The sequence below is a fragment of the Exiguobacterium sp. RIT341 genome, assembly GCF_000632205.1.
GTDB lineage: Bacteria > Bacillota > Bacilli > Exiguobacteriales > Exiguobacteriaceae > Exiguobacterium_A.
Map to the genome: position 1 here is coordinate 1 of NZ_JFYW01000014.1, position 41730 is coordinate 41730.

At 47.7% G+C, this 41730-nt stretch carries 43 protein-coding genes, 2 tRNA genes and 2 rRNA genes; 46 read left to right on the plus strand and 1 reads right to left on the minus strand.

From position 1 onward, the window contains the following. The 10 genes from rrf to rsmI form a co-directional block, all read left to right on the plus strand. Positions 1 to 108, plus strand: a 5S ribosomal RNA gene (rrf, locus tag BW42_RS15710); the annotation flags it as partial. 69 nt (positions 109 to 177) lie between these two features. After that, positions 178 to 1596 carry an aminotransferase class I/II-fold pyridoxal phosphate-dependent enzyme gene (locus BW42_RS15715; RefSeq protein WP_035413198.1) on the plus strand — a complete coding sequence of 473 codons (1419 nt, stop codon included), beginning with the start codon at positions 178 to 180 and terminating at the stop codon, positions 1594 to 1596. Then, positions 1593 to 2231 carry a dTMP kinase gene (gene tmk, locus BW42_RS15720; RefSeq protein ID WP_035413201.1) on the plus strand — a complete coding sequence of 213 codons (639 nt, stop codon included), beginning with the start codon at positions 1593 to 1595 and terminating at the stop codon, positions 2229 to 2231. Before BW42_RS15715 ends, tmk begins: the two co-directional genes overlap by 4 nt. Next, a complete protein-coding gene (locus BW42_RS15725) occupies positions 2228 to 2557 on the plus strand; it encodes a cyclic-di-AMP receptor (protein ID WP_023466519.1) in 330 nt (109 codons plus the stop codon). Before tmk ends, BW42_RS15725 begins: the two co-directional genes overlap by 4 nt. Beyond that, the gene (locus BW42_RS15730; RefSeq protein WP_035413204.1) at positions 2557 to 3549 is read left to right on the plus strand and encodes a DNA polymerase; all 993 of its coding nucleotides are present in this window, start codon (positions 2557 to 2559) and stop codon (positions 3547 to 3549) included. The genes BW42_RS15725 and BW42_RS15730 overlap by 1 nt, the downstream gene beginning before the upstream one ends. 6 nt (positions 3550 to 3555) lie before the next feature. After that, on the plus strand, positions 3556 to 4386 hold the full coding sequence (locus tag BW42_RS15735) for a stage 0 sporulation family protein (protein ID WP_029343044.1): 831 nt from the start codon (positions 3556 to 3558) through the stop codon (positions 4384 to 4386). An 8-nt stretch (positions 4387 to 4394) separates the two neighbouring features. Then, on the plus strand, positions 4395 to 4745 hold the full coding sequence (yabA, locus tag BW42_RS15740) for a DNA replication initiation control protein YabA (RefSeq protein ID WP_119182633.1): 351 nt from the start codon (positions 4395 to 4397) through the stop codon (positions 4743 to 4745). A 51-nt stretch (positions 4746 to 4796) separates the two neighbouring features. Further along, positions 4797 to 5534, plus strand: a complete 738-nt coding sequence (locus BW42_RS15745) for a tRNA1(Val) (adenine(37)-N6)-methyltransferase (protein WP_035413207.1) — start codon at positions 4797 to 4799, stop codon at positions 5532 to 5534. Further along, entirely contained in the window at positions 5527 to 5781 is a 255-nt protein-coding gene (locus tag BW42_RS15750) for a GIY-YIG nuclease family protein (protein WP_035413209.1), read from the plus strand. The genes BW42_RS15745 and BW42_RS15750 overlap by 8 nt, the downstream gene beginning before the upstream one ends. After that, positions 5778 to 6635, plus strand: a complete 858-nt coding sequence (gene rsmI, locus BW42_RS15755; protein ID WP_035413212.1) for a 16S rRNA (cytidine(1402)-2'-O)-methyltransferase — start codon at positions 5778 to 5780, stop codon at positions 6633 to 6635. Before BW42_RS15750 ends, rsmI begins: the two co-directional genes overlap by 4 nt. A 35-nt stretch (positions 6636 to 6670) precedes the next feature. Here the strand turns inward: rsmI and BW42_RS15760 are convergent, their stop codons facing one another. Then, positions 6671 to 6967 (minus strand): AbrB/MazE/SpoVT family DNA-binding domain-containing protein, encoded by a 297-nt coding sequence (locus BW42_RS15760; protein WP_023466531.1) that lies wholly within the window; start codon positions 6965 to 6967, stop codon positions 6671 to 6673. A gap of 324 nt (positions 6968 to 7291) precedes the next feature. Here BW42_RS15760 and metG point away from each other — a divergent pair, with 324 nt between their 5' ends. From metG to BW42_RS15940, 36 genes are all read left to right on the plus strand, one after another. After that, entirely contained in the window at positions 7292 to 9271 is a 1980-nt protein-coding gene (gene metG / locus BW42_RS15765; RefSeq protein WP_255344378.1) for a methionine--tRNA ligase, read from the plus strand. 60 nt (positions 9272 to 9331) lie between these two features. Further along, positions 9332 to 10099, plus strand: a complete 768-nt coding sequence (locus BW42_RS15770) for a TatD family hydrolase (RefSeq protein ID WP_035413217.1) — start codon at positions 9332 to 9334, stop codon at positions 10097 to 10099. After that, the gene (locus BW42_RS16660; RefSeq protein WP_035413220.1) at positions 10096 to 11367 is read left to right on the plus strand and encodes a 3D domain-containing protein; all 1272 of its coding nucleotides are present in this window, start codon (positions 10096 to 10098) and stop codon (positions 11365 to 11367) included. The genes BW42_RS15770 and BW42_RS16660 overlap by 4 nt, the downstream gene beginning before the upstream one ends. 66 nt (positions 11368 to 11433) lie before the next feature. After that, positions 11434 to 11991 carry a ribonuclease M5 gene (gene rnmV / locus BW42_RS15780; RefSeq protein ID WP_035413223.1) on the plus strand — a complete coding sequence of 186 codons (558 nt, stop codon included), beginning with the start codon at positions 11434 to 11436 and terminating at the stop codon, positions 11989 to 11991. Further along, positions 11988 to 12866 carry a 16S rRNA (adenine(1518)-N(6)/adenine(1519)-N(6))-dimethyltransferase RsmA gene (rsmA, locus tag BW42_RS15785; RefSeq protein WP_035413227.1) on the plus strand — a complete coding sequence of 293 codons (879 nt, stop codon included), beginning with the start codon at positions 11988 to 11990 and terminating at the stop codon, positions 12864 to 12866. The genes rnmV and rsmA overlap by 4 nt, the downstream gene beginning before the upstream one ends. 84 nt (positions 12867 to 12950) lie before the next feature. Continuing rightward, on the plus strand, positions 12951 to 13190 hold the full coding sequence (locus BW42_RS15790; protein ID WP_012368950.1) for a Veg family protein: 240 nt from the start codon (positions 12951 to 12953) through the stop codon (positions 13188 to 13190). A gap of 95 nt (positions 13191 to 13285) precedes the next feature. Next, entirely contained in the window at positions 13286 to 14146 is an 861-nt protein-coding gene (gene ispE / locus BW42_RS15795) for a 4-(cytidine 5'-diphospho)-2-C-methyl-D-erythritol kinase (protein WP_035413228.1), read from the plus strand. Positions 14147 to 14215: 69 nt separating this feature from the next. Next, positions 14216 to 15055, plus strand: coding sequence for a pur operon repressor (gene purR, locus BW42_RS15800; protein ID WP_023466544.1), 840 nt, complete (start codon positions 14216 to 14218; stop codon positions 15053 to 15055). A gap of 158 nt (positions 15056 to 15213) precedes the next feature. Beyond that, positions 15214 to 15525 (plus strand): septation regulator SpoVG, encoded by a 312-nt coding sequence (gene spoVG, locus BW42_RS15805; RefSeq protein WP_035413231.1) that lies wholly within the window; start codon positions 15214 to 15216, stop codon positions 15523 to 15525. Positions 15526 to 15690: 165 nt separating this feature from the next. Next, positions 15691 to 17040, plus strand: a complete 1350-nt coding sequence (gene glmU, locus BW42_RS15810; protein WP_035413233.1) for a bifunctional UDP-N-acetylglucosamine diphosphorylase/glucosamine-1-phosphate N-acetyltransferase GlmU — start codon at positions 15691 to 15693, stop codon at positions 17038 to 17040. 55 nt (positions 17041 to 17095) lie between these two features. Further along, entirely contained in the window at positions 17096 to 18052 is a 957-nt protein-coding gene (locus BW42_RS15815; protein WP_012368955.1) for a ribose-phosphate diphosphokinase, read from the plus strand. An 87-nt stretch (positions 18053 to 18139) separates the two neighbouring features. Beyond that, positions 18140 to 18697 carry an aminoacyl-tRNA hydrolase gene (gene pth, locus BW42_RS15820; protein ID WP_035413235.1) on the plus strand — a complete coding sequence of 186 codons (558 nt, stop codon included), beginning with the start codon at positions 18140 to 18142 and terminating at the stop codon, positions 18695 to 18697. A 57-nt stretch (positions 18698 to 18754) separates the two neighbouring features. Beyond that, complete coding sequence (gene mfd / locus BW42_RS15825) at positions 18755 to 22270, plus strand: transcription-repair coupling factor (protein ID WP_035413238.1); 3516 nt, start codon at positions 18755 to 18757, stop codon at positions 22268 to 22270. Next, positions 22267 to 23814, plus strand: coding sequence for a polysaccharide biosynthesis protein (locus tag BW42_RS15830; RefSeq protein WP_035413242.1), 1548 nt, complete (start codon positions 22267 to 22269; stop codon positions 23812 to 23814). The genes mfd and BW42_RS15830 overlap by 4 nt, the downstream gene beginning before the upstream one ends. Further along, positions 23811 to 25241 carry a nucleoside triphosphate pyrophosphohydrolase gene (gene mazG, locus BW42_RS15835; RefSeq protein WP_035413243.1) on the plus strand — a complete coding sequence of 477 codons (1431 nt, stop codon included), beginning with the start codon at positions 23811 to 23813 and terminating at the stop codon, positions 25239 to 25241. Before BW42_RS15830 ends, mazG begins: the two co-directional genes overlap by 4 nt. After that, positions 25238 to 25510, plus strand: a complete 273-nt coding sequence (locus tag BW42_RS15840) for an RNA-binding S4 domain-containing protein (protein WP_035413245.1) — start codon at positions 25238 to 25240, stop codon at positions 25508 to 25510. The genes mazG and BW42_RS15840 overlap by 4 nt, the downstream gene beginning before the upstream one ends. A gap of 66 nt (positions 25511 to 25576) precedes the next feature. Continuing rightward, positions 25577 to 25954 carry a septum formation initiator family protein gene (locus BW42_RS15845; protein ID WP_035413247.1) on the plus strand — a complete coding sequence of 126 codons (378 nt, stop codon included), beginning with the start codon at positions 25577 to 25579 and terminating at the stop codon, positions 25952 to 25954. An 83-nt stretch (positions 25955 to 26037) separates the two neighbouring features. Then, positions 26038 to 26553 carry a S1 domain-containing RNA-binding protein gene (locus BW42_RS15850; RefSeq protein ID WP_035413250.1) on the plus strand — a complete coding sequence of 172 codons (516 nt, stop codon included), beginning with the start codon at positions 26038 to 26040 and terminating at the stop codon, positions 26551 to 26553. A gap of 153 nt (positions 26554 to 26706) precedes the next feature. Then, positions 26707 to 26783: transfer RNA gene (locus tag BW42_RS15855), tRNA-Met, on the plus strand. Between the two features lie 10 nt (positions 26784 to 26793). Beyond that, positions 26794 to 26865: transfer RNA gene (locus BW42_RS15860), tRNA-Glu, on the plus strand. 71 nt (positions 26866 to 26936) lie between these two features. Continuing rightward, positions 26937 to 28169: a tRNA lysidine(34) synthetase TilS gene (tilS, locus tag BW42_RS15865; protein ID WP_035413253.1), complete on the plus strand. Its 1233-nt coding sequence runs from the start codon at positions 26937 to 26939 to the stop codon at positions 28167 to 28169. Between the two features lie 33 nt (positions 28170 to 28202). Further along, positions 28203 to 28748: a hypoxanthine phosphoribosyltransferase gene (gene hpt / locus BW42_RS15870; protein ID WP_035413256.1), complete on the plus strand. Its 546-nt coding sequence runs from the start codon at positions 28203 to 28205 to the stop codon at positions 28746 to 28748. A gap of 120 nt (positions 28749 to 28868) precedes the next feature. Beyond that, positions 28869 to 30872: an ATP-dependent zinc metalloprotease FtsH gene (gene ftsH, locus BW42_RS15875; RefSeq protein WP_035413259.1), complete on the plus strand. Its 2004-nt coding sequence runs from the start codon at positions 28869 to 28871 to the stop codon at positions 30870 to 30872. Between the two features lie 182 nt (positions 30873 to 31054). Continuing rightward, positions 31055 to 31816, plus strand: a complete 762-nt coding sequence (locus BW42_RS15880) for a type III pantothenate kinase (RefSeq protein WP_035413293.1) — start codon at positions 31055 to 31057, stop codon at positions 31814 to 31816. A gap of 9 nt (positions 31817 to 31825) precedes the next feature. Beyond that, a complete protein-coding gene (gene hslO / locus BW42_RS15885) occupies positions 31826 to 32749 on the plus strand; it encodes an Hsp33 family molecular chaperone HslO (RefSeq protein WP_035413261.1) in 924 nt (307 codons plus the stop codon). 12 nt (positions 32750 to 32761) lie between these two features. After that, complete coding sequence (locus BW42_RS15890; protein ID WP_035413262.1) at positions 32762 to 33073, plus strand: hypothetical protein; 312 nt, start codon at positions 32762 to 32764, stop codon at positions 33071 to 33073. 80 nt (positions 33074 to 33153) lie between these two features. Further along, entirely contained in the window at positions 33154 to 34098 is a 945-nt protein-coding gene (gene cysK / locus BW42_RS15895) for a cysteine synthase A (protein WP_035413265.1), read from the plus strand. An 87-nt stretch (positions 34099 to 34185) separates the two neighbouring features. Then, on the plus strand, positions 34186 to 35571 hold the full coding sequence (locus BW42_RS15900) for an anthranilate synthase component I family protein (protein ID WP_035413268.1): 1386 nt from the start codon (positions 34186 to 34188) through the stop codon (positions 35569 to 35571). Beyond that, entirely contained in the window at positions 35568 to 36149 is a 582-nt protein-coding gene (locus BW42_RS15905) for an aminodeoxychorismate/anthranilate synthase component II (protein ID WP_035413271.1), read from the plus strand. The genes BW42_RS15900 and BW42_RS15905 overlap by 4 nt, the downstream gene beginning before the upstream one ends. After that, on the plus strand, positions 36133 to 36972 hold the full coding sequence (locus BW42_RS15910) for an aminotransferase class IV (RefSeq protein ID WP_035413274.1): 840 nt from the start codon (positions 36133 to 36135) through the stop codon (positions 36970 to 36972). Before BW42_RS15905 ends, BW42_RS15910 begins: the two co-directional genes overlap by 17 nt. Next, positions 36969 to 37754, plus strand: coding sequence for a dihydropteroate synthase (gene folP, locus BW42_RS15915; RefSeq protein WP_035413278.1), 786 nt, complete (start codon positions 36969 to 36971; stop codon positions 37752 to 37754). Before BW42_RS15910 ends, folP begins: the two co-directional genes overlap by 4 nt. A 2-nt stretch (positions 37755 to 37756) precedes the next feature. Continuing rightward, complete coding sequence (gene folB / locus BW42_RS15920) at positions 37757 to 38128, plus strand: dihydroneopterin aldolase (protein ID WP_035413281.1); 372 nt, start codon at positions 37757 to 37759, stop codon at positions 38126 to 38128. Next, on the plus strand, positions 38125 to 38640 hold the full coding sequence (gene folK, locus BW42_RS15925; RefSeq protein WP_035413284.1) for a 2-amino-4-hydroxy-6-hydroxymethyldihydropteridine diphosphokinase: 516 nt from the start codon (positions 38125 to 38127) through the stop codon (positions 38638 to 38640). The genes folB and folK overlap by 4 nt, the downstream gene beginning before the upstream one ends. Continuing rightward, the gene (gene dusB, locus BW42_RS15930) at positions 38640 to 39632 is read left to right on the plus strand and encodes a tRNA dihydrouridine synthase DusB (RefSeq protein ID WP_035413287.1); all 993 of its coding nucleotides are present in this window, start codon (positions 38640 to 38642) and stop codon (positions 39630 to 39632) included. Before folK ends, dusB begins: the two co-directional genes overlap by 1 nt. A gap of 161 nt (positions 39633 to 39793) precedes the next feature. After that, positions 39794 to 41275, plus strand: a complete 1482-nt coding sequence (gene lysS / locus BW42_RS15935; RefSeq protein WP_155960241.1) for a lysine--tRNA ligase — start codon at positions 39794 to 39796, stop codon at positions 41273 to 41275. A gap of 381 nt (positions 41276 to 41656) precedes the next feature. After that, positions 41657 to 41730, plus strand: a 16S ribosomal RNA gene (locus BW42_RS15940); the annotation flags it as partial.

Here is a 41730-nt window from a genome sequence, read left to right on the forward strand (position 1 = left end):
CGATAGCCAAGTGGTCACACCCGTTCCCATGCCGAACACGGAAGTTAAGCACTTGAACGCCGAAAGTAGTTGGGGGCTTCCCCCTGTGAGGATAGGACGTTGCCAGGCACTTGACCGATCTGCAGATTGCAGGTCGGTCTTTTTGTGTAATCATTTTAAAGGAAAAGGAGTTTTTTCATGAAACACGAACTTCCTATTGTATATGCACTTCAACGTCACTTAGATCGAACGCCCATCTCATGGCATGTTCCTGGACATAAGAATGGGACTCTGACACCTCTTCCTGACTTTTTTAAATGGGACGTCACAGAATTACCTGGTCTAGATGATTTTCATCATCCGGAAGAGGCTATTGCAGACGCAATAGCTTTGCTTCAAAAAGTCTACGATGCAAAAGCGAGTCATTTCCTTGTGAATGGTTCGACTGTTGGGAACTGGGCGATGCTTGCAGCTGTAGCAACAAGAGGAGAGCGTGTTTATGTACAGCGTAATTCACATAAATCGGTATTTAATGCACTCGAATGGTTAGGAATCGAACCGATCTTTCTTGAACCAGATACCCATAAAGAAACGGGAATCAGTGGTCATGTTTCACGTGAAACATTAAAGGAAGCGTTTACGAAATATCCAGGAGGAGTTGGCGTGTTTATCACTTCACCGACATATTACGGAGAAGTGGCTGATATCACGTCACTCGTTCAGCTCACGACGTCGCACGGACTCCCTTTATTAGTGGATGAAGCACACGGTGCACACTTCGGTAAAGCATTTGGTGTTCGTTCTGCATTTGAATTAGGAGCAACCGCTGTTGTCCAGTCTGCCCATAAAACGCTTCCTGCACTGACGATGGGAGCATGGATGCACGAGCGATTTTCGGAAAAGATGAGAAGAAAGTTACAGCGAGCGCTCCAAGCGTTTCAAACCTCAAGTCCTTCGTATTTGTTACTGGCTTCATTAGACTATGCCCGTTCCTATCGTGAACAATGGACAGTTGAAGGTATGTCAGATATTCAGGTTAGTCACGATGCGTTTATCGAATCACTTCAACGGTTCGATCATATGACCGTCCTTCGCTTCGATGATTGGTCACGGATGACATTAACGTATGAGGGATATTCAGGAGATGCGTTGTTGCACGCGTTACGAGCTGTTCAACTCGATGCGGAATTTGCTCTAGGAGATCACGTCGTCTGTATTTTGCCACTTCGTCCGCTAGCAAAGTCTGAGCAGGATGACTGGGTTCATCGTGTCGAACGCGCTATTCAAATGATGAAATCAGAAGGAATTCCTTTGAAAAGGTATATCGAGCAACCAATTATGGGTAAAATACAGGTATCTGCTTTAGCTTGTTCTTATGAACAGTTAGAACAAGCAACAGGTACGTTCCGTCAGCTGGATGAGTGTATCGGTCATGTTTCACTCGAAACCATTATTCCGTACCCGCCAGGCATTCCGTTGATCGTCAGAGGCGAACGCATTACGGCGGAACAGGTACTACGTTTACGACATTATCAAACCGTAGCCGTTCATTTGCAAGGGGGCGAACAATTGCAACAAGGAGCGTTACGCGTCATAGAGGAAGGGTTTGAAAGATGAAAGGTACGTTCATTACTGTCGAAGGACCGGATGGTGCCGGGAAAACGACACAACTACAATTGCTTAATGATGTGTTAAAAGAAAAGGGCTATAATGTCATGATGACCCGTGAGCCAGGTGGCACACGCGTTGGGAACGAAATTCGTTCATTGATTTTAAATCCTGATTTTGAAGAAATGAAAGAGATGACGGAAATTCTGCTGTATGCAGCGTCTCGTGCCCAGCATGTCGAAGAATTGATTCGACCGGCGTTAGAGGCAGGCACAATCATCTTATGTGACCGATTCGTTGATGCCTCACTTGCCTATCAAGGATATGGACTTGGACATCCGATTGATCTCGTGCGTCATATCAATGATTCTGCAACAGGTGGATTAGCGCCAGACCGGACGTATTTATTTGATTTAACGGTAACGGATTCTAAAAAACGAATGATGGACCGGGGAGCACTTGATCGAATCGAGCAACGAGATGATGCGTTTCGTGCCCGTGTCTATGATGGTTTCAAACAGATTGCGGCATCGGACCCAGAACGGGTACAGATTGTACAAGCCAATCGATCGATTGAAGTGATTCATCAGGACTTAGTGGAAGATGTCATTACGTATTTAGAAGAAAAGGAGAGATTCTCATGAAAATGGTCATTACGATTGTTCAAGATAAAGACAGCTTACGTTTGGCGGAAGCGCTTGTCGAGCATGATTTCCGAGCAACGAAACTAGCAACGACAGGTGGTTTTCTTAAAGAGGGAAACACGACGTTCATGATTGGTGTACAGAGTGAGCGTCTCGATGATCTGTTAAGATTGATCAAAAAGAATTGTTCGAGTCGTGAACAGATGGTCTCTCCAATCTCACCAATGGGTGGTCATGCCGATTCTTATATCCCGTACCCTGTTGAAGTCCAGGTAGGCGGGGCAACGGTCTTCGTCTTGCCAATCGAAGGGTTTCACCAATTCTGATGCAGACGTTTCATGAACTGGAACAGACACAATCGGTCATTTCGACGATTCTTCAAAATTCGTTACGAAACGATCGAATCAATCACGCTTATATCTTCACTGGAGACTATGAGCCGCTTCTACTTGAAGCGGCTCACTTGTTCGCGAAAAGCCTTTTTTGTGAGACCCCGGTCGATGTGGAGCCGTGTGGTGTCTGTCGTAGCTGTCGGCGGATGGAAAGTGGTAACTTGGTCGATTATTATGAAATCGAACCAGATGGCGCGACCATCAAAAAAGAACAGATTCAACAATTGATGCATGATCTCTCACTCCGAGGACTTGAAGGCGATCGTCAGATTTATGTCATTACACAGTCCCATAAGATGACTCCCCAAGCAGCGAACAGTTTGCTGAAGTTCTTTGAGGAACCAGGAGAAGGAAAAGTGGCCTTATTGTTGACGAATCAACCTCAACTCCTTTTACCTACAATTCGATCGCGGGGACAGTTATTAAGTTTTCGTCCAGCGGATCGTCAAATGATTGGCGAGGTTTTATCTGAAAAAACGGGACGGGACCACGAGTTGACGCAACTGGCAGCGCGTGTCTATCCAAAAGTCGAGGATGCAGAAGAAGCATTACTCGAAGACTGGTTTGTAAATGCGCGAGCGTCAGTGTTACAATTGATGGAGGAATTAGCGAATCGTCCGGCTGATTTACCACTGTTCGTACAAGAGAAATGGATGGGACAATTCAAGAACCGTCAGGATGTCCGAATTGGTCTTGAACTCGTCACTTGTTTCTTCGAGGATGTCTTACGCCTGAAACTGAATCCGGCGTGGGAAGGTATGACCTATACGAATAGTAAACCCCAACTTGAACAGATGGGGTCCAAGAGCCAGACGACGATCACCCGCTGGTTACAAGCTGTGCTTGCCGCAGTCCGACGGGTCGAAGCGAATGTTAATCCCCAATTAACAGTTGAGCGTCTCATGTTTGACTTACAGAAAGGGTAGAGCGACATGCTAGAAGTAGTAGGCGTTCGCTTTAAAGAAGCGGGCAAAATTTATTATTTTGCACCTGGACAAGAGTCATTATCACGAGGACAAGCAGTCATCGTTGAGACGGTACGGGGCATTGAATATGGCGAAGTGGTCATCGCCGATAAACAAATGGACGAAGAAGATGTGGTGTTGCCACTGAAATCCATTCTTCGAATTGCTGACGATAAAGATGCAATGATCGTCCGCGAAAATAAAGTCGCAGCGCTTGATGCGCATGCGGTATGTGTCGAAAAAATCCGTGAACATAAACTCGATATGAAATTGGTCGATGTCGAGTACACGTTTGACCGCAATAAGGTCATCTTCTACTTCACGGCAGAAGGACGTGTTGACTTCCGTGAGCTCGTCAAAGATTTAGCGGCTGTTTTCCGGACACGCATCGAACTCCGTCAAATCGGTGTTCGAGATGAAGCGAAGTTACTTGGAGGCATTGGTCCATGTGGTCGTGTCTTATGTTGTTCATCTTTCCTTGGTGAGTTCGAACCGGTCTCGATCAAGATGGCAAAAGATCAAAACCTGTCGTTGAATCCGACGAAGATTTCAGGGGTGTGTGGTCGTTTAATGTGCTGTCTAAAATATGAGAACGATACGTATGAAGAGATGCGCCGTGACTTGCCGGACTATGGAAAACGTTTGACGGTACCTGAAGGCGAAGGACGCGTCGTTGGCTTGAACATCCTCGATCAAGTCGTTCAAATTGAACTGAAGGATCGTTCCCGCGTCTTGACGTATTCGATGGAAGAACTATTATCCGTTGGTGCCGTAAAACCAAAACGACCAAAAGAATAACGGGGTGCATACGCGTGGAGAGAGTCGATAAAAAAGAAATCATTACGCGTGTCGATGCGATTGAGCAACAGATTCATTTGCTGACTGAGCATCTGAGCGTGTTAAAGGATCAGCTGGCTTACATGATGGAAGAGAACCAACATCTGTATCTGGAGAATCATCATCTTCGGGAAAAAGTCGAACGCGATGAACAACAGCCGGTCACGGAAGCGGAAGAAGCGGAAGCAGGCGTTGGTGCAGGCTATGACAATCTCGGACGATTGTACCAGGAAGGGTTCCACATCTGTAACTTGCATTATGGACAAGTACGAAAAGACGGCGATTGTCTCTTCTGCTTATCCATGTTAACGAAACATTGAGAGGCTGACTTCTACATGAGTCAGTCTTTTTTTCGGAAAGGAAGGCACGACATGTTTAAACTATTACCAGACGAACGACTTGATTATCTCTTAGGACAAGAAGGGAAAATCATTCAAAGTCCATCTGTCTTCTCCTATTCACTCGATGCGGCATTGCTCGCACGATTTGCATGGGTTCCAATTCAACAGGGGCGGATTGCCGATCTTTGCTCTGGGAACGGTGCGATCCCACTCTTTTTATCCTACCGGACGAAAGGGCAGATCACGGGTCTTGAAATTCAGCCGCGACTAGCGGAGATGGCGCGACGTAGCATTAACTTGAATGAACTGAACGACCAGATTGAGATGATTGATGGTGACGTCAAAGAGGCGGGGGCACGTCTTGGATACGGCATCTATGATGCTGTCACCTGTAATCCGCCTTATTTTTTAGCCAACGAGACATCAAACCAAAACCAAAGTGAACATTATACGATCGCAAGGCATGAAGTCCTCTGTACACTTGAAGACTGTATTCGTGGTGCATCTGATTTGTTAAAACAAGGCGGAAAGGCAGCGTTCGTGCATCGACCGGAACGACTGCTCGATATCGTCACTTTGATGCGAACATACCGCTTGGAACCGAAACGGATGCAGTTGATTTATCCGAAGGCAGGGAAGGAAGCGAACATGCTTTTGATCGAGGGGATCAAGGATGCAAAACCTGGACTGAAGGTTCTTTCCCCGTTCATCGTCTATGAAGCGGACAACTCGTATGCGGCTCAGATGAAGGAACTGTTCGATGTCTGAGCATGCAGTCTATATCGTTCGTTGCCAAGATGATACGTATTATACGGGTTACGCGGTAGACGTTACGCAACGCATCGCAACACATAATGCAGGCAAGGGGGCGAAGTATACACGTGCCCGTCTGCCGGTCGTCCTCGTTCATGAGGAAATTTTCGCGACAAAATCAGAAGCGATGAAGCGGGAATACGCGATTAAACAATTGACACGTTCACAGAAAGAGCGTTTGATTCAAGGAGGAACCTCATGAAAGCGACAAGTAGCTATCAACAGCAAGGAGTCGGTCTCTATATCGTCCCGACACCAATCGGCAATTTAGAAGACATGACGTATCGAGCTGTCCGGATCTTACAGGAATCTGATATCGTCGCAGCAGAAGATACCCGGCAGACGATGAAACTGTTTCGGCATTTTTCGATTGAGACGAAGCTGGTCAGTTACCACGAACACAATAAACAAACAAGTGGCGAACGACTACTCGCTGATTTAGAGGCGGGAAAGCAAATTGCCCTCGTCTCCGACGCCGGGATGCCCGGTATTTCGGACCCGGGAAGCGATTTGATCCGCCAAGCGATCGCAGCAGATATTCCTGTCATCGTTCTTCCGGGTGCGAACGCTGCATTGACAGCCCTTGTCGCGTCCGGTCTGTCGACAGAACGCTTTTTGTATTATGGTTTTTTGCCACGAAAGAAAAAAGAACGCCGCGAAGCGTTAGAGCAATTGAAATACGAATCAGGAACACTCATCTTTTATGAAGCACCGCATCGATTGAAAGAGATGTTGCAAGGGATCGAAGAAGTACTTGGTGATCGCCAGGTGACGTTAGCCCGAGAACTAACGAAACGGTATGAAGAGTATATTCGTGGAAGTGTGAGTGAATTACGCGCTTGGGCAGCAGAAGACGTTCGAGGTGAGTTCGTCGTCCTTGTCGAAGGATCAAACGAAGAACGACCGGATGCCGTCATTCAAGACAGTGATCCGCTCGAGCAAATCCGTCGGTATATCGAAGAGGGCGAAAAGCCGAATGCAGCGTTGAAGCGTGTCGCAAAAGAACGAGGACTGGATCGTCAGGAATTGTACCTCGCGTTTCACGAAGCAGATTAAAAAAAGAAGCCCCGTTAAGGAGCTTCCTTTTTTGTTTATTCGTTGCTTGCGTAATGACGATCGAGGAAATCTTTTAATTCAACGAGAACGCGTTGTGCGCCATCTGGTGAAAGAATCAATTTACCATCAGCCAATTTGAAGTTATCTTCTGATACTTCACCTGTCACTTGGCAAGTCATGTTTGGTTTATATTTTTTAAGGATGATCTGTTCGTTGTCGACATAGATCTCGAGGGCATCCTTTTCTGCGATTTGAAGTGTACGGCGTAATTCGATTGGAATTACGACACGACCGAGCTCGTCTACTTTACGTACAATACCTGTTGATTTCATTTTGTTGTTCCTCCTTTGATGTCATGGATCTCTTTTTCTTTTGAAAAATCGTCAAAATTCGACATCGTTTCTATAGAATGTAGAATACTAGACTTTCCAAAAGTAGTCAACCAATCTGTATAGCTTGAAATCAAAATGTCATTTATTTCTCAAAAAACCCATATTTGAAACGATTTATTAATATATTTTCCCTTTTTAAAGGAAATGAAACTATAGAGTGTGTTTTTTTGTAATTTGATGTCTGATGTCAAAAAATGTTTCGATTCGACAAAAAGTGAATTTCGACATCAGTCCCGTAACAGCGTATAATAGCCTATAATGAAGATGGAAATAAGAGAACGGAGGAATAACATGGCAAAGACATTTTATATCACGACCCCGATTTATTATCCAAGTGCAAAACTACATATCGGTCACGCGTATACGACGGTGGCTGGAGATGCAATGGCACGGTACAAACGACTTCAAGGATTCGACGTCCGGTATTTGACAGGTAGCGATGAGCACGGTCAAAAGATTCAGGAAAAAGCAGCAGAAGCAGGTATCTCGGAACAGGCATTCGTCGATGGTGTCGTCGAGCAGATTAAAGTCTTATGGGATCGTCTCGACATCTCGTACGATGATTATATCCGGACGACAGAACCACGTCACAAGAAAGTCGTCGAAAAAGTGTTCGAGACACTTCTTGAATCAGGCGATATCTACCTAGGTGAATACGAAGGTTGGTATTCGATTCCGGATGAGACGTACTATACGGAATCACAACTCGTCGACGGAAAGAGCCCCGATAGTGGACACCCAGTCGAACTCGTTCGCGAAGAATGTTACTTCTTCCGGATCAGCAAGTACGCGGACCGTCTGCTTGAGTACTTTGAAGCGAATCCGTCATTTATCTTGCCAGAATCACGTAAACACGAAATGATCAATAACTTCATTAAACCGGGTCTCCAAGACTTAGCGGTCTCACGGACGACATTCAACTGGGGTGTACAAGTCCCATCGAATCCGAAGCACGTCGTCTACGTCTGGATCGATGCGTTGACGAACTATATCTCGTCACTCGGTTATGGTACGGACGATCATGGTAATTTCGATAAGTACTGGCCAGCAGATGTTCATCTCGTCGGAAAAGAAATCGTTCGTTTCCACACGATCATTTGGCCGGCACTCTTGATGGCACTTGATCTCCCATTACCGAAGAAAGTCTTCGCACACGGTTGGTTGTTGATGAAAGACGGAAAAATGTCGAAATCAAAAGGGAACGTCGTTGATCCGATCCCATTGACGGATCGTTACGGTCTTGACGCCCTTCGTTATTACTTGTTACGCGAAGTTCCATTCGGTTCAGATGGTATGTTCACACCTGAAGCATTCGTTGAGCGGATGAACTACGATTTAGCAAACGACCTTGGGAACTTACTCAACCGAACGATCGCGATGGTCACGAAATACTTTGACGGTGAGATCCCAGCCTATACAGGCAATGTGACACCGTTTGATGCGACACTCTCGGATCTTGCAAAAGAAACGGTCACGAAAGTCGAAGCATCGATGGAACACATGGAATTCTCTGTCGTGCTATCGAACATTTGGCAATTAATCAGCCGTGCCAATAAATACATCGATGAGACACAACCGTGGGTTCTTGCAAAAGACGAATCCAAAACGGCGGAACTCGGTTCGGTCATGGTGCATCTCGTCGGCGTCTTACGTCACGTGGCGATCATGTTGCAACCGTTCATGACGCGTTCACCAAAAGAGATCTTCGCGCAACTTGGTCTCTCCGGACAAGCGATGGACTGGGCAGCGCTCGAGAAATTCGCAGACATCACACCAGGAACAAAAGTTGGTACAGCGACACCGATTTTCCCACGTCTTGATGTCAAAGAAGAGGTCGAAGCAATCGTCGACATGATGCATCAAGCTTCTGCAGCACGTGTGGAAGAAGAGGAAGTCGAAGAGGCTGATGAAGACATTCGTCCGGAAACGACGATCGATGTCTTTGATCAGATCGAGTTACGTGTCGGTGAAGTCGTGACGGCTGAAAAGATCAAGAAGGCGAAAAAACTACTGAAGTTACAAGTCGATATGGGCAAAGAAACACGCCAAATCGTCTCTGGTATCGCGCAATGGTATGAGCCGGAAGATTTAGTCGGACGTAAGGTCATCGTCGTAGCGAACTTAAAACCGGTCACGTTACGTGGCGAACTCTCCCAAGGAATGGTCCTTGCTGCTGAGAAAGCAGGAAAACTTGAACTCGCGACGGTCCCATCAACGATGGCAAACGGCGCAAGCGTAAAATAAAACCGATGCCTGTGGACTTCATGTCACAGGCATTTTTTTAAAGAAGGAGTCGAATAAGATATGTTAATCGATACACACACTCACTTGAATGCAGACCAATTCGCGGAAGACGTTCATGAAACGATCGAGCGGGCACGTGCAAACGGCGTTTCACCGATGATCGTCGTCGGATTTGATCATAAGACAATCGACCGCGCGATGGAACTCGTCGAAGCGTACGATGATCTTTATGCGGTCATCGGATGGCATCCCGTCGACTCGATTGATTTTGATGAGGAAGCCTATCAAAAGGTCGAACGATTGATGGATCATGAAAAAGTCGTTGCGCTTGGAGAAATCGGACTCGACTACCACTGGGATACGTCACCGAAAGACGTCCAACAGGAAGCTTTCCGCAAACAGATCCGTCTCGCGAAGCAGAAGAAAAAACCGATCGTCATCCATAACCGGGAAGCGACAGAAGATACGTTACGAATCCTTGAAGAAGAGGATGCAAAAGAAGTCGGTGGTATTTTGCATAGCTACAGTATGAGTGCTGAATTGTTACCGCGTTGCCTAGCGATGAACTTCTATATTTCACTTGGTGGACCTGTTACGTTCAAAAACGCGAAAATGCCAAAACGTGTTGCACAGGAAGTACCGCTCGATCGTTTACTCGTTGAGACGGACTGTCCGTATCTGACACCAACACCACACCGCGGTAAACGCAACGAGCCGGCTTACGTTCGGTTCGTCGCTGAAGAAATTGCGCAGCTCCGTGGCATGATGTATGCCGATGTGGAAGCAGCAACAACGGAAAATGCAAAACGGGTCTTCCGTTTGCCATGATGCGTTCGTTGACGTTCATTACAATCGGGTGCAGCCTGCTACTTGCGGCTGCACTCGTCTATGGGATGATGGATCATCCACGAACCGTGACAGTTTTGATTGATGGACAAGAGCAGCAGGTGAAGACAACGGCTGATTCTGTTTATGGCGTTCTCAAAGAAGCCGGCATTACGACGCGTGACAATGATGTGATTGAACCGGCTCTTAGTGCCGACCTGCCGAAAAAACGATTAATCGTCATTCAGCGGGCAAAAGAAATCACATTGATCATGGGCTACGGTGAGTCCCGTCGCGTCCGGACGCAGGCGCGTCAAGTAAAGGATCTACTTGCAGAGCGCGGTATCAAGAAAGCCGACACGGATGATATCTATCCGTCTTCTGACGCGGTATTGACGAGTGGTATGACGGTGCGGTACCGCGAAGCTTTTCCCGTTGATCTCGTCGTCGGGGGAAAAGCCCGACAACTCTACACGTATGAAACGACGGTCCGCGAATTGTTAGAACGGGAAGGAATCCGTCTTCAAAAGGAAGATCGGGTCGCTCCAAATCCCGATACCCGCGTGACGGAAGGGACGTTGATTACGGTCAACACGACACGTCGTGCGACGTTGACTCAGGATCAACTCGTTCCGTTTGAGATCGAAGAAGTCGAGGATCCGACCTTACCGGAAGGCGAGCAACTGGTGACGACATCAGGTCGTCCGGGTGTCCGAACGAAAAAGTATCAATTGACGTTAGCTGACGGTCTTAGTAAAGAGAAAAAACTGATTGATGACCAAGTGACACGGACGCCGATCAAACAAGTCGTCAAAGTCGGGACAAAACCGATTGAGACACCAATCGAAGCGCCCGTCTTCAACGAAAAACAAGCGACCAATCCGCTAACTGAAACACCGAAAGCCGATGCGGATCTTGATTTTGAGAGTGCGAAGAGCTTGATGGTCGAAGCGACGGCGTATACGAACGACCCAGCTTCGAACGGCAGTCGTTTGTACAATGGTCGTGCCTTGACAGCGACCGGGTATGACGTGACCGATACGATCACTTATCAAGGTTTGCCGATCATCGCGGTTGATCCGAAGGTCATTCCGCTTGGCACGAAGGTCTACGTCGAAGGGGTTGGTCTTGCGATCGCTCTCGATACAGGTGGTGCCATTAAAGGCAATAAGATTGATATTTTAGTCGATGGTGAACAAAAAGCAAAGACGTTCGGTCGAAAACAACTGCAAGTCTGGGTCATTCCTAGTGCAACGGAAGCGGACACGTGACGCTTCCTTGTTTTTTTCGTGGAAACAGGTACAATTACGAGAGTGTTTGAAGAAGGTGGAGAGATCATGCGGAAACGCTTAAAAGAAGTCATCGTCGTCGAAGGACGAGATGATACGACACGATTACAAGAAGTTTTTGATGTCGATACAATTGAAACGAACGGTTCAGCCGTTAATGAACAGACGATGCAACGCATTGAGAAGGCCCTCGAACGACGCGGTGTCATCATTTTCACGGATCCTGATTTTCCAGGAGATCGTATCCGTGCCCGAATCAATGAACGTGTACCAGGCTGTAAACATGCCTATCTTCCGCGTGCTCAAGCAAAAGATAAGCGCGGTAAAATTGGTGTTGAACATGCCTCACCTGCCGCAATCGAAGAGGCGCTCGCTGCTGTCTATGAGACGGAAGAAGCACCGGTTGCCGAAGTGACACGTGAGATGATTTTGGCAGCTGATTTGATTGGTGGACCAGCAGCCTCGATCCGTCGTCGTCGTCTCGGTCAGATTCTTGCGATTGGTGAACCGAATGCAAAACAACTCGTCAAACGTGTCGCATCGATCCGGATCACGCTGGCGGAATGGGAAGCAGCGTTGAAACAACTAGAGGAGGAAGAAGTTTGAAAGACATTGCTACATTGCACCGGACGAAAGAAATTTTAGCGAAACATGGCTTTTCGTTTAAAAAATCGTTAGGGCAAAACTTTTTAATCGATTTAAATGTATTAGGAAACATCGTCGGAGCAGCTGGATTAACGCCTGAGAGTGGTGTACTCGAGATCGGACCAGGAATCGGCTCATTGACGGAACAATCGGCGAAACAGGCGAAAAAAGTCGTTGCTCTTGAAATCGATCAACGATTGTTACCGATTCTTGATGATACACTTGCACCATATCCCCATACGAAGGTCATTCACGGTGATGCTCTTGAACTCGATCTTTCGACGATCGTTGCTGAAGAGTTCACGCAAGAAGGCATCACCGACATTGCCGTCGTCGCGAACCTCCCGTATTATGTCACGACACCGATTATCATGCGGATCCTTGAAGCGAAAGCACCGTTTCGGACGCTCGTCATGATGATTCAAAAGGAAGTCGCTGAACGAATCGGTGCAAAACCAGGCACGAAAGCATATGGATCTCTATCGATCGCGATTCAATACTACGCGGAAGCTGAAGTCTGCTTCACGGTCCCAAAACAAGTCTTCATTCCAGCACCAAACGTCGATTCAGCAGTCATCCGCTTGAACATTCGAAAAGAGCCGGCGGTACAGACACAGGATGAGGCACTCTTCTTTGAAATCGTCCGAGCAAGTTTTGCACAACGTCGGAAAACGATTTTAAACAACTTGACGACACACTTCGGGAAAACGGAAAAAGCAGCGGTCGAAGCGGCGTTGTTAGAAGCTGGGGTTGAACCACGTCGTCGCGGAGAAACGCTCAGCCTGCAGGAATTCGCACAGTTAGCAGATGCACTTTTGCCAATTAAAAAACGTTGACGGATACGAGTAGAACAGATATAATATTTCCCCTTTCTAATATTTATTTAATATGCTATAATAAATATTAGTGAGGTGAAGCGTATGCCAAAGACGTTGAACGAAATCAGACATGTTTTCGAAACACATGTTGGTGAAAGACTGACGCTAAAAGCAAGCGGCGGTCGTAAAAAGGTCGTAACCCGAATCGGAACGCTCGTTGAGACGTATCCTTCGGTGTTTGTAGTCAAGCTAGACGCAGAGCGCCACAATGTCGAGCGAGTTTCTTATAGCTACGCCGACGTGCTAACAGACTCCGTACAAATCGAATTTGCGAATTCGTAAACTTACCTTCCGAAGCGGACAAAATGTTCGCTTCTTTTTTTGTGGAAAGGTTGATACAATTCCTACAGGAAACGAACTAGAGGAGGAACGGCACGATGACGATTATTGTAAAGGCTCCGGCCAAGATCAACCTAGTCCTGGATGCGACGGCAAAGCGCCCGGACGGCTATCACGATGTACATATGGTGATGACGACAGTCGATTTGGCAGACCGTCTAGAATTGACGGAGCTGCCGTCAGGAGAAATTCGAATGAATGCCCAGCATGCTTACGTTCCGAACGACGAACGTAATCTTGCTTATAAAGCAGCAGCGATCTTAAAAGAAAAATACGACGTCAAGACAGGAGTAGAGATCTTTTTAGAGAAACACATTCCAGTTGCAGCCGGACTCGCTGGTGGATCCAGTGACGCGGCAGCGACGTTACGCGGATTAAATGAGTTGTGGCAACTCGGTTTGACGCTTGAAGAGTTGGCGGAAGTCGGCGCAGCAGTGGGCTCTGACGTCCCGTTTTGTGTCATGGGTGGAACAGCGATTGCAACGGGTCGCGGAGAGAAGCTAGAAAAACTTGTCTCACCACCCCCATGCTGGGTTGTTCTTGCTAAACCGACGATCGGTGTTTCAACAGCTGACGTCTATGGTGCCCTCGACTTGAACACGGCAAAACGTCCGAACGTCGAAGCAATGATTGATGCGGTGAAGGCGCAAGATTTCCAAGCCATCTGCCAATCACTCGGTAATGTTCTCGAAGCGGTCACGTTGCCGATGCACCCAGAAGTCGAGCAAATCAAGGAATTCATGGCAAGTTGTGGCGCAGAAGGCGTCTTGATGAGCGGAAGTGGTCCGACGGTCTTTGCTCTAACGGAGCATGAAAATCGGGCACAACGTCTCTATAATGGATTACGCGGCTTTTGTAACGAAGTCTACGTCGTTCGTCTTTTAGGCGAAAACCATTGATAATATCCGTATGAAAATGATATATTCACTATTGAATATTCGGAATTACGGAGAGGTGGAACGAAACAAATGAAAATTCGGAGAAGTGGTCGATTGGTCGACATGACGCGGTACTTGCTTGACCATCCCCATCATCTCGTCTCATTGACGATTTTTGCAGAACGTTATAAATCGGCGAAATCGTCGATCAGTGAAGATTTAGATATCGTCAGCGAGATGTTAGAACATGAGGGAACAGGTCGTCTCGTTACAGTACCAGGTGCTGCGGGTGGCGTCATGTTCATTCCAACGTGGAGCAGTAAGAAGGCGTTACCGTTCATCGATGATCTATGTGAACGTGTCGCTCGTCCAGACCGACTGTTACCGGGGGGATACCTTTATTTGACGGACTTACTTGGAGATCCGAAGATGGTCAAACAAATGGGACAAGTGTTTGCATCTGTCTTTAGCCAAAAGAAAGTCGATGTCGTCATGACGATCGCAACGAAGGGGATTCCACTTGCTTATGCAGTCGCTGAGCAACTTGGTGTACCGTTCGTCATCGTGCGTTCAGATAGTCGTGTTACGGAAGGATCAACAGTCAGCATCAACTATGTCTCGGGTTCTTCAAAAGCGATCCGGACGATGGCACTCGCGCGTCGAAGTTTACCACGTGGAGCGAATGTCTTATTGATTGATGACTTCATGAAAGCCGGCGGAACGATTCGCGGAATGATGAGTCTCTTAAGCGAGTTTGAAGCAAAGGTCGCAGGTGTTGGTGTTTTGATCGAGGCAGAGGGTGCTGAGAAGAAGATGGTCAACGAATACGTTAGCTTAATGAAATTAGCGGACGTCGACGTCGACCTTGGTCAAATCCAAGTTAAGCGTGGAAACGTCGACCACTATTTCTCAGAAGCTGAGACTACCTGAAATTGACAGCCGCATGGATTGTAACTATACTGTAATTATCAAACTTTTGGAAATTATGCGTAAAAAGATTGGGAAAGACTAAACCTTTGTTTGTTTTAAGCCGTAAGTAGAAGTAGACAACGAAGAGTTGTGACAACGGTTAAAGGGGTGCGGACAAAATGAACGTTACGGACGTTAAAATTCGTCGCGTCGTAGCAGAGGGTCGAATGAAAGCACTTGCCTCTATTACGCTCGACCACGAATTCGTGGTACATGATTTGCGTGTCATCGAAGGGAACAGTGGTCTCTTCGTCGCCATGCCAAGCAAACGAACGCAAGAAGGTATCTTCCGGGATGTCGCTCATCCAATCAATGCATTAATGCGAAAAAAGGTCGAAGATTCAGTACTCGAAGCCTATGCGGCACGTGAGGATCAAGAAGAAGGCGTCTGTTACGAAGTCTCTTCTGCCCAAACGACAGATCAAGCATAAGAAAAAGACAGGTTTCTCTTCTTGGGAAAACCTGTCTTTTTCTCGTTTTTTCATCGATTCCGCTTCGTCCCATCATTGAATAACGATGCCATTTTCGTTATAGTTGGAACGAGTGTACTATTTCAGAACGAAATCAACACTAATTTACGTGGAGGAGCGACAAGGATGAATCATTTCGCGGTAATTCTAGCAGCGGGTAAAGGAACTCGGATGAAATCTAAGCTTTACAAAGTACTTCACCCAGTCGCTGGGAAACCTATGGTACAGCACGTCGTCGATCAATTAGCGACGCTCGGCGTCAAGCGACAGGTCGTCATCGTCGGTCACGGTGCGGAATCCGTCAAAGAAGTGCTTGGCACATCGGTGGAATACGCACTTCAAAGTGAGCAGCTTGGCACAGGACATGCTGTTCAAATGGCAGAACCCGTACTCGGGAACGAACAGGGAGCAACGCTCGTCGTCTGTGGCGATACACCACTCTTGACGAGTGACACACTGGCTTCATTGTTACAACATCATGCGGAGACAAACGCAAAAGTGACCGTCTTGACGGCACTCGCTGACGATCCGACAGGTTACGGACGTATCGTTCGTGGCGGAGACGGAAACGTCTCGAAAATCGTCGAGCATAAGGATGCGAACGCAGAAGAGCTCGCGATTCGTGAAATCAATACCGGTACGTATGTATTCGATAATGAGATGTTGTTCGCAACGCTGAAGCAGGTTAAGAACGATAATGCGCAAGGTGAGTATTACTTACCAGACGTGATTGAGATTGCAAAGGCAGCAGGCGAGACGATCGCAGCGTATGCGGCACCTACGTTCGAAGAGACGATCGGTGTCAATGACCGCGTCGCACTTGCACAAGCAGAAACGTCGATGCGTAAGCGAACGAATGAGTACTGGATGCGTCAAGGTGTCACGTTCGTTGATCCGTCTTCGACGTACATCGGACCAGACGTCACGATTGGTTCAGATACTGTTCTCTATCCTGGTACGCAGTTGCTCGGTCAGACGGTCATTGGTTCAGAATGTACGATTGGTCCGAACTCGGATATCCGTAACAGTGAAGTGGCAGATGGCGCCATTGTTCGTCAATCCGTCGTCACGGATAGCAAGATTGGTCCAGCGGCACAAGTCGGTCCATTTGCGCATTTACGTCAGCAAGCGGTTCTCGGTGCGAACACACGCGTCGGAAACTTCGTTGAGATCAAGAAATCAACATTTGGCGAAGGTAGCAAATCAGCCCACTTGAGCTATGTCGGAGATGCAACAATCGGAGAGAACGTCAACCTCGGTTGTGGATCGATCACGGTCAACTATGATGGAAAAAATAAATTCCAGACGATCATTGAGGACGATGCCTTCATCGGCTGTAACGTCAACTTGATTGCACCGGTCACGGTCGGCAAGAATGCCCTTGTTGCTGCCGGATCAACCGTCACAGACGATGTGCCGGAAAACGGTCTCGCGATCGCACGGGAACGTCAAACGACGAAACCCGATTATCGTTAATTCATTACTTGTCGCTCTACTCGTCTAAACCCAAACAAATGGAGGCCACCTACACATGTCTACTGTCTTAGAACATGAAATTCGTATTTTCGCACTCAACTCGAACAAACCACTGGCAGAGGAAATCGCTAAAGTCATCGGAATCCCGGTCAGCGAAAGTTCAGTCAAACACTTCAGTGATGGCGAAATTTCGATGAACATCGAAGAAAGTGTCCGGGGGGATGATATTTACATCATTCAATCGACAAGCCAACCAGTCAACGAAAACCTGATGGAACTTCTCATCATGATCGATGCACTGAAACGGGCGTCTGCACGGACGATCAATGTCGTCATTCCGTATTACGGTTATGCGCGTCAAGATCGCAAAGCACGTTCACGTGAGCCAATCACGGCGAAACTCGTTGCGAACTTGCTTGAAGTAGCAGGGGCGACACGCGTCGTGACGATGGATCTCCATGCAGCACAAATCCAAGGGTTCTTCGATATTCCAGTAGATCAATTGATGGGTGTACCGCTTCTCGCTTCATATTTCGAGAAAAAGAACATCGATCCAAACGAACTCGTCATCGTTTCTCCAGACCATGGCGGTGTCACACGGGCACGTAAATTAGCAGAGCAATTAAAAGCACCAATCGCGATCATCGACAAACGCCGTCCGAAACCGAACGTCGCAGAAGTCATGAACATCGTTGGTCAAGTCGATGGCAAGATTGCCATCATCATCGATGACATCATCGATACAGCGGGTACGATCACACTTGCAGCGAACGCTTTGATCGAAAACGGAGCGAAACAAGTCTATGCATGTTGTACACACCCTGTTCTTTCAGGTCCGGCAATGGAGCGAATTGAGAACTCAGCGATCGAAGAACTCGTCGTCTTGAACACGATCGATTTAACACAACGCGAATGTGCAAGCAAAATCAAACAAATCTCTGTGGCACGCTTGCTTGCAGAAGCAATCATCCGTGTACACGAACAGAAATCAATCAGCCCGCTCTTCAGCTGATTGCTTATGCATACGAACGATGTGGTCCGGTTTATTGAAATCGGACCCTTGTTCGTTTACTTTTTTAAACAGAAATGAGGAATCGATATGAAATGTATCGTCGGATTAGGGAATCCTGGCGCGAAGTATGCGAATACGCGCCACAACATCGGTTTTCTTGCGATTGATGCCTTAGCGGAGAAACACGGGATCACGCTTTCAGAATCGAAGTTTAAAGCCCTCTTCGGAACGGGAATGATAAACGGAGAACGTGTCGTGCTCGTCAAGCCATTGACGTATATGAATTTATCAGGTGAAGCGGTGCGACCGTTACTTGATTTCTACAAGATCGCGGTCGAGGATGTGCTCGTCATCTATGATGATCTGGATTTACCACTTGAGAAATTGCGCTTGCGTTCGAAAGGCAGTGCAGGCGGTCATAACGGCGTCAAGTCGTTGATCCAGCACCTCGGGACGCAGGAAATCAAGCGTCTTAAACTCGGTGTTGGTCGACCACCGGCACCAATCCAAGTCATCGACTGGGTGTTAATGAATTTTTCGAAGGCGGAACAAGGAAGTCTGCAACACGTACTCAATGCGTCTGTCGATGTAGCGACGGACTTTATAGACACACCGTTTCTCGCTTTGATGAATCGGTATAACTGAACGCAACGCTTTGGGGGTTCCAAAGCGTTTTTGCTGTCGTGTTTTAGGAGGAAGAAGATGAAACAATTACAAGAACTCTTATTAGCGATTCCTGAAATCAAGACGGTTCGGGAACGCTTCCGGGACGGTGTCAACGCTCAGTTGATCACTGGTCTGATGAATAGTGGAAAGGCATTGTTCGTCGCCGGGATTTATCAGGAGACGAAACGTCGATTCGTACTCGTGACACATAATATGTTCCAAGCGCAAAAGTTGTACGATGATTTGATTGAACTCGTGCCGGAAGAAGACGTCATGCTCTATCCGGTTGATGAGACATTAGCCGCGGAACTTTCTTACGGGGCGAGTCCGGAACTGCGAGCAACGCGGATCGAAACCCGTCATCGTTTATTGACGACGGACGACGGGATCCTAATCATTCCGCTCGTTGGCTTACGCCGATATGTTCCGGGTGCAGAGACGTTCTTGTCGCACGTCAAACAGGTGAAGCCAGGCGACATCTTATCGATTCCAGACTTCGTCCAGGATTTAGTTGATGCGGGGTATGAGCGGACAGCGACCGTGACGACACCAGGTGAGTTTGCCGTTCGCGGGAGTATCATCGATATTTATCCGCTCACGGTTGAACGCCCGTACCGGCTCGATCTATTCGACGAGGAAATCGACTCGATCTATACATTCGATGCGGAGACTCAACGTTCGCTCGGTGTTGTCGCAGAAGCATGTTTGATGCCAGCAGCCGAACACTTCGCGACCAAGGATCAGTTAAAGGAGGCTGGCGAAAAAGTCCGTCGTCTTTATGAGGCGACGAAAGAGCGCGTCCAAAGTACGGAAGTCCTCGCGGCACTCGAAGAGGGGATTGCTTACGACGTCGAGTTGTTAGAAAACGGCGATCGTCCGAAACAGTTCGCGAAGTATGCACCAATCCTCTACACGTCGACGTTACGTCAAGACGTGACAGGCAGCGTCTTGATCGTCGATGAAGTCGCGCGGGTTGAAGAAGCGGCAGAAGTCCAGGATGCAGAGGAAGCAGAATGGATGGCGTCGCTCATTGAACGCGGACAAAGCGTCAGTGATTACGTCCTGTCCGTTCCGATGACACATGTCTTTGAAGGACAACCATTGTTGTACCTCTCGCTCCTTCCGACTCGTCGGAGCGGTGTACCGGAAAGTGCGGCAATCCATTTCAGCATCAAACCGATTGCGCCGTTCCATGGTCAGATGGAACGCCTGAAGCAAGAAGTCGAGCGATATCGTCGCGCTGACATGTGGATGGTCTTCTTAGCGAGTAACCGAGAACGTGCCGAGCGAATGCGCCAGACGTTATCCGATTATGGGGTTGAAGCCTCGATCGTAACGAAAGAAGGTATCACTCGTGGTCAACCAGCGATCCTGATTGGCGGAATTCATGGTGGATTCGAGATGACGAATGCGCGTCTCGTCGTCATCACAGAAGAAGAAGTCTTCAAGCAACCGGCGCGTCGCCGGAAGCAGACGACGAAGCTGACGAACGCTGAACGGATCAAGAGTTACCAAGAATTGAAGACAGGTGACTACGTCGTTCATATTCATCATGGAATTGGGCGGTACCATGGCATCAAGACGATTGATGTAGCCGGTAATCATCAGGATTATCTCCATCTCGTCTACGCAGGAGAGGACTCGTTGTATGTTCCTGTCGATCAGATCGACTTGATTCAAAAGTACGTCGGGGCTGAAGGGAAAGAGCCGAAAATCTATAAACTCGGTGGAACGGAATGGAAAAAGGTCAAAGCGAAGGTTCAAAAATCGGTCGAGGATATCGCTGATGAATTGATCAAGCTCTATGCAGCTCGTGAAGCTGCCGTCGGTTTTGCTTTCCCAGAGGATGACGATAACATGCAAGCGTTCGAGGCTTCCTTCCCATATGAGGAAACGGTCGATCAATTGCGATCAATTGCCGAGATCAAGAAAGATATGGAACGTCCGCGTCCGATGGATCGTCTATTATGTGGCGACGTCGGGTACGGGAAAACGGAAGTGGCGATTCGTGCAGCCTTTAAAGCAGTCATGTCTGGAAAACAAGTGGCATTGCTCGTACCGACGACCGTCCTTGCGCAACAACACTACGAAACAATGCTTGAACGATTCAGTGAATGGCCGATTCGTGTGTCGGTCATGAGCCGGTTCCGTTCGCCAGCAGAATTAAAGGCGACGAAACAAGGGTTAAAAGAAGGAACGATTGATGTCGTCGTTGGGACACACCGTGTGCTGTCGAAAGACGTCCAATTCGCTGATATCGGATTGTTGATCATTGATGAAGAGCAACGATTCGGTGTTAAACACAAAGAACGTCTGAAACAGTTGAAGACAAACGTCGATGTCTTGACGTTGACAGCGACACCGATTCCGCGGACATTGCACATGTCGATGATCGGAATCCGTGATCTCTCTGTCCTTGAGACACCACCGGAAAACCGTTATCCAGTCCAGACATACGTCATGGAATACGACGGAATCGTCATGCGGGAAGCACTCGAACGGGAACTCGGACGTGGTGGACAAGCATTCTTCCTCTACAACCGTGTCGAGGGCATCGAGCGAAAGGCAGAAGAGATTCGCGCCCTCGTACCGGAAGCACGAATTGTCACGGCTCACGGTCGAATGACGGAAACCGAACTCGAAAGTCAGCTAATCGCCTTCTTCGAAGGAGATGCCGACGTCCTTGTCAGTACGACGATCATTGAGACGGGGATTGATATCCCGAATGTCAATACGTTGATCGTTCATGACGCCGATCAAATGGGCTTATCACAGCTTTATCAATTACGTGGTCGTGTCGGTCGTTCAAGTCGCGTTGCCTACTCGTACTTTACGTACCGTCCGCAAAAACGATTGACGGAAGTGGCAGAAAGTCGTCTGCAGGCGATCAAGGAGTTCACGGAGCTCGGGAGTGGCTTTAAGATTGCAATGCGTGACTTGTCGATTCGCGGTGCCGGGAACTTACTCGGTTCGCAACAATCTGGATTCATCGATTCTGTTGGTTTCGATCTCTATTCGCAGATGCTTGCAGAAGCAGTCGAGGAGCGGAAAGAACGGATGAAAGGTAAAAAACGCATCCAGAAATTCGTTCCTGAGTTCACATTCAGCCTTGATGCCTATATTCCATCGCACTACATGACAGACTCCGAGCTGAAAATCGAGTTCTACAAACGTTTGAAATATGTTGATACCGTCGATAGTCTCGAACAACTCGAAACGGAAATGCTTGAACGATTCGGTGAGTTTCCGGATGAGGTCGCGCGTTTGATCCAGTTGACGCGAATGCGCATTTTCGCTGAACGGGCGCGTGTCGAGCGTGTTAAACAAACCGATCCGAAAATTGAGATCGTCTTATCGCTCCAATCGACACAACAACTCGATGTGGCGGACTTCGTTAAATGGACTGTTCCACTGGGACGTGGTCTTGGAATGGGACAACAAGAGGAGAAACTCGTCTTAACCCTCAACCGCAACAAACAGTCGACGCAACAGATGACGATGCAGGCAGAACAATTATTGGCGGAACTTGATCGCCGGCTCGTCGGGCGATGAATAGACGAACGATTGCGCAAGGCGCAGCACTGCTTGCGATCTCTAGTTATATCTCAAAATTGCTCAGCTTCTTTTACCGGATTCCGTATCAGAACCTCGCTGGTGATTTCGGATTGTACGTCTATCAGACCGTCTATCCATTATTTGCGATTGCGGCAGCGCTCGGCATTTATGCGCTGCCTGTCATCGTGGCGAAGTTGACGCTTCACCACCCGGATGAGAAACGAGAAGTTCTCTGGTCGATTTTTTATGTCTTACTTGCCATGACCGTCTTTTTCGGTCTGCTCGGATGGTGGATCGCCCCGACGCTCGCTGGGTGGTTCGGGGATGCAAAACTGGTTGTGCCCCTGCGTGCGGTAACATGTACGTTTTATTTACTACCCGTGATTGCTGTTCTACGAGGAATGTTCCAAGCAGATCTTGAGATGCGACCGACGGCTGTATCCCAAGTCTCTGAAAATGCCGTCCGTGTCGGACTATTGTTGCTCGTGACGTATATCGGTGTCTCGATGCAGGCGGACCCCTACTGGATTGGTGCGAGCGCTCATTTAACGGCGATTGGCGGCAGCATCGTTTCGTTATTCGTCCTGTTACGCTTTGCGAAAGGGAAAATCGGTCGTCCGGTATTTTCGAGTATTCATATAAGACGTGTCGGAAAAGTGCTGGTGACAAGCGGTGTAGCAGTTAGTATCGCATCACTTGCCTTGTTGCTGATGCAATTGATTGATGGATTAACGTTCGTCAATCTACTTGGTAATACGACGGAAACAAAAATCGAAAAAGGAATACTCGACCGTGGGTATCCGTTACTGCAATTCGCGATTCTGTTTGCGACTTCGATGAGTCTTGCGAGTGTGCCAGCCTTGTCGACCGCATACCGGAAACACGATCCACAGATGATGCGTCAACAACTCGAGACATTACTCCGTTCCGGTTTATTGATTGCCGCTGCAGCGACGATCGGGCTAATGGGTGTGATGCGTCCGCTCAATATTGCGTTATATCAAAATGATCAAGGAACAGCGGGATTGATTTGGCTCGCGGCGACGGCATTTGCCGCATCGATCGCGATGATGATCGTCTCTTGTCTCCAGTCGGTTGATGCTGAAAAATATGCGCTCATCGGTGTTCTTATCGGATTAGGGGCGAAGCTTACTCTGAACCTCTATTTCATTCCCCGATATGGTATGATCGGGGCGGGTATGGCGACATTTGGCGGTTTTGCCGTCATGGCGGCAGCACAATGGATTTTATTGAACCGGAAGTTCGGTCGTGTATCTGCGGGAACTGTTTTTTATCGAAGACTGGTCTTACCTGTGCTTACCATGGGTGTGTTTCTGTATCTGATCGAGACGTTTTTCCAGCTGTTTGAGCTTGAGACACGAATCGGTGCGGCACTCGAAGTCGGCGTTCTTGTCGTCGGTGGTGCCATCATTTATGGCAGTATGGCGTTACGCTTTCGTGCCTTATCAGAACAAGAGTGGGCGTTATTGCCTTTAGGAGATAAGTTATATCAGATGTACCAACGTAGGAGGAGCATATGACACACCGAATTACGATCGTCGGCCTTGGCGTCGGCGAACTCGAACAATTGCCGTTTGGCATCTATCGATTATTAAAAAACACGACACAACCTGTCTATTTGCGGACAGTGGATCATCCAGTCGTTTCAGAACTTGCAGCAGAGGGAATGAACTTTACATCATTTGACTCAGTTTATGAACGACATAGTCGGTTTGAAGACGTATATACAGAAATCGTCGAGGAATTGCTTCGTCTTTCTGAAACGGCAGACATCATCTATGCCGTTCCAGGACATCCATTAGTCGCTGAGAGTACTGTGCAACAGTTGTTGCAACGGACAGACAATGTCGATGTCGTAGGGGGACAAAGTTTTCTCGATCCGATGTTCGCTGCACTTGGGGTGGATCCGATTGAAGGATTCCAGTTACTTGATGCAACGGCATTTGCTGTCGATGAAGCACAGATTCGTCAACATCTACTGATTGGGCAAGTCTATGACGCGCTCGTCGCTGGCGACTTAAAAGTCCAGTTGATGGAACGTTATCCGGACGAACATCTCGTCACTCTTGTCACAGCAGCAGGTACGAGTCAGCAAACCGTTCAAAATGTACCGTTATATGAACTTGATCATGTGACGACGCTCAGTAACTTAACGACGGTCTATGTACCACCGGTTACGGATGAGCAGACGTTGAATCGTGACTTCGCGACTTTAAAAGAGATTATCGCGCGATTACGCGGTGAAGGTGGTTGCCCGTGGGATCAAGAGCAGACGCATGAGTCCTTAAAACGACATTTAATCGAAGAATCTTACGAATTACTGGAAGCAATCGACCTTCAGGACGATAACTTAATGATAGAAGAACTAGGAGACGTCCTCTTACAGGTCATGCTCCACGCACAAATTGGTCTAGATGAAGGGTATTTTGATATTCGAGACGTCATCGGAAGCGTCAGCGATAAGATGATTCGTCGCCATCCCCATGTCTTCGGGGAAACGACTGTTGATTCTTCAGCAGACGTTGTGTCGAACTGGCAAGACATCAAAGCACAAGAAAAACCGGAGCGGACTTCTTTACTTGATGGTGTGACAAAAGGAGCACCTGCTTTGATGCGCGCAGAAGACATTCAAAAGAAAGTGGCGAAAGTCGGTTTCGAGTGGGCAGATGTCGAGGGGGCACTTGAAAAAGTGATCGAAGAGTTACATGAATTGAAAGAAGCAGCCCCAGAAGAACGACTCGGAGAATTTGGAGACGTCCTGTTCTCGATAACACTCGTCGGAAAATACCTCGGTCTATCGGCAGAAGAAGGATTACAACGAACGAATGATAAATTTATTCGCCGTTTTACACGGATGGAACAACTAGCGGATCGACCGCTCGTTGAGATGACGCTTGAAGAGCAAGATTCACTCTGGCATCAAGCGAAGCAGGAGGAACAGTCATGAGACTTGATAAATTTTTAAAAGTATCGCGTCTGATCAAACGACGGACGCTTGCGAAAGAAGTTGCTGATCAAGGTCGGATTACGATCAATGGTAATGTAGCGAAAGCAAGTAGCACGGTAGCAGCAGGTGATGAGATGACGATTCGGTTCGGAAATAAGATCGTGACAGTTGCGATTTCAAGCATTAAAGAACATGCGAAAAAAGAAGAAGCATCTGATATGTATGAAATCATCCGTGAAGAAAAGATGAATTCCGAAGAATCGATGTAATTTACCGGAAAAAGGAAGTATACTAAAGAGTGTCAGGGATGACCACTCAGAAAGAGGAGGGATGATATGCCAACACCGCTCGAATCAGGGCGTCAAACGCCAAAGATCAAGCCGCTCAATGACCGTAAGAAGCAATTGAGTCAGAATGCTATTGAAAACCGTCGACGTCTCAAAAATCGCTTTTTCTTGTGTCTGACCGTCTTTTTGCTCATCTTTTCCCTCATGGGGTGGTCATACATGGAAAAACGGCAATTGATCGCAGAACAAAAGCAGTCATTTCAAGTAGCTGAACAGGAGCAGACGAAAGCAAAAAAAGAGACTGCTCGTCTGAAAGAAGAAATCAATCGTCTCAATGATAAAGAATATGTGGCGAACTTAGCCCGGAGTGAGTTGCTCTATTCGAAAAAAGGAGAAACGATCTTCTACTTTTCACCTGAAGACTAATTGAAGGTTGCCGATTGATTGAAAAAAGAATGAATCACTCGTATAATAAGAAACGAATCAACTAAAAAGGAGCAATACAATTTATGTCGATTGAAGTAGGCAGCAAAGTGCAAGGGAAAGTAACAGGCATCACGAATTTCGGAGCGTTCGTTGAGTTACCAACAGGGAAAACTGGTCTTGTTCACATTAGTGAAGTGGCAGATTCTTATGTTAAGGACATCAATGATGTATTAACGGTTGGTCAAGAAATCACCGTTAAAGTCTTAAGTGTTGAAAACGATGGTAAGATTGGTCTTTCCATTAAAAAAGCCGTCGATCGTCCAGAAGGTGAACGCCCACGTCCAGCACGTCAGTTCGATCGTGGACCACGTCCAGCAGGACAAGATCGCGGACCACGTTCGTTCGATAACAAAGGACCGCGTGGAGGCGGTAATCGTGGAGGCTTCAACAAAGGTGGCCGTAATACACCACCACCGCGCAAAGAACAATCGTTCGATACGTTGATGTCTAGTTTCCTGAAAGATAGTGAAGATCGTCTTGCTACATTGAAACGTCAAACGGATTCAAAACGTGGCGGGCGCGGCGCAAAACGTCAATAACTTGCTGACCTGTTCTTTATAAGAATAGAGATGGAATGACGCCGTTCATTCCATCTTTTATTTTTTTAAAATTATTTTTATAAAAAGCGTTGACTTTCATTTGACCTGCCCGTATTATAGAAAATGTGCTTAAGACGCACGAGTTAAAAATATGGCGGTGTAGCTCAGCTGGCTAGAGCGTACGGTTCATACCCGTGAGGTCGTGGGTTCGACTCCCTCCGCCGCTACCATATTTTTTTTGGCCCGTTGGTCAAGCGGTTAAGACACCGCCCTTTCACGGCGGTAACACGGGTTCGAATCCCGTACGGGTCATTCTCAAAAAGCTATCTCTATTATATAGAGATAGCTTTTTTTAGGTTTTAACGGAAAGGGGTGAAGTCGTAATGGAAGGTGTACCGTTTGAACCGCTCCTAGTCGGAGTGTCTGGAGGATGTGACTCGATGGTACTCGTCGATCGGTTGTATCGAGAAGGGTATGACATTGCAATTGCACATGTGCATCACGGATTACGAGAAGCATCCGACGAAGAAGCACATTTTATCGAAGACTGGGCAGCAACTCGAAAGATTTTGTTTTTCATGACGCGTTTAGACTGGGCAGGACGTACGAGCTCTCAAGCAGCATGTCGTGAGGAACGGTATGCATTTTTTGAGCGCATCATGGAAGAGACCGGACGCTCGCGTCTTGTTCTCGCCCATCATCAAGATGATCAAATCGAGACGTTGCTCATTCAGCTCGTTCGAGGAGAAGCACAAGTTGATGGGATTCCTGTCATTCGTCCGTTTGGTAACGGTTGGTTACATCGACCGTTACTATATGAATCGAAGCAAGCATTACTCGATTATGCATGGCAACATGAGGTACCGTGGCGAGAGGATGCATCAAATGCAGAAACAACCTATTTACGAAATCAAATTCGGCATACTATTTTTCCTCTGTTGAGAGATATTCGTCCTGGTTTTGAACAGGCAGCAGCAGCAGCAGCACATGCGCGACAGCAAATCATGCGTGAGCAGGCAACATTCGTCGCGACCTATCTCGACCGGTGTAAGGAAACAAACGGAATTCCGGTCGCACGTATTTTAGAATTGCCGACGGATTTACAACGGCTCGTCTTGCCGACGTTAACGGGCGATACGTTTTCTTCCGAAACGATTCGTCACTTTGTTACATGGCTTCAGGTGGATAAGGGCTCGGACGAAGTGTATTATGGAAACTGGAGGATGCGACGTGCATATGGCTTTTTGATGCAAGATCGTGTGATACGGTCAATGAATGACGATTTACCGTTTCAAGTAGGGGAGAATTTGGGAACGTATCATTATGGTGAACAAATTCTTCGCTTCTCAATTGGAACGCACGGGATCCCACTGGACGCGATTACGTTTCCGTTGACGGTACGTCCGCCACGTCCGGGAGATCGGATTCAACTTGCTGTTGGTTCGAAAAAAGTCAGTCGAATTCTGATTGATGCGAAGGTTCCACGTTATCTCCGGGAACAAGTGCCGGTCGTCGTCGATGCAAATGGAGTGATTTTAGCCGTCATTGGACATCGAATTGCAATATTCGGGTCATTTGAACTCCTCGCAAAATCTTATTTAATGATAGAATGGTAATGTAGTGTTTATTATGGAGGAGGAATACCTAGCATGACCTTGATGAACGATATGGAAAAAGTATTGATTTCAGAAGAAGAGATCCAAAATAAAGTGGGCGAACTCGCCGGCGATTTGACAGCGGATTATCACGATCGTTTTCCGTTGCTTGTGTGTGTCTTAAAAGGCGCAATGCCTTTCATGTCCGATCTTGTCAAAAAGATGGATATGCACCTTGAAATGGACTTCATGGACGTTTCGACGTATCACGGTGGGACAACATCAACCGGTGAAGTCAAGATTGAAAAAGATTTGAACACATCTGTAGAAGGACGCGACATCTTGATTGTCGAAGATATCATCGACAGCGGATTGACGCTTGGTTACCTCGTAGACCTCTTCAAGTACCGGAAAGCGAAGTCCGTTAAAATCGTGACATTGCTCGACAAACCGACAGGACGGAAAAATGACTTGCATGCAGATTACAGCGGCTTCGTCATTCCACACGAATTCGTCGTCGGGTATGGTCTGGATTACGAAGAGAAATACCGTAACCTTCCGTATGTAGGTGTCTTGAAACCTGCAGTCTACGGTGGCTAATTATTTTTAATCTCGTCTGTCCCATGATAAGATGAAACCAATTACAAAGCGCGCCCTGTCGCGCCAGGATTCGTATTCATCCATTAGAAAAACGAGATGGATGCGGAGAGGAGGCATAAGATGAACCGAGCAGTGAAGAATACCCTCGTGTTTGGGGTCATTTTTCTAGCTTTGATCTTGTTTCTGCAATACTTGCAGAGTCCAGTGAACAAAAGCAAAGAAATCAATTACACACAGTTTGTCGAGTCTGTTGAAAAAGGTGAAATCAAGACGGCTACCTTCCAGTATGAAGGCCAGACGTATAATGTGACAGGAGATTTGCGTGCAAAAGATTCGACGTATGAAACAGTCGTACCGGCTGTTGATACGGAACTAACGGATCTCTACACGCAATTGAAAAGCCAAGGAGTCAAGATGGACTTCAAGGCAGCAGAAACGAATGGTGGTTGGATCGCGTTACTAACGACGATCGTTCCATTCATCATCATCTTCATCCTCTTCTTCTTCTTGATTAATCAAGCACAAGGTGGCGGTGGTGGCGGTCGCGTCATGAACTTCGGGAAATCGAAGGCACGCCTCTACGATACAGAGAAGAAAAAGATTACGTTTGATGATGTAGCCGGCGCAGACGAAGAGAAACAAGAACTCGTCGAAGTCGTCGAATTCTTAAAAGATCCGCGTAAATTCGCGAAGCTCGGTGCCCGTATTCCGAAAGGGGTTCTCCTCGTGGGTCCTCCAGGTACAGGTAAAACGTTGCTCGCGCGTGCTGCAGCTGGTGAAGCTGGCGTACCATTCTTCTCGATTTCAGGTTCTGACTTCGTTGAGATGTTCGTTGGTGTCGGGGCATCACGTGTTCGTGACTTGTTCGAAAACGCGAAGAAAAACGCACCATGTATCATCTTCATTGATGAAATCGATGCTGTCGGTCGTCAACGGGGCGCAGGTCTCGGTGGTGGACATGATGAGCGTGAGCAGACATTGAACCAACTTCTCGTCGAGATGGATGGATTCAGTGAAAACGAAGGCATCATCATGATCGCAGCAACGAACCGTGCTGATATTCTTGACCCTGCGTTACTCCGTCCAGGTCGTTTTGACCGTCAAATCACGGTTGATCGTCCAGATGTCGTCGGTCGTGAAGCAGTCTTGAAAGTACACGCGCGGAACAAACCGCTTGATTCAACGGTTGATTTAAAAGCCATCGCACAACGGACGCCTGGATTCTCGGGTGCGGATCTTGAAAACCTTCTAAACGAAGCAGCACTTGTTGCCGCTCGGGCAGATCGTGATAAGGTCTCGATCGTCGATCTCGAAGAAGCGATTGACCGTGTTATCGCTGGACCAGCGAAGAAGAGCCGGATCATCTCGCCGAAAGAGAAAAAAATCGTCGCATGGCATGAAGCTGGACATACGATCATCGGTGTCACGCTAGACGATGCGGACGAAGTACACAAAGTAACAATCGTTCCTCGTGGTAACGCGGGCGGATACGTCGTCATGTTGCCAAAAGAAGATCGTTACTTCATGACGAAGCCGGAACTCGAAGATAAGATTACTGGATTGCTCGGTGGTCGCGTTGCAGAGGACATCGTCTTCGGAGAAGTCTCGACTGGAGCAAGCAATGACTTCCAGCGTGCGACAGGTCTTGCACGGAAAATGGTCATGGAGTTCGGAATGAGTGAAAAACTCGGACCGCTTCAATTCGGATCAGGTCAAAGCGGTAACGTCTTCCTCGGCCGTGATTTCCAAAACGAACAGAATTACTCGGATGCGATTGCACACGAAATCGATACGGAAATCCAAGCGATCATCAACCGCTGTTACCAAAAAGCGAAAGATATCTTGACTGAGAAACGCGATCAGCTCGACTTGATTGCAACGACGTTGCTTGAAGTCGAAACACTTGATCAAAAACAAATTCACCATCTCTTAGAGACAGGCGAATACAAAAAACATGAACCAGAAGCAACGACTCCAAAAGCAGAAGAGAAAGCACCGGAATCGACAGATGCAACCGTCGATCAACCGACAGAGTCTCCAACGCAAATGGGTTCAGTCGTTGACGAAGGACAAAATGTAGATACGGATACACCAGATACGCCGCGTCGCGACGATCAAGTGTAAACGGATGGAACGGATTCGATCTCGCATCGAATCCGTTCTTTTTTGTTACAGACCGAGCGAATACACATCGGTAGGTGTGACCATACGAGCATGGTATAATCACAACGTATATCATTCCGAGCGTGAAACAACGGAATATAAAAAGAAGCATGAAAATCGAGAAGAAGCGGGGAAATAAGCAAATGATTTTAGTCATCGATGTCGGAAATACGAATATCGTCTTAGGTGTCTATCAAGGACAAGAGTTGATCGAGCATTGGCGGATTGCGACAGACCGGACACGGACGACGGACGAATACGGTATGCTCGTCAAAGCGTTGTTTCGTGACGCAGAGCTAAACGTGGAAGAAATCGAGGGAATCGTGTTATCATCTGTCGTACCCCCCGTCGTGTTTCCACTAGAAAATATGTGTGTGCGTTACTTTAAACGCCGTCCGTTTTTGATTGGACCAGGAATCAAGACAGGACTCGATTTAAAAGTCGATAATCCACGGGAAGTGGGAGCCGATCGAATCGTCAATGCAGTAGCGGCGACGGCGAAATATGAGGGACCGATGATCATCGTCGATTTTGGAACAGCGACGACGTACTGTTACATCGATGCACAAAAACGGTATTACGGCGGCATCATCTCACCGGGTGTGATGGTTGCGACCGAGGCACTCTATAATAAGGCAGCAAAATTGCCGCGAATTGAAATTGCGAAACCGCAGTCAACCATCGGACGAAATACGATCCATGCGATGCAATCGGGTACGTATTTCGGATATGTGGCGCAGGTGGACGGACTCGTTCACCGGATGAAAGAAGAAATGGGTGAAGCGAAGGTCATTGCGACCGGTGGTTTAGCCCGACTAATCAGCGAGGAATCCACGATGATTGAGATCGTCGATCCATTCTTGACGTTAGATGGATTACGGATTATCTACGAACGAAATAAGTGAGGGATTAAGATGAAACGGAAAGAATTATTAGCACAATTAAAAGATGATTATTTAGTACGGGCGTTAGGCTTCAATGGAGAAGTTCGTGCATTTGCGATCCGTTCGACAAAAACGGTCTATGAAGCACAACTTCGTCACCAGACGACACCGGTCGTCACGGCAGCGCTCGGTCGGACACTAACAATCGGCGCGATGATGGGTACGATGCAAAAAGGCGATACACGTGTCACATTGAAAGTCGAAGGCGATGGACCAATCGGAAAAATCATCGTCGATGCCGATGCAAAAGGGGTCGTTCGTGGATATGTCAGTCGTCCCCGCGTCGAGATGGATACGTACGTCAATGCAGACGGTCTGACGAAATTAAAAGTCGGTGAAGCGGTCGGTCGCGGAAACATCTCTGTCATCAAGGATCTCGGGTTGCGTGACTTTGTCGGTGGTCAATCTCCGATTCAAACCGGTGAGATCAGCGAAGACTTCACGTATTACTTCGCTGTATCGGAACAAAGTCCATCAGTCGTTGGAGCTGGCGTTCTCGTTTACCCAGAAGACGAATCGGTCATTGCAGCAGGTGGTTTGATCGTTCAATTGATGCCGGGCGCATCGGAAGAGACGATCGCAGCGCTTGAAAAACGTGTCGGAGCTCTTAAACCAATCTCCATTCTCGTCGGTGAGGAAAAAACACCCGAAGAAATGTTAGAACTCGTTCTCGGTGACTACGAACATCTTGATACGATTCCGGTGTCATTCGAATGTACGTGTGACCGCGACAAATTAGCAACAGCGATTATTGCCCTTGGACCAGATGAGATTCAAGCGATGATTGATGAAGATGGTGGCGCGGAAGCTGTTTGTCACTTCTGTTCAGAGCATTATCACTATGATGTTCCAGAATTAGAGGAACTTCGCGAAAAATCACTCGAAAGAGCATAAGAGGGATCCGATATGGGGAATGTACAACCTAAGTACTTGTGGATGTTGATCTTCATCTTATTGTTGACGAATTTCATGACCGGCGCTTATGCCTTCATGGGTGAGCTCCCTAAGGTCGATTCTCCTAAAATCGTTCAGGACAGTATTGGTGGTCCGCTTGAGGATGTCATCGCCGAAGTCGGTGATGAAAAAATCACCCGAGCAATGGTCTATCAGACGATGCGAACGGAACAAGAGAAGCAGACAATCGATCGTTTGATTCAAGAAGCGGTCGAGCGCCAGACAAAGGATGGAAAAAAGCCGGAAGTTAAACGCTTTGATTGACAGATTTCATCCAGTCCGCTGATAATTAATCTATCGGATTACTTGGAATTCAAGCGGTTCACTAATGAGGAGGAATGGTCATGCGTATTGCGAATTCAGTATTAGATTTAGTCGGTCGGACACCGATCGTCAAGTTACATCATCTAACGGGTCCTGAGGATGCAGATGTATATCTGAAACTGGAGTACATGAACCCTGGATCGAGCGTAAAAGACCGGATCGCGTTATCAATGATTGAAGCGGCAGAAGAAGCAGGTCAACTTAAAGAGGGAGATACGATCATCGAGCCGACGAGTGGGAACACGGGTATCGGACTAGCGATGGTCGCTTCGGCGAAGGGATACCGTTCCATCCTCGTCATGCCGGAAACAATGAGCATGGAACGTCGGACGTTGCTTCGCGCCTATGGTGCGGAATTGATTTTGACGCCAGGTCCTGAAGGGATGAAGGGTGCGATCGCTCGCGCGACAGCGGAAGCGGAAGAGCACGGTTACTTCATGCCGCAACAATTCAATAACGGTGCCAATCCAGTCGTTCATGAAAAAACGACAGGTCCTGAAATCGTCGAAGCGTTCGAAGGCATGCAACTCGATGCGTTCATCGCGGGAATCGGAACCGGTGGAACGATCACGGGTGCTGGTAAAGTGTTGCGCGATGCTTTCCAAGGCATTGAAATCATTGCTGTTGAACCAACGGATTCACCGGTCTTATCAGGTGGTAAACCGGGGCCGCATAAACTGCAAGGTATCGGTGCTGGATTCGTACCGTCGATTCTCGATACAGATATTTATGATGGTGTCGAGCAAATCACGACGGAAGAAGCATTTGATCACGCACGCCAAGCAGCGAAGACGAACGGTGTCTTAGGCGGTATCTCGTCAGGTGCTGCGATTGCAGCGGCACTGAAGACGGCAAAACGTCTCGGCAAAGGAAAAAATGTTCTCGCGATCATTCCTTCGAACGGTGAGCGGTACTTAAGTACACCGCTGTATCAAGTCGAGGAAGAAGCAGATCAATCGAAGTAATCCATCATACGTACACGGAAGTCATTCGGCTTCCGTGTACTTTTTTGCGTATAATGAGAGCAGAATAGTGTGAAGTGGGGGACGCGTATGCGACAGACGAAATATAAAGCAATACCATGGACGAAAGAACAATTCTACAATCGGTATGTCGAACAGACGATTGGAACAACAGGACACGTCTGGCTCGAAAGCGGTCGAATCGGACGGTATACGATGGCGGCGACTCGTCCTGTCGGATACGTCCGGACAAAGGACGGGATGACGACGATTGAGACAGATGGAAAAGTCGAGACGTCGACGGCAAACCCGTTTGATCTACTCGAACGACTCCGCGTCGAACGTGAATCCATCCGACCGGATGGAATGCCGCCATTCTTTGGTGGATTTGCCGGATATGTCAGTTATGATGCTGTCCGTTATTTAGAAAAGCTACCGGAGCAAGCGATGGATGATCTACAAACACCTGATCTATCGTTCTACTGGTACGATGAAGTTGCCGTGTTTGATGAGGAAACGAAACAATTGTTCATTGCCGTGACGCGAGACACAGCAGAGGAAGCAACACAGATTCTTGAAGAAGAAGTCGCGCGTTGGTGCGTCAAGACAAATAGACCGCAGTTTACAACAACCGGTTCATCCGGCGAACGAGAACGAGCTTTCGGACAGGAAGCGTTCATGACAGCGGCACACCGGATTAAATCGTATATTGAGGATGGTGACGTCTTCCAAGTCAATTTGTCCGTCCGTCAACAAGAACCGCTTGGGACGACAGCGGAACATCTGTATGATGTATTACGACAAATTAATCCTTCTCCATACATGGGTTACTTCGCAGATGAGGATTTAACACTTGTGTCAGCCTCACCTGAGTTGCTCGTCGAAAAAATCGGTGATGCGTTAGCAACGCGTCCGATTGCGGGAACACGGCCACGCGGGAAGGATGAAGCGGAGGATCTACGACTCGCGAAAACCTTACTCGATAACGAAAAAGAACGGGCAGAGCATGTGATGCTCGTTGATTTAGAGCGTAATGATTTAGGGCGCGTTAGTCGTTATGGTACGGTCCATGTCGATGAGCTGATGGTGATCGAGAAATACTCCCACGTGCAACATATCGTCTCAAATGTCAGAGGCGAAGTGGCTCCGGAACACTCCGGGAGTCAAGTGCTCGCCGCAATGTTCCCAGGTGGGACGATCACCGGCGCGCCAAAAATCCGGACGATGGAAATCATTGAAGAACTGGAACCGGTCCGGCGTGGCATCTACACTGGATCGCTTGGCTTCATCAGTTGGGCGGATGATGTCATTTTCAACATCTTGATTCGGACACTCGTTGCAAAAGATGGGATGGCATATGTCCAAGCAGGTGCTGGAGTCGTCACGGACTCGGACGCAGCACGTGAATACGAAGAGTCACTTAGTAAAGCCAAAGCGTTATGGGTGACAAAAGAAACGGCGGAGGGAACACGATGATTGTATTGATTGATAACTATGATTCCTTTACGTATAACTTAGTCCAGTATTTCGGCGAACTTGGACAAGACATCCGGGTATTTCGCAACGACGCGATTACGCTTGCAGAAATCGAAGCGTTGCAGCCTGATCATCTCGTCATCTCGCCGGGTCCCTGTACACCGAATGAAGCGGGGATCAGTTTAGAGGCGATTGCTTACTTTGCGGGGAAGGTACCGATCCTAGGAGTTTGCTTGGGTCATCAAGCGATTGGGCAAGTATTCGGTGGTAAAGTCGTCCGAGCGAAGGAATTGATGCACGGAAAAGTCTCGCCACTGACGCATGACGGACAAGGGATCTTTGAACGGATCCCACAAGCGACACCGGTGACGCGTTACCATTCACTTGTCGTTGAACGTAAGACATTCCCGGAAGTACTCGAAGTGACAGCGGAAGCCGGCGGAGAGATCATGGCACTCCGTCACCGGACGTTACCGATTTTAGGTGTCCAGTTCCACCCGGAAGCGATTTTGACACGAGACGGTAAACAGATGTTAAAAAATTTCTTGGAGTTGACGCATTATGTATCTCTGGCATGACGGAATCATCAAACGAGAAGAAGAGATAAGAATCTCCCCACTTGATCATGGATTCGTCTACGGGATGGGTATATTCGAGACGTTTCGGACGTATAACGGACATCCGTTTTTGTTCGATGATCATATCGAACGTATGCGGATGAGTTGTGTCGCACTCGGGATACAGTTAGCGTATGACCGGGAAGCCTTACGGCAAGCAATCCAAGATTTATATGAAGCATATGAGGCGAACGATCTCTATATCCGGTTGAATGTTTCGGCTGGTCCGCGTGAGATTGGGTTATCAATTGACCCTTACGATACGCCAACCGTGTTGATCTATGCGAAACCAATCGCTCCGCGAAAACGGGCGGAACGTGCACTCGAGACGATTCGTTTGCCGCGCAGTACGCCGGAAACGACATATCGCTTAAAGTCACATCATTACATGAACAATCTAGTCGCGAAACGTCAATTGTTCAATCCAGAAGCAGAAGGGCTGTTCTTGACGAAGGAAGGTCATGTCTGTGAAGGCATTACGTCAAATATCTTTTGGCGTTACGGAAGTACATGGTATACGTCGCCCCTTGAGACCGGTGCATTGAATGGGATTACCCGTCAGTTCCTCATGCAACATTTACCGGTCGAAGAACGTCTGGCATATTTACCACAGCTCGAAGAGTCAGATGAGATCATCTATACGAATTCCGTTCAGGAAGCGGTCGCCATTTCGTCACTTGACGGACGCCCTTTCCCCGGAATAAACGGAACAGGGTATGCGGAGATTATGAAACTCTTCGATCAATCTGTCGAACATGTGACAACAAGGAGGGAACAACCATGACCTACATCATGGGTATTTTGAACGTGACACCGGACTCTTTTTCGGACGGTGGACAATATGTTGATATCGAGCAAGCGATGCGGCAAGCGCGTCAGCTTGTCGCGGATGGAGCAGATGCGATCGATATCGGTGGAGAATCGACACGACCGGGTGCGGCGTTCGTGTCAGTTGAAGAAGAACTCGCTCGTGTTTTACCGATTATTAAACGCATTAAACGAGAGCTGAACGTCCTCGTGTCGATCGATACGTATAAACCGGTCGTCGCAGAAGCTGCTATTCAAGCAGGAGCGGACATCATCAATGACGTATGGGGTTCGAAGTGGGGCGATCGTTCGATGGTCAAGGTCGCTGCGCAGTATGAAGTACCAATCATTTTAATGCATAACCGGGAAACGGCGCATGGAACAGATATGCTTGCGGAAGTCCGGGCTGATCTTGAGGAATCAATCCGGTTAGCGAAACAGGCAGGCGTGGCGGAAGAGCACATTTGGCTCGACCCAGGGATTGGATTCATGAAAACGCAGGAAGAGAACTTGTACTTGATGCGTTACCTGTCCATCGTCACGGACTTCGGGTATCCGGTTTTACTCGGAACGTCCCGTAAATCGATGATCGGACTCGCGCTTGGATTGCCAACGGAAGAACGACTTGAAGGAACGATTGCTACGGTTTGCTACGGGATTCAACAAGGATGTGACTGGGTGCGCGTGCATGACGTCAAAGAAGTCAAACGGGCAGCGCAGATGATGGACATCATGTTAGCTGCGACGAAAGGAGAATGACGGTGGATCGAATTCATGTAACAGGAATGCGTTTTTATGGGTATCACGGTGTATTTGCAGAAGAGACGAAACTCGGTCAACGCTTCAATGTCGACTTATCGATCGGACTTGCATTGGCAGAAGCCGGTCGGACGGATGATTTGACGAAAAGTGTCAATTACGCTGAATTGTATGAAGCGACAAAACGTGTCGTCGAAGGAGAACCGCTCCAACTCGTCGAAGCCTTGGCGGATCGTATTGCAAAAGAAGTCTTTGCGTTAGACGGGCGGATTGAAGAAGCATCGATCAAAGTTATCAAACCGGATCCGCCGATTGCTGGTCATTATGAACATGTGGCAGTCGAGATCAATCGACTCCGGGGGGACTATGCATGAAGGAAGCTTACATTGCACTCGGTTCAAACATTGGTGATAGAGCGGCTCACTTAAGAGCAGCGATCGCTCGCCTGAGAGCCTTATCGTCTGTTCATGATGTAAAGGTCTCTTCCATTTATGAGACTGTACCTGTCGGGTATCTCGATCAGGATTTATTTTATAATATGGTCGTCGGGATTCAAACGACGGACGAGGCAGATGTCTTACTTGAGCGACTGCAGGAAATCGAACAGCTAGAAGGACGCGAGCGTCTGTTCAAAAATGGACCGCGGACGCTTGATTTAGATATTTTGTTATATGGGGGAGAACGTATTGACCTTGAAGGATTAACCGTTCCGCATCCGCGGATGCAAGAGCGGGCATTCGTCCTCGCGCCATTACGGGAACTAGCAGCAACATGCGTCATACCTGGTCTTGGGCAAAGTGTCGAGCAATTGTACCAGCAGTTACCAGAGACAGAACGAAACGGTGTGCGACGCTTAGGTGGTCTTTTAGAAGCGGAGGAACAATAATGGAATTTAACATTGGTGATGTCAAATTGAAGAATCAAGTCATCTTGGCACCGATGGCAGGCGTCTGTAATCCCGCGTTTCGGTTGATCGCAAAAGAATTCGGCGCGGGACTCGTCTGTGCGGAGATGGTCAGCGATAAAGGGATCTTGTACGAGAACGAACGGACGCTACAGATGCTGTACGTGGATGAGCGGGAAAAACCGCTGAGTCTTCAAATCTATGGTGGTTCAAAGGAGACACTCGTTCAAGCAGCGCGATATGTCGAAGCGAACACGAATGCCGACATCATTGATATCAATATGGGGTGTCCGGTCCCGAAAGTCACGAAAAGTGATGCTGGAGCGAAATGGTTGCTTGATCCGGATAAGGTCTATGAGATGGTCCATGCGGTGACACAAGCGATCGATAAACCGGTTACGGTCAAAATGCGGACCGGCTGGGACAGTCATCACATCTATTGTGTCGATAATGTCAAAGCGGCAGAAGCGGGTGGTGCGAAGGCTGTTGCCATTCACGGACGGACACGTTCACAAAAATATGAAGGTGTCGCAGACTGGAACATCATCGGTGAAGCAAAAAAAGCGGTTAATATTCCAATCATCGGAAACGGGGATGTTCAAACCCCACAAGATGCTAAACGAATGATTGATGAGATTGGTGTCGACGGTGTCATGATCGGACGGGCCGCTCTCGGAAACCCTTGGATGTTGTATCAGACAATCCAGTATCTCGAATCAGGAACGCTTCCGGCAGAACCGACGGCGCGCGAGAAGATTGATATTTGTCTCTTGCACGCTACACGACTGGTCGCGCTAAAGGGAGAAGAACTCGCCGTGCGCGAAATGCGGACACATGTCGCCTGGTACTTGAAAGGAATGAAGGGGAACGGTCGCGTTCGCAATGCGTTATTTAACATCGACACGCATACGGGACTCGTTGAACTGTTACAGCAGTACTTGCAGACACTCGAAGAAGACGTAGCGTATGCCTAACAGGTAAAGTATAGTCGGACAGAGTCGTTTTGTGGTACGCTAGTTGCATTGAAGATGAGCGTATCGGTTTTCTAAAGGGCTGTCGGTCATTCCGGCAGCTTTTTATTCGAGAGAATCGTCGTGAACCATTATTAAAAGGAGTGAAGACAGTGAGTCAGGATATGGAAATGAACGATCAAATGCAGGTGCGTCTCAGTAAGATGAACGCCATGCGTGAACAAGGTCTCGATCCATTCGGCGCACGTTTTGAACGTTCGACGGATACTGCGAGCATTCGTGCATCATTTGGTGAACATACAAAAGAAGAATTGGCTGAACTGAAACCGGAAGTTGCCATCGCAGGTCGTGTCATGACGACACGTCGTAAAGGGAAGGTTGGCTTTACGAATGTTCAGGATGTACAAGGTCAAATTCAGTTGTATGTTCGTAAAGATGACGTCGGTGAAGAGGCGTATGAGATCTATAAGACATGTGACTTAGGTGACATCGTCGGGATCCAAGGATACGTGTTCAAGACGAATGTTGGTGAACTCTCTGTTCACGTCACAGCATTTACGTTATTGACAAAAGCGTTACGTCCGCTTCCGGATAAATATCATGGATTAAAGGATATCGAGCAACGCTACCGTCAGCGCTATCTCGACCTTATTACGAACCAAGAATCACGTGAGACATTCATCGCGCGGAGTAAAGTCATTCGTGGGATCCGTCAATATCTTGATAACCTCGGATACTTGGAAGTCGAAACACCAATGTTGCATACGATCGCGGGTGGAGCATCGGCGCGTCCGTTCATCACGCATCATAATGCACTCGACATGACGCTTTACATGCGGATTGCGATTGAGCTTCATTTGAAACGTTTGATCGTCGGTGGACTTGAGAAAGTATACGAAATCGGTCGTGTATTCCGTAATGAAGGAATCTCAACACGTCATAACCCAGAGTTTACGATGATCGAACTCTATGAAGCGTATGCGGATTATAAAGACATCATGAACTTAACAGAGAACCTGATTGCTCACGTCGCACAAGAAGTACTCGGTACGACACAAGTCACTTACGGAGAAGACGTCATCGATTTATCTGTCGGTTGGAAACGAGCGCACATGGTAGATCTCGTTAAAGAAGCAACAGGTGTCGACTTCTTCGAACAGATTTCGAACGAACGTGCCCTTGAACTCGCGCATGAACACGGTGTTGAAGTCCAGTCGCACATGACGACGGGACATATCTTGAATGAGTTCTTCGAACAAAAAGTAGAAGAAACACTCGTTCAACCAACATTCGTCTATGGTCATCCTGTTGAAGTATCACCACTTGCGAAGAAAAATCCAGAAGATCCACGCTTTACGGATCGCTTTGAATTATTCATCGTCCGTCGTGAGCATGCGAATGCCTTCACGGAATTGAACGATCCAATCGATCAACGTGAACGTTTCGAAGCACAACTCGTCGAAAAAGAAGCAGGAAACGACGAAGCACATGAAATGGATACAGACTTCATTGAAGCACTCGAGTACGGTATGCCGCCAACGGGTGGTCTTGGAATCGGGATCGATCGTCTCGTCATGTTGTTGACGAATGCGCCATCGATTCGTGATGTATTACTCTTCCCAACGATGCGTCACCAACAAAATTAATGAGTAGAGCTCTGTTCTTTCTATACTGTATAGAAGGAACGGAGCGTTCTTTTTGGAATCAACACAGGAATAAACAAGTCAAAAAACGGGTAAACAAAAGTTTTTAAATGTTTTTCTAATAAAATGCTTGTACGATTCAAAAAGCCATGGTATATTACTTCTTGTGCCGCGAATGGTCGTGACACACAAAAATAAATATCAAAAAAAGTTGTTGACAATCGGGTTGATAACTTGTTAAGATATTAAAGTCGCTGAAAACGACACGACGAACTTTGAAAACTGAACGATGAGGCAAAAATCGTATTCTACGGAATACAAAAACGAATGAAGCGCAAGCTTCGTCAATCGTGACTTCGGTCACACAACGAGCAAGTCAAACACTTCATGGAGAGTTTGATCCTGGCTCAGGACGAACGCTGGCGGCGTGCCTAATACATGCAAGTCGAGCGCAGGAG

Bases quoted from the DNA above. Each gene is read 5' to 3' on its own strand.
- BW42_RS15725 (WP_023466519.1), top strand. From the start codon at position 2,228: ATGAAAATGGTCATTACGATTGTTCAAGATAAAGACAGCTTACGTTTG.
- BW42_RS15905 (WP_035413271.1), top strand. From the start codon at position 35,568: ATGATTGTATTGATTGATAACTATGATTCCTTTACGTATAACTTAGTC.
- BW42_RS15730 (WP_035413204.1), top strand. From the start codon at position 2,557: ATGCAGACGTTTCATGAACTGGAACAGACACAATCGGTCATTTCGACG.
- BW42_RS15770 (WP_035413217.1), top strand. From the start codon at position 9,332: ATGTTAATCGATACACACACTCACTTGAATGCAGACCAATTCGCGGAA.
- mfd (WP_035413238.1), top strand. From the start codon at position 18,755: ATGAAACAATTACAAGAACTCTTATTAGCGATTCCTGAAATCAAGACG.
- hpt (WP_035413256.1), top strand. From the start codon at position 28,203: ATGACCTTGATGAACGATATGGAAAAAGTATTGATTTCAGAAGAAGAG.
- ispE (WP_035413228.1), top strand. From the start codon at position 13,286: ATGACGATTATTGTAAAGGCTCCGGCCAAGATCAACCTAGTCCTGGAT.
- BW42_RS15815 (WP_012368955.1), top strand. From the start codon at position 17,096: ATGTCTACTGTCTTAGAACATGAAATTCGTATTTTCGCACTCAACTCG.
- BW42_RS15830 (WP_035413242.1), top strand. From the start codon at position 22,267: ATGAATAGACGAACGATTGCGCAAGGCGCAGCACTGCTTGCGATCTCT.
- tilS (WP_035413253.1), top strand. From the start codon at position 26,937: ATGGAAGGTGTACCGTTTGAACCGCTCCTAGTCGGAGTGTCTGGAGGA.
- BW42_RS15840 (WP_035413245.1), top strand. From the start codon at position 25,238: ATGAGACTTGATAAATTTTTAAAAGTATCGCGTCTGATCAAACGACGG.
- BW42_RS15890 (WP_035413262.1), top strand. From the start codon at position 32,762: ATGGGGAATGTACAACCTAAGTACTTGTGGATGTTGATCTTCATCTTA.
- BW42_RS15760 (WP_023466531.1), bottom strand. From the start codon at position 6,967: ATGAAATCAACAGGTATTGTACGTAAAGTAGACGAGCTCGGTCGTGTC.
- purR (WP_023466544.1), top strand. From the start codon at position 14,216: ATGAAAATTCGGAGAAGTGGTCGATTGGTCGACATGACGCGGTACTTG.
- BW42_RS15910 (WP_035413274.1), top strand. From the start codon at position 36,133: ATGTATCTCTGGCATGACGGAATCATCAAACGAGAAGAAGAGATAAGA.
- hslO (WP_035413261.1), top strand. From the start codon at position 31,826: ATGAAACGGAAAGAATTATTAGCACAATTAAAAGATGATTATTTAGTA.
- BW42_RS15790 (WP_012368950.1), top strand. From the start codon at position 12,951: ATGCCAAAGACGTTGAACGAAATCAGACATGTTTTCGAAACACATGTT.
- ftsH (WP_035413259.1), top strand. From the start codon at position 28,869: ATGAACCGAGCAGTGAAGAATACCCTCGTGTTTGGGGTCATTTTTCTA.
- BW42_RS15735 (WP_029343044.1), top strand. From the start codon at position 3,556: ATGCTAGAAGTAGTAGGCGTTCGCTTTAAAGAAGCGGGCAAAATTTAT.
- mazG (WP_035413243.1), top strand. From the start codon at position 23,811: ATGACACACCGAATTACGATCGTCGGCCTTGGCGTCGGCGAACTCGAA.
- rsmI (WP_035413212.1), top strand. From the start codon at position 5,778: ATGAAAGCGACAAGTAGCTATCAACAGCAAGGAGTCGGTCTCTATATC.
- BW42_RS15745 (WP_035413207.1), top strand. From the start codon at position 4,797: ATGTTTAAACTATTACCAGACGAACGACTTGATTATCTCTTAGGACAA.
- BW42_RS15900 (WP_035413268.1), top strand. From the start codon at position 34,186: ATGCGACAGACGAAATATAAAGCAATACCATGGACGAAAGAACAATTC.
- BW42_RS15750 (WP_035413209.1), top strand. From the start codon at position 5,527: ATGTCTGAGCATGCAGTCTATATCGTTCGTTGCCAAGATGATACGTAT.
- spoVG (WP_035413231.1), top strand. From the start codon at position 15,214: ATGAACGTTACGGACGTTAAAATTCGTCGCGTCGTAGCAGAGGGTCGA.
- BW42_RS15715 (WP_035413198.1), top strand. From the start codon at position 178: ATGAAACACGAACTTCCTATTGTATATGCACTTCAACGTCACTTAGAT.
- pth (WP_035413235.1), top strand. From the start codon at position 18,140: ATGAAATGTATCGTCGGATTAGGGAATCCTGGCGCGAAGTATGCGAAT.
- BW42_RS16660 (WP_035413220.1), top strand. From the start codon at position 10,096: ATGATGCGTTCGTTGACGTTCATTACAATCGGGTGCAGCCTGCTACTT.
- BW42_RS15845 (WP_035413247.1), top strand. From the start codon at position 25,577: ATGCCAACACCGCTCGAATCAGGGCGTCAAACGCCAAAGATCAAGCCG.
- folK (WP_035413284.1), top strand. From the start codon at position 38,125: ATGAAGGAAGCTTACATTGCACTCGGTTCAAACATTGGTGATAGAGCG.
- tmk (WP_035413201.1), top strand. From the start codon at position 1,593: ATGAAAGGTACGTTCATTACTGTCGAAGGACCGGATGGTGCCGGGAAA.
- glmU (WP_035413233.1), top strand. From the start codon at position 15,691: ATGAATCATTTCGCGGTAATTCTAGCAGCGGGTAAAGGAACTCGGATG.
- rnmV (WP_035413223.1), top strand. From the start codon at position 11,434: ATGCGGAAACGCTTAAAAGAAGTCATCGTCGTCGAAGGACGAGATGAT.
- metG (WP_255344378.1), top strand. From the start codon at position 7,292: ATGGAAATAAGAGAACGGAGGAATAACATGGCAAAGACATTTTATATC.
- folP (WP_035413278.1), top strand. From the start codon at position 36,969: ATGACCTACATCATGGGTATTTTGAACGTGACACCGGACTCTTTTTCG.
- dusB (WP_035413287.1), top strand. From the start codon at position 38,640: ATGGAATTTAACATTGGTGATGTCAAATTGAAGAATCAAGTCATCTTG.
- cysK (WP_035413265.1), top strand. From the start codon at position 33,154: ATGCGTATTGCGAATTCAGTATTAGATTTAGTCGGTCGGACACCGATC.
- BW42_RS15850 (WP_035413250.1), top strand. From the start codon at position 26,038: ATGTCGATTGAAGTAGGCAGCAAAGTGCAAGGGAAAGTAACAGGCATC.
- lysS (WP_155960241.1), top strand. From the start codon at position 39,794: ATGGAAATGAACGATCAAATGCAGGTGCGTCTCAGTAAGATGAACGCC.
- BW42_RS15880 (WP_035413293.1), top strand. From the start codon at position 31,055: ATGATTTTAGTCATCGATGTCGGAAATACGAATATCGTCTTAGGTGTC.